This window comes from Cellulomonas sp. P24, assembly GCF_024704385.1.
Classification (GTDB): domain Bacteria; phylum Actinomycetota; class Actinomycetes; order Actinomycetales; family Cellulomonadaceae; genus JAJDFX01.
Map to the genome: position 1 here is coordinate 2,637,565 of NZ_JAJDFX010000002.1, position 57,020 is coordinate 2,694,584.

Annotated in this window: 54 protein-coding genes and 1 pseudogene (2 of these 55 only partly in view); 40 read left to right on the forward strand and 15 right to left on the reverse strand. The window is 73.0% G+C overall.

The genetic code is table 11. The annotated features are described in order from the left end of the window. From LJB74_RS12285 to LJB74_RS12365, 17 genes are all read left to right on the forward strand, one after another. On the forward strand, positions 1–176 hold the 3' portion of the coding sequence (locus LJB74_RS12285; protein WP_259308802.1) for an EAL domain-containing protein. 2,866 nt of this gene lie to the left of the window's left edge; the window shows 176 of its 3,042 coding nt (coding positions 2,867–3,042); its start codon lies beyond the left edge, outside the window; the stop codon is at positions 174–176. Next, positions 173–1,693, forward strand: coding sequence for a sensor domain-containing diguanylate cyclase (locus tag LJB74_RS12290; RefSeq protein ID WP_259308803.1), 1,521 nt, complete (start codon positions 173–175; stop codon positions 1,691–1,693). Before LJB74_RS12285 ends, LJB74_RS12290 begins: the two co-directional genes overlap by 4 nt. A 107-nt stretch (positions 1,694–1,800) precedes the next feature. Next, on the forward strand, positions 1,801–2,250 hold the full coding sequence (locus LJB74_RS12295; protein ID WP_259308804.1) for a holo-ACP synthase: 450 nt from the start codon (positions 1,801–1,803) through the stop codon (positions 2,248–2,250). A gap of 2 nt (positions 2,251–2,252) precedes the next feature. Then, a complete protein-coding gene (gene acsA, locus LJB74_RS12300) occupies positions 2,253–4,043 on the forward strand; it encodes an acetate--CoA ligase (RefSeq protein ID WP_259308805.1) in 1,791 nt (596 codons plus the stop codon). Beyond that, positions 4,040–5,038, forward strand: coding sequence for a pyruvate dehydrogenase (acetyl-transferring) E1 component subunit alpha (gene pdhA, locus LJB74_RS12305; RefSeq protein ID WP_259308806.1), 999 nt, complete (start codon positions 4,040–4,042; stop codon positions 5,036–5,038). Before acsA ends, pdhA begins: the two co-directional genes overlap by 4 nt. After that, a complete protein-coding gene (locus LJB74_RS12310) occupies positions 5,035–6,039 on the forward strand; it encodes an alpha-ketoacid dehydrogenase subunit beta (RefSeq protein ID WP_259308807.1) in 1,005 nt (334 codons plus the stop codon). The genes pdhA and LJB74_RS12310 overlap by 4 nt, the downstream gene beginning before the upstream one ends. Further along, the gene (locus LJB74_RS12315) at positions 6,032–7,351 is read left to right on the forward strand and encodes a dihydrolipoamide acetyltransferase family protein (RefSeq protein WP_259308808.1); all 1,320 of its coding nucleotides are present in this window, start codon (positions 6,032–6,034) and stop codon (positions 7,349–7,351) included. Before LJB74_RS12310 ends, LJB74_RS12315 begins: the two co-directional genes overlap by 8 nt. Next, the gene (locus tag LJB74_RS12320; RefSeq protein ID WP_259308809.1) at positions 7,351–7,602 is read left to right on the forward strand and encodes an acyl carrier protein; all 252 of its coding nucleotides are present in this window, start codon (positions 7,351–7,353) and stop codon (positions 7,600–7,602) included. Before LJB74_RS12315 ends, LJB74_RS12320 begins: the two co-directional genes overlap by 1 nt. 138 nt (positions 7,603–7,740) lie before the next feature. Continuing rightward, the gene (locus tag LJB74_RS12325; RefSeq protein ID WP_259308810.1) at positions 7,741–8,118 is read left to right on the forward strand and encodes a hypothetical protein; all 378 of its coding nucleotides are present in this window, start codon (positions 7,741–7,743) and stop codon (positions 8,116–8,118) included. Positions 8,119–8,298: 180 nt separating this feature from the next. Further along, complete coding sequence (locus tag LJB74_RS12330; RefSeq protein ID WP_259308811.1) at positions 8,299–8,871, forward strand: lipopolysaccharide assembly LapA domain-containing protein; 573 nt, start codon at positions 8,299–8,301, stop codon at positions 8,869–8,871. Positions 8,872–8,880: 9 nt separating this feature from the next. Next, the gene (locus LJB74_RS12335) at positions 8,881–9,585 is read left to right on the forward strand and encodes an MOSC domain-containing protein (RefSeq protein WP_259308812.1); all 705 of its coding nucleotides are present in this window, start codon (positions 8,881–8,883) and stop codon (positions 9,583–9,585) included. Between the two features lie 9 nt (positions 9,586–9,594). Continuing rightward, a complete protein-coding gene (locus LJB74_RS12340) occupies positions 9,595–10,890 on the forward strand; it encodes an SLC13 family permease (protein ID WP_259308813.1) in 1,296 nt (431 codons plus the stop codon). Then, entirely contained in the window at positions 10,887–11,372 is a 486-nt protein-coding gene (locus LJB74_RS12345) for a universal stress protein (protein WP_259308814.1), read from the forward strand. Before LJB74_RS12340 ends, LJB74_RS12345 begins: the two co-directional genes overlap by 4 nt. A gap of 202 nt (positions 11,373–11,574) precedes the next feature. Then, positions 11,575–13,491 (forward strand): DUF4914 family protein, encoded by a 1,917-nt coding sequence (locus LJB74_RS12350; RefSeq protein WP_259308815.1) that lies wholly within the window; start codon positions 11,575–11,577, stop codon positions 13,489–13,491. Between the two features lie 360 nt (positions 13,492–13,851). Continuing rightward, positions 13,852–14,022, forward strand: a complete 171-nt coding sequence (locus LJB74_RS12355; RefSeq protein WP_259308816.1) for a hypothetical protein — start codon at positions 13,852–13,854, stop codon at positions 14,020–14,022. Beyond that, a complete protein-coding gene (locus LJB74_RS12360) occupies positions 14,019–14,708 on the forward strand; it encodes a cytochrome b N-terminal domain-containing protein (protein WP_259308817.1) in 690 nt (229 codons plus the stop codon). The genes LJB74_RS12355 and LJB74_RS12360 overlap by 4 nt, the downstream gene beginning before the upstream one ends. Beyond that, positions 14,708–15,697, forward strand: a complete 990-nt coding sequence (locus LJB74_RS12365) for a hypothetical protein (RefSeq protein ID WP_259308818.1) — start codon at positions 14,708–14,710, stop codon at positions 15,695–15,697. Before LJB74_RS12360 ends, LJB74_RS12365 begins: the two co-directional genes overlap by 1 nt. Positions 15,698–15,805: 108 nt before the next feature. On the opposite strand, the gene LJB74_RS12370 is transcribed toward LJB74_RS12365, so the two are convergent. Next, positions 15,806–16,183 carry a metalloregulator ArsR/SmtB family transcription factor gene (locus tag LJB74_RS12370; RefSeq protein ID WP_259308819.1) on the reverse strand — a complete coding sequence of 126 codons (378 nt, stop codon included), beginning with the start codon at positions 16,181–16,183 and terminating at the stop codon, positions 15,806–15,808. A gap of 186 nt (positions 16,184–16,369) precedes the next feature. Between LJB74_RS12370 and LJB74_RS12375 the strand changes: the two genes are divergently transcribed. Then, a complete protein-coding gene (locus LJB74_RS12375) occupies positions 16,370–17,026 on the forward strand; it encodes a PilZ domain-containing protein (protein WP_259308820.1) in 657 nt (218 codons plus the stop codon). Positions 17,027–17,029: 3 nt separating this feature from the next. Here the strand turns inward: LJB74_RS12375 and LJB74_RS12380 are convergent, their stop codons facing one another. After that, positions 17,030–20,413: an EAL domain-containing protein gene (locus LJB74_RS12380; protein ID WP_259308821.1), complete on the reverse strand. Its 3,384-nt coding sequence runs from the start codon at positions 20,411–20,413 to the stop codon at positions 17,030–17,032. A gap of 251 nt (positions 20,414–20,664) precedes the next feature. Between LJB74_RS12380 and LJB74_RS12385 the strand changes: the two genes are divergently transcribed. The 3 genes from LJB74_RS12385 to LJB74_RS12395 all read left to right on the forward strand — a co-directional run bounded on the left by LJB74_RS12385 (position 20,665) and on the right by LJB74_RS12395 (position 23,600). Beyond that, positions 20,665–22,254, forward strand: coding sequence for a DEAD/DEAH box helicase (locus LJB74_RS12385; RefSeq protein WP_396125161.1), 1,590 nt, complete (start codon positions 20,665–20,667; stop codon positions 22,252–22,254). 80 nt (positions 22,255–22,334) lie between these two features. Beyond that, the gene (gene msrB, locus LJB74_RS12390; protein ID WP_259308822.1) at positions 22,335–22,751 is read left to right on the forward strand and encodes a peptide-methionine (R)-S-oxide reductase MsrB; all 417 of its coding nucleotides are present in this window, start codon (positions 22,335–22,337) and stop codon (positions 22,749–22,751) included. A gap of 138 nt (positions 22,752–22,889) precedes the next feature. Further along, positions 22,890–23,600 (forward strand): NERD domain-containing protein, encoded by a 711-nt coding sequence (locus LJB74_RS12395; protein WP_259308823.1) that lies wholly within the window; start codon positions 22,890–22,892, stop codon positions 23,598–23,600. 30 nt (positions 23,601–23,630) lie between these two features. Here the strand turns inward: LJB74_RS12395 and LJB74_RS12400 are convergent, their stop codons facing one another. Next, positions 23,631–24,092 (reverse strand): MarR family winged helix-turn-helix transcriptional regulator, encoded by a 462-nt coding sequence (locus LJB74_RS12400; RefSeq protein WP_259308824.1) that lies wholly within the window; start codon positions 24,090–24,092, stop codon positions 23,631–23,633. Positions 24,093–24,284: 192 nt separating this feature from the next. On the opposite strand from LJB74_RS12400, the gene LJB74_RS12405 reads away from it, so the two are divergent. From LJB74_RS12405 to LJB74_RS12415, 3 genes are all read left to right on the forward strand, one after another. Beyond that, complete coding sequence (locus LJB74_RS12405; protein ID WP_259310354.1) at positions 24,285–24,884, forward strand: hypothetical protein; 600 nt, start codon at positions 24,285–24,287, stop codon at positions 24,882–24,884. A gap of 220 nt (positions 24,885–25,104) precedes the next feature. After that, positions 25,105–25,725, forward strand: a complete 621-nt coding sequence (locus LJB74_RS12410; RefSeq protein ID WP_259308825.1) for a DUF47 domain-containing protein — start codon at positions 25,105–25,107, stop codon at positions 25,723–25,725. A 6-nt stretch (positions 25,726–25,731) separates the two neighbouring features. Next, complete coding sequence (locus LJB74_RS12415; protein WP_259308826.1) at positions 25,732–26,736, forward strand: inorganic phosphate transporter; 1,005 nt, start codon at positions 25,732–25,734, stop codon at positions 26,734–26,736. Positions 26,737–26,971: 235 nt separating this feature from the next. On the opposite strand, the gene LJB74_RS12420 is transcribed toward LJB74_RS12415, so the two are convergent. The 4 genes and pseudogenes from LJB74_RS12420 to LJB74_RS20875 all read right to left on the reverse strand — a co-directional run. Beyond that, entirely contained in the window at positions 26,972–27,955 is a 984-nt protein-coding gene (locus tag LJB74_RS12420; protein ID WP_259308827.1) for an NUDIX hydrolase, read from the reverse strand. Next, positions 27,952–30,198 carry an RNA degradosome polyphosphate kinase gene (locus tag LJB74_RS12425; protein ID WP_259308828.1) on the reverse strand — a complete coding sequence of 749 codons (2,247 nt, stop codon included), beginning with the start codon at positions 30,196–30,198 and terminating at the stop codon, positions 27,952–27,954. The genes LJB74_RS12420 and LJB74_RS12425 overlap by 4 nt, the downstream gene beginning before the upstream one ends. Next, positions 30,195–30,737, reverse strand: a complete 543-nt coding sequence (gene mshD / locus LJB74_RS12430; protein ID WP_259308829.1) for a mycothiol synthase — start codon at positions 30,735–30,737, stop codon at positions 30,195–30,197. Before mshD ends, LJB74_RS12425 begins: the two co-directional genes overlap by 4 nt. A gap of 194 nt (positions 30,738–30,931) precedes the next feature. Beyond that, positions 30,932–31,057: pseudogene (locus LJB74_RS20875) on the reverse strand (hypothetical protein); the annotation flags it as partial. A 230-nt stretch (positions 31,058–31,287) separates the two neighbouring features. Between LJB74_RS20875 and LJB74_RS12440 the strand changes: the two are divergent. The 6 genes from LJB74_RS12440 to LJB74_RS12465 all read left to right on the forward strand — a co-directional run bounded on the left by LJB74_RS12440 (position 31,288) and on the right by LJB74_RS12465 (position 37,525). Next, positions 31,288–32,385 carry an NAD(P)/FAD-dependent oxidoreductase gene (locus LJB74_RS12440; protein ID WP_259308831.1) on the forward strand — a complete coding sequence of 366 codons (1,098 nt, stop codon included), beginning with the start codon at positions 31,288–31,290 and terminating at the stop codon, positions 32,383–32,385. Between the two features lie 138 nt (positions 32,386–32,523). Then, positions 32,524–33,657 carry an FtsX-like permease family protein gene (locus tag LJB74_RS12445; protein ID WP_259308832.1) on the forward strand — a complete coding sequence of 378 codons (1,134 nt, stop codon included), beginning with the start codon at positions 32,524–32,526 and terminating at the stop codon, positions 33,655–33,657. After that, on the forward strand, positions 33,654–34,349 hold the full coding sequence (locus LJB74_RS12450; protein WP_259308833.1) for an ABC transporter ATP-binding protein: 696 nt from the start codon (positions 33,654–33,656) through the stop codon (positions 34,347–34,349). The genes LJB74_RS12445 and LJB74_RS12450 overlap by 4 nt, the downstream gene beginning before the upstream one ends. Before the next feature lie 24 nt (positions 34,350–34,373). Beyond that, positions 34,374–34,958 (forward strand): TetR/AcrR family transcriptional regulator, encoded by a 585-nt coding sequence (locus LJB74_RS12455; RefSeq protein WP_259308834.1) that lies wholly within the window; start codon positions 34,374–34,376, stop codon positions 34,956–34,958. A 30-nt stretch (positions 34,959–34,988) separates the two neighbouring features. Further along, positions 34,989–36,731: a bifunctional lysylphosphatidylglycerol flippase/synthetase MprF gene (locus LJB74_RS12460; protein WP_259308835.1), complete on the forward strand. Its 1,743-nt coding sequence runs from the start codon at positions 34,989–34,991 to the stop codon at positions 36,729–36,731. Next, the gene (locus tag LJB74_RS12465) at positions 36,728–37,525 is read left to right on the forward strand and encodes a hypothetical protein (RefSeq protein WP_259308836.1); all 798 of its coding nucleotides are present in this window, start codon (positions 36,728–36,730) and stop codon (positions 37,523–37,525) included. Before LJB74_RS12460 ends, LJB74_RS12465 begins: the two co-directional genes overlap by 4 nt. Positions 37,526–37,616: 91 nt before the next feature. Here LJB74_RS12465 and acs read toward each other — a convergent pair whose 3' ends face one another. The 4 genes from acs to LJB74_RS12485 all read right to left on the reverse strand — a co-directional run bounded on the left by acs (position 37,617) and on the right by LJB74_RS12485 (position 42,483). Continuing rightward, a complete protein-coding gene (gene acs, locus LJB74_RS12470; RefSeq protein WP_259308837.1) occupies positions 37,617–39,599 on the reverse strand; it encodes an acetate--CoA ligase in 1,983 nt (660 codons plus the stop codon). 133 nt (positions 39,600–39,732) lie between these two features. Further along, positions 39,733–40,707 (reverse strand): hypothetical protein, encoded by a 975-nt coding sequence (locus LJB74_RS12475; protein WP_259308838.1) that lies wholly within the window; start codon positions 40,705–40,707, stop codon positions 39,733–39,735. A 117-nt stretch (positions 40,708–40,824) separates the two neighbouring features. Then, on the reverse strand, positions 40,825–41,685 hold the full coding sequence (locus tag LJB74_RS12480) for a formate/nitrite transporter family protein (protein ID WP_396125163.1): 861 nt from the start codon (positions 41,683–41,685) through the stop codon (positions 40,825–40,827). 174 nt (positions 41,686–41,859) lie between these two features. Next, positions 41,860–42,483, reverse strand: coding sequence for a sulfurtransferase (locus LJB74_RS12485; protein ID WP_259308840.1), 624 nt, complete (start codon positions 42,481–42,483; stop codon positions 41,860–41,862). Between the two features lie 449 nt (positions 42,484–42,932). On the opposite strand from LJB74_RS12485, the gene LJB74_RS12490 reads away from it, so the two are divergent. Continuing rightward, the gene (locus LJB74_RS12490) at positions 42,933–44,015 is read left to right on the forward strand and encodes an NADH:flavin oxidoreductase/NADH oxidase (RefSeq protein WP_259308841.1); all 1,083 of its coding nucleotides are present in this window, start codon (positions 42,933–42,935) and stop codon (positions 44,013–44,015) included. A 57-nt stretch (positions 44,016–44,072) separates the two neighbouring features. Here the strand turns inward: LJB74_RS12490 and LJB74_RS12495 are convergent, their stop codons facing one another. After that, positions 44,073–45,275 (reverse strand): EAL and HDOD domain-containing protein, encoded by a 1,203-nt coding sequence (locus tag LJB74_RS12495; RefSeq protein WP_259308842.1) that lies wholly within the window; start codon positions 45,273–45,275, stop codon positions 44,073–44,075. A 107-nt stretch (positions 45,276–45,382) separates the two neighbouring features. After that, on the reverse strand, positions 45,383–46,786 hold the full coding sequence (locus LJB74_RS12500) for an NAD-dependent malic enzyme (RefSeq protein WP_259308843.1): 1,404 nt from the start codon (positions 46,784–46,786) through the stop codon (positions 45,383–45,385). Between the two features lie 103 nt (positions 46,787–46,889). On the opposite strand from LJB74_RS12500, the gene LJB74_RS12505 reads away from it, so the two are divergent. Next, positions 46,890–47,726 carry a Fic family protein gene (locus tag LJB74_RS12505; protein ID WP_259308844.1) on the forward strand — a complete coding sequence of 279 codons (837 nt, stop codon included), beginning with the start codon at positions 46,890–46,892 and terminating at the stop codon, positions 47,724–47,726. Positions 47,727–48,112: 386 nt separating this feature from the next. Here the strand turns inward: LJB74_RS12505 and LJB74_RS12510 are convergent, their stop codons facing one another. Then, complete coding sequence (locus tag LJB74_RS12510) at positions 48,113–48,925, reverse strand: HAD family phosphatase (RefSeq protein ID WP_259308845.1); 813 nt, start codon at positions 48,923–48,925, stop codon at positions 48,113–48,115. A 222-nt stretch (positions 48,926–49,147) separates the two neighbouring features. Here LJB74_RS12510 and ssd point away from each other — a divergent pair, with 222 nt between their 5' ends. The 7 genes from ssd to LJB74_RS12545 all read left to right on the forward strand — a co-directional run bounded on the left by ssd (position 49,148) and on the right by LJB74_RS12545 (position 53,923). Further along, complete coding sequence (gene ssd, locus LJB74_RS12515; protein ID WP_259308846.1) at positions 49,148–49,858, forward strand: septum site-determining protein Ssd; 711 nt, start codon at positions 49,148–49,150, stop codon at positions 49,856–49,858. After that, complete coding sequence (locus LJB74_RS12520; RefSeq protein WP_259308847.1) at positions 49,855–51,183, forward strand: TadA family conjugal transfer-associated ATPase; 1,329 nt, start codon at positions 49,855–49,857, stop codon at positions 51,181–51,183. The genes ssd and LJB74_RS12520 overlap by 4 nt, the downstream gene beginning before the upstream one ends. Beyond that, positions 51,180–51,962, forward strand: a complete 783-nt coding sequence (locus LJB74_RS12525) for a type II secretion system F family protein (RefSeq protein ID WP_259308848.1) — start codon at positions 51,180–51,182, stop codon at positions 51,960–51,962. The genes LJB74_RS12520 and LJB74_RS12525 overlap by 4 nt, the downstream gene beginning before the upstream one ends. 312 nt (positions 51,963–52,274) lie before the next feature. Continuing rightward, a complete protein-coding gene (locus LJB74_RS12530) occupies positions 52,275–52,616 on the forward strand; it encodes a hypothetical protein (RefSeq protein ID WP_259308849.1) in 342 nt (113 codons plus the stop codon). 178 nt (positions 52,617–52,794) lie between these two features. After that, positions 52,795–53,061, forward strand: coding sequence for a DUF4244 domain-containing protein (locus LJB74_RS12535; RefSeq protein ID WP_259308850.1), 267 nt, complete (start codon positions 52,795–52,797; stop codon positions 53,059–53,061). Next, the gene (locus LJB74_RS12540; RefSeq protein ID WP_259308851.1) at positions 53,058–53,468 is read left to right on the forward strand and encodes a TadE family type IV pilus minor pilin; all 411 of its coding nucleotides are present in this window, start codon (positions 53,058–53,060) and stop codon (positions 53,466–53,468) included. Before LJB74_RS12535 ends, LJB74_RS12540 begins: the two co-directional genes overlap by 4 nt. Further along, the gene (locus tag LJB74_RS12545; protein WP_259308852.1) at positions 53,465–53,923 is read left to right on the forward strand and encodes a hypothetical protein; all 459 of its coding nucleotides are present in this window, start codon (positions 53,465–53,467) and stop codon (positions 53,921–53,923) included. The genes LJB74_RS12540 and LJB74_RS12545 overlap by 4 nt, the downstream gene beginning before the upstream one ends. 17 nt (positions 53,924–53,940) lie before the next feature. Here LJB74_RS12545 and LJB74_RS12550 read toward each other — a convergent pair whose 3' ends face one another. Beyond that, positions 53,941–56,352: a DEAD/DEAH box helicase gene (locus tag LJB74_RS12550; protein ID WP_259308853.1), complete on the reverse strand. Its 2,412-nt coding sequence runs from the start codon at positions 56,350–56,352 to the stop codon at positions 53,941–53,943. Positions 56,353–56,542: 190 nt separating this feature from the next. On the opposite strand from LJB74_RS12550, the gene LJB74_RS12555 reads away from it, so the two are divergent. Continuing rightward, positions 56,543–57,020 carry the 5' end (the start) of a ribonucleoside triphosphate reductase gene (locus tag LJB74_RS12555; protein WP_259308854.1) on the forward strand. The gene runs 1,664 nt beyond the window's last position, so only the first 478 of its 2,142 coding nucleotides appear in the window; its start codon is at positions 56,543–56,545; its stop codon lies off the right edge, out of view.

The following is a 57,020-nucleotide window of genomic DNA, read 5'->3' on the forward strand; positions in this document are numbered from 1 at the left end:
GGGCCACCGCGCTGCACCGGCTCATCGCCGCGACCGCACCCACCCGCGATGGTCGGCGCGTGCCGGTGCGCGCCGAGGTCACGGTCGTCCACGTCACTCCGGGCGACACCTACGTCGAGGTCCTCGCGACCGCCGGCATACCGGCGGCGACCCCGGACCTGGTGCGGATGCCATGAGCGCCGACCTCGGAGGCGTGCCGACGGGTGCCGTCCGAGGTGCCGTCCGCCAGGTCCTGCCGTTCGCGTTGGCGACGTCGGTGGTGCCCCTGACCGGGCTCGTCGGACGAGGTGTCGTCGTCCCGTCGGCGTTCGCGCTCGGGGTCGTCCTGATGGTCCTGGTCCTTCCGGTGGTCGTGCTGCTCCAGCTGCGCGCCGTGGGACGCCTGCTCCGATGGGCGGCGCTGGTCGCGACGTTCGCGGCGATGGCGCTGATGCTCCAGGGCATCGGCGGCGCCGACACGGGCGGGATCATCGTTCTCCTCCTCCCGGTCGTGTGGATGGCGCTGTACGAGCGGCGCACCCAGGTGATCGCCGCCCTCGGTCTCGAGTCGGTGGCGTCGGTCGCGCTGCACGCGGTCGACCCGGTGAACCCGTTCAGCGCGGAGGACGTCCGCCGGATCGTGGTGTTCCTCGTGGTGTCGTCGCTGACCGCGTGGGCGATCGCCCGCCTCGTCGCCCAGCTCGCCCGGAGCGAGCGGGCGGCGCACAAGGGGCTCGAGACCCTCGCCGCCGTGACCGCGGCCGCACGGGCCATCCGGAAGAGCGACGACGCGCGGACGACCGCCTGCGAGGCGGCGCGGGCGGTGACGGGTGCCTCGAGCGTGCTCCTGCTCGAGATGGACGGGCCCGATCACCTGGTGCTCACCGCCACGGCGGGGGCGCCGCTCGAGCCGGTCCGGATCACCCTGACCGAGAGGTCCGTCTCGGGACTCGCCTACCGCGACGGGACGCCGCGGTACGTCGGTGACGTCATCGGCGACCCGCAGGTCAACCGCCGGCTGCTCGCCCTCACCGGGGCCCGGAGCCTTCTCGCCCAGCCGTTCTCCCACGGCGGCCAGACGCGCGGCGTCGTGGTCGCCACCTGGCAGGAGCCGCACCCCGAGTCGGCCCCCGAGAGCCTGCACACGCTCACGCTCCTTGCCGAGGAGTTCGGCTCCGCGCTGGAGCGCATGGACCTCGACGCCGCGCTCGAGCATCGCGCGACCACCGATCCGCTGACCGGCATGGCCAACCGGCGCGTCTGGCGCGAGGCCCTGCCGGGGATGATGACGGACGCCGGCAGCCTGAGCGTCGCCCTCCTCGACCTCGACCACTTCAAGATCTACAACGACAGCCGCGGGCACCTCGCGGGGGACAGCGTCCTCTCCGCGCTGGGGCGGTCGTGGCTGGCGATGCTGCGCCCCGAGGACCTGCTGGTCCGGTGGGGTGGCGAGGAGTTCGCGCTCGCGCTGCCGGACTGCCCGATCGACCAGGCGGTCGACGTGCTCGAGCGTCTCCGGGCGCACGTCCCCGAGGGCCTGAGCGCCTCCGCGGGACTGGCGCTCTGGAACGGGACCGAGACGATCGAGGGACTGCTCGCGCGCGCCGACGCCGCGCTGTACGAGGCGAAGCGGACGGGGCGCGACCGCACGGTGGTCTCGGCCGACGAGGCGCACGCCGCGACCACCGGGGGGCGCAGCAGCACGGCCCGCTGACGGCCGACTGCGACGAGGTCGGTGCCCCGGGCCGGACGCTGCTCCGCTTGCGGGCTCGTCGGGGTGGATGGACGGTGGAGGTGCACGGTCCTCCAGGAGGCGCCGACATGCCCACACGTTCGTCCGTCGGATGGTTCCCGCACCCGGGCGCGTGCCCGGACGCACCGGCCCGCGGGCGGACGGCCGTCGGTGTCGACGTCGTCGACGTCCCGAGGTTCGCCCGGCTCGTGGCGCTGCGCGGACCGATGATGGCCGACCGGGTGTTCTCCCCGGCGGAGCTCGAGACGTGCCGCGGGAGCCCGCAACGGCTCGCCGCCCGGTTCGCCGCCAAGGAGGCCGGCGCGAAGGCGCTGGGGCTCGGCATCGGGCCGCTGGCGTGGCGGGACGTCGAGGTCCGGACCGGCGCGCGGGGTGCGCCGGTGCTGGTGCTGCACGGCGCCGCCCGCGTGGCCGCCCGAGCGCAGGGCCTCGACCGCTGGTCCGTGAGCCTGTCCCATGACGCGACCCGCGCCGTCGCGTTCGTGGTGGCGACCGAGGCGCGCCGAGCGGGGCGGTGACCATGAGCCATCCGACGATCCACAAGACCCCTGCCGACCTCCGGGTCGCCCCGAACCTCCCGGCGGACGCCGCGGAGCGTGCGAGCTTCTCGTGGGACGTCGCACGGTCGTGGCTCGACCACCTGCCCGACGGCGCCGGGCTGAACATCGCGCACGAGGCCGTCGACCGGCACGCGCACGGTGCACGCGCGGACCACGTCGCGATCCGGTGGCTCGGCAAGCACGGCGAGCGCGAGGACCTGACCTACGCCGAGCTCGCGCGACGGACCAACCGCTTCGCCGGGGTGCTCGAGGCGCTCGGCCTCGCTCGCGGTGACGCGGTGTTCGCGCTGTCGGGGCGGGTCCCGGAGCTGTACGTCGCCGCGTTGGGGACGCTCAAGGCCGGATGCGTCTTCTCGCCGCTGTTCTCGGCCTTCGGCCCCGAGCCGGTGCGCCAGCGCCTCGAGATCGGCGCGGGTCGCGTGCTCGTCACGACGCGCGCCGCCTACGAGCGCAAGATCGCGCCGATGCGCGGGGTGCTGCCGATGCTGCAGCACGTGCTGCTCACCGACCTCCCGGCCGGCGCGTCGGCGCCGGACGGCACCCTCGTGCTCGCCGACCTGATGGCCGACGCCTCCGACGTGTACCGGATCGCCCCCACGGACCCCGAGACACCGGCGCTGCTGCACTTCACGAGCGGCACGACCGGGACCCCGAAGGGCGCCGTCCACGTCCACGAGGCCGTCGTCATGCACTACGCGACCGGGCGGTTCGCCCTCGACCTGCACCCCGACGACGTCTACTGGTGCACGGCCGATCCCGGCTGGGTCACCGGCACGTCGTACGGGATCGTCGCGCCCCTCACGCACGGCGTCACGAGCATCGTCGACGAGGCCGAGTTCGACGCCGAGCGGTGGTACCGGATCCTCCAGGACGAGCACGTGTCGGTCTGGTACACCGCACCGACCGCGATCCGTCGGCTCATGCGGCTGGGGGACGCGCTGGCCCGCGGCGTCGACCTCCGCGCGTTGCGGTTCGTCGCGAGCGTCGGCGAACCGCTCAACCCCGAGGCCGTCGTGTGGGGCGCCGACGTGCTCGGCCTGCCGATCCACGACAACTGGTGGCAGACGGAGACCGGCGGGATCATGATCGCCAACACGATCGCCGCGGACATCCGCCCCGGGTCGATGGGGCGCCCCCTGCCCGGGGTCGAGGCCGGGGTGCTGCGGCGCGGACCGCACGGCGTCGAGGTCCACGAAGGCCACGTCACCGAGCTCACCGAGCCGGGTGTCGAGGGTGAGCTGGCCCTCCGGCCCGGCTGGCCGTCGATGTTCCGCGGCTACCTGCACGACGACGAGCGGTACCGGAGCTGCTTCGTCGACGGCTGGTACCTCACCGGGGACCTCGTGACCCGCGACGCCGACGGGTACTACTGGTTCCTCGGCCGCTCGGACGACGTCATCAAGTCCTCCGGGCACCTGATCGGCCCGTTCGAGGTCGAGAGCGCGCTGCTCGAGCACCCGGCGGTCGCCGAGGCCGGGGTGATCGGCACGCCCGACGACGTCGCCGGCGAGATCGTCAAGGCGTTCGTCGTCGTCAAGGCCGGGGTGACCGCGGACGTCGCGCTGCAGCGCGAGCTCATCGGGTTCGGCCGGGCTCGGCTCGGGGCGGCCGTCGCCCCACGCGAGCTCACGTTCGTCGACGACCTCCCGCACACCCGCAGCGGCAAGATCATGCGCCGGCTCCTGCGCGCCCGCGAGCTCGGCCTCGCGATCGGCGACCTGTCCACTCTCGAAGGGGAGGACCCGACATGACCACGGACACACCGGTGCGGCACGACGGGCTCGACGGTGCCGACGAGCTGCACCTGCTGCGCGAGATGCTGCGGATCCGTCGCTTCGAGGAGCGGTGCGTCGAGCTGTACAGCGCGACCAGCATCCGCGGCTTCATGCACCTGTACATCGGCGAGGAGGCCGTCGCGGTGGGGGCGATGGCGTCGCTGCGGCCCGACGACGCCGTCGTCTCCACGTATCGGGAGCACGGCCACGCGCTCGCCAGGGGCGTCCCGGCGGGCGACATCATGGCCGAGATGTACGGCAAGGTCGAGGGCTGCAGCCGGGGGCGCGGCGGCTCGATGCACCTGTTCGACGTCGGCCGGCGGTTCTACGGCGGCAACGCGATCGTCGGCGGTGGCCTGCCGATCGCGGTCGGTCTCGCGCTCGCCGACCGGCTGCGCGGGCGGGACCGGGTCACTGCGTGCTTCTTCGGGGACGGGGCCGTCGCCGAGGGCGAGTTCCACGAGTCGGTGAACCTCGCCGCGCTGTGGTCGCTCCCGGTCGTGTTCTTCTGCGAGAACAACCTGTACGCGATGGGGACGGCGCTCGCCCGCTCCGAGTCGCAGACCGACCTCGCGGCCAAGGCCGCGTCCTACGCGGTCGACGCGTCGTCCGTGGACGGCATGGACGTGCTCGCGTGCCGGGACGCCGCCGCGCGTGCCGTCGCGAGAGCCCGCGCCGGGGACGGGCCGGCGTTCGTCGAGTTCCGGACCTACCGGTTCCGGGCGCACTCGATGTACGACCCCGAGCTGTACCGCGCGAAGGACGAGGTCGACCTGTGGAAGACGCGCGACCCGATCGACGCGCTCGCACGCCGGCTCACGGATGCCGGCCGGCTCACCACCGAGGAGCGCGAGCGGATGGAGGCCGAGGTCGAGGCGGAGGTCGACGGCGCCGTCGCGTTCGCCGAGGCCGGGACGCTCGAACCCGTCGAGGACCTCGCACGCTTCGTCTACCTGAGGAGCCCGTCATGACCGCCGGGACAGGAGGGACGACCACCCTGACGTTCCGCGAGGCCTTCCGCGAGGCCATCCGCGACGCGATGCTGCGCGACGACCGGGTCTTCGTCATGGGCGAAGACGTCGGCCGCTACGGCGGGTGCTTCGGTGTCACGCGGGGACTCCTGGAGGAGTTCGGCCCCGAGCGCATCCGGGACACCCCGCTCTCGGAGTCCGGGTTCGTCGGCGCCGGCATCGGTGCGGCGATGAACGGCATGCGCCCGATCGTCGAGATCATGACGGTCAACTTCAGCCTGCTGGCCCTCGACCAGATCATGAACAACGCCGCGACGATGCTGCACATGTCCGGCGGGCAGGTCAACGTGCCGGTCGTCATCCGGATGACGACCGGGGCGGGGCGGCAGCTCGCGGCGCAGCACTCGCACAGCCTCGAGGGCTGGTACGCCCACATCCCCGGGTTGCGGCTGCTCGCACCGGCCACGCTCGAGGACGCCCGCGGGATGCTCTGGACCGCGCTCGAGGACCCGGACCCCGTGCTGATCTTCGAGAACGGCGCCCTGTACCCGGTCTCCGGTCAGCTCGCCGATGACGCCGGCCCGGTCGACATCGACACCGCGGCGATCCGACGGTCCGGCGACGACGTCAGCCTGATCGCGTACGGCGGCTCGGTCCCGCGCGCGATGCAGGCGGCCGAGCTCCTCGCGGCGGACGGGATCGCGGCCGAGGTGCTCGACCTGCGCACGCTGCGTCCCCTGGACACCGCGGCGATCCTCGCGACGGTCACGCGGACGCACCGGGCGGTCGTCGTCGACGAGGGATGGCGCAGCGGCAGCCTCTCCGCCGAGGTCGTCGCACGGATCGTGGAGGGGGCGTTCTACGAGCTCGACGCCCCGGTCGTCCGGGTCTGCGGCGCCGAGGTGCCGATCCCGTACGCGCAGCACCTCGAGCAGGCCGCGATCCCGCAGCCGGAGGGCATCGCGCTCGCGGCACGTGAGCTGGTGACGGCGCATGGCTGAGTTCCGGATGCCGTCGCTCGGGGCGGACATGGACGCGGGCACCCTCGTGGCGTGGCACCTCGCGGTCGGCGACCACGTCACGCGGGGCGACATCGTCGCGGAGGTCGACACCGACAAGTCCGTGATCGACGTCGAGACCTTCGCGACGGGCACGGTCGAGGCGATCCTCGTCTCCGAGGGGCAGCGGGTGCCGGTGGGGACGCCGCTCGCGATCATCCGCGAGGACGCCGAGGTCCCGCAGAAGGACGTCGTCGCGCCGCACGAGGGTCCTGCTGCGCCGCACGAGGGTGCTGCGGCGACGCGCGAGGGTGCAGTGCCGGCGCACGAGGCCGGCCCGGCCGTCCGCGACGCCGCCGGAGCCCCGGTGCCCGGTCCCGACTCGCGCGCCGGTCGGCGCCCGGTGTCGCCGCTGGCGCGCCGGCACGCCCGGTCCCTCGGCGTCGACCTGGCGGACGTCACGGGAACGGGTCCGGACGGTGTGGTGACGACGGCCGACGTCGAGCGGTTCGCCGCAGCGCGTGGGACGGCGGAGCGTGGGCCGGCTGAACGGGGGCCGGCGGAGCGTGCGACGGCGGAACCCGGCGGGGCGGAGCCTGTCGCGGCGGGGCAGGTCGCCCCGGCGCGCGCCCCGCTGAGCGGTGCGGAGCGGCAGTCGGCCCTGCGGCGGGCGGTCGCGGCGTCGATGGCGAGGTCCAAGCGGGAGATCCCGCACTACTACCTGGCGACCGACGTCGATGCGTCGCGCGCGGTCCGGTGGCTCGACGACCGCAACCGCGTCCTCCCCGTCACGCAACGGGTGCTGCCGGCCGCGCTGCTCCTCAAGGCGACCGCGCTCGCGCTGCGCGAGACGCCGGACCTGAACGGGTTCTGGGAGGACGGAGCCTTCCGTGCGGCGGAGCACGTCCATCTCGGCGTCGCGGTGGCGTTGCGCGGTGGGGGCCTCGTCGCCCCGGCGATCCACGACGCGGATCTGCTCCCCCTCGACGACCTCATGACGCGGCTCCGCGACCTGGTGGGGCGCGCCCGTGCGGGCGGGCTCCGCTCGTCGGAGATGTCCGACCCGACGATCACGGTCACGAGCCTTGGTGACCAGGGTGTCGACCTCGTGATGCCGGTGATCTACCCGCCGCAGGTCGCGATCGTGGGGATCGGGCGGATCCGGGAGCGGCCGTGGGCGGTCGACGGGATGCTCGGCGTCCGGCCGATCGTGACCCTCACCCTCGCGGCGGACCACCGCGTCACCGACGGCCATCGGGGTGCCCAGTTCCTGACCGCCCTCGACCGACTTCTGCAGGACCCGGAGGCGCTGTGATGGACGAGACGACGATCCGTTCGACCGTGCTCCGCGTGCTGGGGGAGGTGGCGCCCGAGGTCGAGCTCGGCACGGTCGACCCGGCCGAGGACCTGCGCGACCAGCTCGACCTGGACTCGATGGACATCCTCAACCTCGCGATCGGGCTGTTCCAGGCGACCGGGGTCGAGGTGCCCGAGCGCGACTACGCGCGCATCGTGACCGTGGACGGGTGCGTCGCGTACCTGGCGGCCGCGCTCGCGTCGACCTGAGGTCCGTTCCCTGGGCCCCACCTGGGAGTTCGTGCCTGCCACCTGTGGATTCGGTGGGAATGCCTCACCGCGCCACCGGGTGCCCCGATGGGCAGCACAGGCGCTCGCCGGGCGTCACGACTCAGAAGGTGGGACAACGTGAGCATCAGTGCGATCGGTCCGGGGCAGAGCTCCTGGGCGCAGCAGGTGCAGCAGGTGGGCGGCAGCGCAGCGAACGGGCACGGCGGCATGCGCAAGGCCGGGATGGACGCGGCCGCCACCGCCCTCGGGATGACCCCCGACGGCGTGCGGTCGGCCCTGGGAGGCGGGCAGTCGCTGTCGTCCCTCGCCCAGGCCAAGGGGATCAGCGCCGCGAGCCTGGCCTCGACGGTCAGCGCGGCACTGTCCTCGGCGAACCCGTCGCTGAGCAGCGCCCGGGCCGAGCAGATCGCCGATCGCATGATCAGCGGTCCGAGCTCGGACGCGCGTGGCGCGGCGGGCGTCGGCGACGCGGACCACGACGGGGACAGCCACTGAGCTGACGCCGTCGACCGCGCGGGTCGGTCGTCCGGGACGTCCTCCGGGCGACCGACCCGCGCGGGCGGGGACGGTGCCGCGGGCAGGTCGACCGGGTCGTCGGTGATGACCTACCCGCGCGGGCGGGGTCGGCGCGCAGTAGCGTGGAGCGCGCATCCTCGACCGCCAGGAGGAACGGCCATGACCACGGACGACCCGTCATCCCGGCGCGACGACCCGGCGCGGACCTCACCGCCGTCGAGTGACGCGCGGACCCCACCGTCCTCCGCTCCGGCACCTGGCGCAGGACCGGCCGCCGGTCCTGTCCCCGCGCGCGACCCTGCGACGGCCGGCCCTGCGACGACCAGGCCCGCGACGACCAGCCCGACGACGCCCAGCCCGACGACGACCAACCCCGCGACGACCAGAGCCGCCGCGGCCTGGCTCGCGACCGCGGCCGCCCTGGTCGTCCTGGCGCTGCTGATCGTCCTGATCCTGCAGAACCAGGAGACGGTCGAGGTCCACTACCTCGGCCTCGCCGGGTCGTTGCCACTCGGGACGGCGTTGCTGATCGCGGCGGTCGCCGGAGGGGCGATCGTGCTGATCGTCGGTGTGGTGCGGCTGACCCAGCTCCGGGTCCAGGCGCGTCGGGCGCGGCGACGTGAGAAGCAGAGCCCGACGCGCGTGGCGCCGGGGACCGTCGACGGCTCGACGCCGAGCGCCCGCACGACGCGGCGCGAGCGGATCGGGCGCGACGACCCTCCTGGCCCGTAGCGTTGCGCCATGAGGCTGCTCTCGGTCAACACCGGCCCGCTCCGTCCCGGACCGCCGGACGGTCGTCCGACGGGGATCGTCAAGCAGCCCGTCGTCGGCGCTGTCCTGGTCGCGCCGCCCGGCCCTCGGGGCACGGTCGCCCTCGCCGGTGACGCCGTCGGGGACGCCCGGCACCACGGCGGGGTGGACCAGGCCGTGTACGCGTACGCGCGTGAGGACCTCGACCGGTGGGAGCGTGAGCTCGGGCGTGACCTCGCGGCGGGGACGTTCGGGGAGAACTTCACGACGGTCGGCGTCGACGTGACCGGCGCGCTGATCGGTGAGCGGTGGCGGATCGGCCCGGACGTCGTGCTCGAGGTGTCGAGCCCGCGGATCCCGTGCGCGACGTTCGAGGGCCGGATGGGGGTCCCGGGGTGGATCGCCCGGTTCATGGCCGCCGGTCGGCCCGGTGCGTACCTCCGCGTGGTCGTCGCGGGGGAGGTCCGTGCCGGCGATCCCGTCGAGGTCGTCCACCGGCCCGACCACGACGTGACGATCGGGGTGACCTTCCGTGCGATGACGCTCGAGCCCGAGCTGCTGCCGTCGCTGCTGCGCGCCGACGCGCTCCCCGAGCCGATCGTCGAACGCGCGCGCCGCCGCACCGGCACGGGGTCGACGAGCGCCGCGGGCACCGCAACCGTCGAGCCGTCCGACGTCGGTGGCCTGGATGCCTGAGCGGCACGGATGACCCTGATCGGCGGAGCGGGACCGGTGCTGGCGGTCGCGCTCCTCATCGGCGTGCTCGGGTTCGCCGTCCTCCGCCCGCGTGGGTGGCCGGAGGTCGTCGCGGCGCTGCCGGCCGCCGGGCTGGTCGTCGCGCTCGGGCTCGTCTCGCCGCATGCGGCCTGGACCGAGGTCGTGGCGCTCCTCCCGGTCGTCGCCTTCCTCGTCGCGGTCCTCGCGCTGTCGCACCTGTGCGCGGCAGAAGGGTTGTTCGCCGCGGCCGGTGACGTCATGGCGCGAGTCGCGCAGGGTCGCCCCCAGCGGCTGCTCGTCGCCGTGTTCGTGGTCGCGGCGGCGGTCACCGCGGTTCTCAGTCTCGACGCGACGGTGGTGCTCCTGACACCGGTCGTGTTCGCCACGGCTGCTCGCGCGGGGATGCGTCCGAAGCCGTTCGTCTACGCGTGCACGCACCTGGCCAACTCGGCGTCGTTGCTGCTCCCGGTGTCGAACCTGACGAACCTGCTGGCCTTCACCGCGAGCGGGTTGTCGTTCTCGCGGTTCGGGGCCCTGATGGCGCTGCCGTGGACCGTCGTCGTCGCGATCGAGTACGTGGTGCTCCGGCTGTTCTTCCGGACCGACCTCGGCGTCGGGCCTGCGGCCCGGCCGGCGCGGCGAGCGGTGCAGGAGCAGGTGCCGAACCAGGCGCGGGGTCAGGTGTCGACCGTGAGCGCGGTGCTCGTCGCCGTGACCCTCGTCGGGTTCGTCGTCGCCTCGGTGCTCGGGGTCCCGCCGGCGTGGGCGGCCGCGCTCGGGGCCGTCGTCCTGGCCGGAAGGGCGCTCGCGCAGCGTCGGACGACGGGCCGCGCGGTGCTCCGCGCGGCCAACCTCCCGTTCGCGGTGTTCGTGCTCGCGCTCGGGGTGATCGTCGCCGCGGTCGTGCGCTCCGGTCTGGGGGACGTGATCGGCCGGATCCTGCCCACGGGATCGTCGTTCGCCGACCTGCTGGCGGTGGCGGTGGTGGCCGCCGTCGCGGCGAACCTCCTCAACAACCTGCCGGCCGTGCTGCTGCTGACCCCGCTGGCCTTCGCCTCCGGCGGAGCGCCGGCGGTCCTGGCCGCGTTGGTCGGGGTGAACGTCGGACCGAACCTGACGTACGTCGGCTCGCTCGCGACGCTGCTGTGGCGGCGCGTGCTCCGCGACCACGGCGCGGACGCCGAGCTCGCCGAGTTCAGCGCGCTGGCGGCCTGGAGCGTCCCGGCCGCCCTGGTCGGGGGTGTGGGTGCACTCTGGGTGTCACTGACGATGATCGGAGCGTGATCCTCGTGGAGGTCGTGGTCTGGGTGACCGAGGCGACGTGGCCCGCCTGCGTCGAGGCCGTGCGCACGCACGTCCCGGCCAGCGCGCACGTCACGTTGCTGCACGTCGTGGACGAGGGGGTCGCCGGGGTGGCGACCGGAGCACTCGCGGGGCTGCTCGGCCGTTCCGGACGGGACCGGGTGCCGGAGGTCGGCGCGCTCGCCTCGGCCGCCGGTCTCGAGCTCCTGGCGGCGGCGGCGGACGACCTCGGGCGTGAGGCCACCGTCACGCAACGCAGCGGACGCGTCGAGCGGGAGGTCGTCCAGGCGCTGGCCGGTGCCGACCTGCTGGTCCTCGCCCGGGACGGCGACCTGCGCCGGCTCGGGCCGCACAGCCTCGGGCCCGCGACCAGGTTCGTCGTCGACCACGCGCCGTGCGCGACGCTCCTCGTCTGGCCCGGCCCGGCCCCCGAGGTCGCCTCGATCCCGCGCCCGCCCGACTGACCCCGGACTGCGCCCGCGTCTCGGTTGGCGAGACGTCGCCGCTCGACTGGTGGCGGCAACTCCGGCATCGCGCCCTTTGGTCCCATGTGCTGCTGACCAACCAGTCGTAATCTCCCGGCAAAGAGTGTGCCGAACGGGCGGCTTGTCCGGTCACGCGCCCGGCTCACGCGCACTGCCTCCACTGGTCGACCAAGGAGTAGCCGTGAGCCCGTCCCTGACCAGCACCTCCGTGCCCGCCGGCGTCATCCTGCCCGCCGAGGTCAGGGCGGCACTCGACACGTGCCGCAACGTGGTCGTCCCGGCGACGCGTGCCGAGCTCTACGCGCTCGCCCTCGGCCCCGACGGCGGGCCACGGTTCTCGGTCGACTACGACGTCGACGGCACCCTCGTCACCGAGGCGGACGTGGTCCGCTGCACCAACGGGATCGCCGTCAACTACCCCGAGGACTACATGCGGCGCCGGGACCCCGACTGCATGCGGATCGCCGACGACCTCCCGACGGACAAGCCGCGTTACCGCGACGTGTTCGGCGCCGAGTTCGCGCCGACCAGAGCCCAGACCCTCGAGTGGCTGTCCGAGCAGGACCTCGTGGTCGTCCCGTTCAAGGCCGGAGGCCTGCGGTACGGCTACCCCTCGCTCGCGATCTGCCCGCTCAACGCGGCGTTCTTCGCGCTCACGCTGGTGGACCTGCAGGGATGGGTCACGTTCGACGAGCTGGGCCCGTTCACGGCACGGTCGATCCTCTACGTCGCACCGCCGTTCCGCCACACGCACTTCGGCGGACGGCAGGTCGTCGTGCACGACCGCTCCGCGACCCTGCACGAGGTCTTCGCCTACAACCTGTACCCGGGGCCGAGCGCCAAGAAGGGCGTCTTCTCGGTGCTGCTGGACATCGGCGAGCAGGAGGGGTGGGTGACTGCGCACGCGTCCTCGGTCCGCGTCACGACGCCCTACGAGAACGAGACCGTGATCATGCACGAGGGTGCCTCGGGCGGCGGCAAGTCCGAGATGTGCCAGGAGCTGCGCCGCCAGGAGGACGGTCGCATCCTGCTCGGCACCAACGTGGTGACGCACGAGCCGTACTTCATCACGCTCGGCGAGACCAGCGCGCTCGCGCCGGTCACCGACGACATGACGTTGTGCCACGCGTCGCTGCAGCGCGGGGACGGCACCCTCGTGGTGGCCGACGCGGAGGACGGCTGGTTCGTCCGCGTGGACAACCTCACCGAGTACGGCGAGGACGTGCACTTCGAGCGCGCCTGCATCCACCCGTCCGAGCCGCTCGTCTTCTACAACATCCACGGCGTGCCGGACGCGACGGCGCTGCCGTGGGAGCACACGCTCGACTCGAACGGGACGTCCTGCCCGAACCCGCGGGTCGTGATCCCGCGCCGGCTGATCCGGAACGTCCTCAGCGAGCCCGAGGAGGTCGACGTCCGGACCTTCGGCGTCCGCATGCCCGCGTGCACCCGGGCGCAGCCGAGCTACGGGATCATGGGCATGACGCACATCGTGCCGCCCTCGCTCGCCTGGCTGTGGCGTCTGATCGCCCCCCGCGGGGACAAGAACCCGTCGATCGGCGAGAGCAAGGACTGCACCGACCGGCTCGCCCACGGCGGCATGGTGGCCGAGGGGGTCGGCTCGTACTGGCCGTTCGCGACGGGGACCAAGGTGGCCGCCGCCAACCTGCTGCTGCGGCAGCTCGTCGACGCCTCACGCACGCGGTACGTCCTCACGCCGAACCAGCACATCGGTGCGTACAAGGTGGGGTTCGCCGCCGAGTGGCTGACCCGCGAGTACCTGGCGCGTCGTGGTGGCGGCAAGATCCGCCCCGACCGGCTGGCCCCGGCGCGGTGCCCGCTGTTCGGCTACGTGTTCACCGAGATGAAGATCGACGGCCAGCTCCTGCGGCCGACCTTCCTGCGGCCCGAGCAGCAGTCGCAGGTGGGCGTGGAGGCCTACGACGTCGGCGCGGGCATCCTCACGAGCTTCTTCAAGAGCGAGCTCGCGCAGTTCCTCACCGAGGACCTCGACCCGCTCGGCCGGCAGATCGTCGAGGTGTGCCTGCGCGACGGGACGATCGACGACTACGTCGCCCTCACGCCGCTGTTCGGCTGAGCGCGCCGCTCCTGGTTGACCCGTCACGACGGGACCGTCGGCGACCCTGGACGGGGCCGTGGTCGCCGACCGCTGTTCCGCGCCGGTGGGGGTGCCTGCCGACAGCGTCCGACGGGCGGTCGGCGTCCTGATCGACGAGGAGTGCCGACTCCCGCGGGTCACGACTCCCACCGGAATTCTGAAGAATCGTATACCGGGTGATGCTGGGAAAAGACTGGGAGTCAACCTGGCAATTCGCTGGGAACTGGTGAGAGGTGCATTTATCACCGCCAACGTCGTGCCCTTGGTCCCGTTTATTACCGGCATGTACCGGGGTATGTTGATGACGACGTAGTCCGCACGCTGGGAAAGAGGTCGGTCATGCTGTTGTGGCAGGACGAAGCGATTAGTTCGGGTAGTTATGTCCCCTGGGGCTGGCTCTCGATATCGGTGCCGAACCTGATCGTCATCATCGTGATGATCGTGCTGTTCGTCCTCGCGATCACGCTCCCGTTCCCCAAGGAGCGGCGCAACCCGAGGAAGCACTCATGAGCGGGGCGCCCGTCGTCGACGACGAACCCGCGACCAGCTGGATCGGGAAGGTCCGCAACCGCCTCGAGCGGGACCTCCCCTACGAGAAGGTTCTCCCCGAGACCCAGCCGGCCTACGTCGCCTCGTGGATCTACGTGTTCGGGGTCCTCACCCTTGCGGCCCTGATCATGATCGTCGCCTCCGGGACCGTCCTCGCCTTCGAGGGCCCGTCCTGGTACCACATCTCGAAGGTCGGGAAGTTCTTCAACAGCCTGCACTTCTGGGCCGTCCAGCTCTTCTTCCTCTTCATGGTCATCCACCTGCTCGGCAAGTTCTGGATGGCGGCCTGGCGGGGCAACCGGGCGCGCACCTGGATCACCGGGATGATCGCGCTCATCGTCTCGATCGGCGCGGCGCTCACCGGCTACGTGATCCAGACGAACTTCGACTCGCAGTGGATCGCGTTCGAGGCCAAGGACGGGCTCAACGCCGTCGGGATCGGCGCCTGGTTCAACGTCGCGAACCTGGGCCAGAACCTCCTCATGCACGTCTTCCTGATGCCGGCGATCCTGGCCGTCCTGGTCATCGTCCACGTCGTGCTCGTCCGGCTGCACGGCGTCGTGCCGCCGATCGACGCCGCCGAGGTCGAGGCCGCCGGCGGCGCCGTGCACACCTCTGCCACCACCGAGCCGACGGAGGCCCGCTGATGTCCACGTCGGCACGCCAGAAGCAGATCGAGCGCGAGCACTGGACCGGACCGGTCCGCCACTACGACATCCTCAAGGAAGGCTCGATCGCGCTCGCGGTCGTGGTGATCCTCACCTTCGTGCTCGCGGGCATCTTCAGCTCCCCGGACGACCCGGCGCTCACGCTCAAAGGCTGGGCCAAGGCTGCTCCGGACAACCTCTACGCGGTGACCGTCTCCGAGCTCGCCGGGACGTCCGACTCGGCGACCTACGGCCCGCCGTACAACAACGGTGGTGACGGGGTCGCCCTCGGCCCGCTCACGCCGCAGAAGTGGATGGGCATCCACCAGCCGGTCGACCCCACCAACGACTTCGTCGTGACCCCGCTCGAGTCCCAGCAGCAGCCGTCGGACGTCGCGGCGGCGCTGAGCCAGTGGAAGGCGGCCACCCCGGACCAGCGAACGGCCTGGGCGACCGCGTACGACACCGCGCTCAACGACCCCAACGGGGCCAACGGCGACGCCTCGAAGGTGCCCACCGGCGACTACGGTCCCGTGCCGACCATGGCGAGCGGGCTCGTCGCGATGGCCTCCTCGGGAGCGCTCGACAGCATCCTGGCGGCGCCGGGCCAGTTCTACAACACGAACACCACCAAGCAGATCCTTTTCCTCGGTGACGGCTCCTACCTGGACGACGCCGCAACGGCGGCCCACCTCCAAGGCAATGAGTGGGGAATGATGAATGAGACCGGAAGCTACCCGGGGCAGGAATGGTTGCAGCCATTCTCGTTCTGGTATCAGCTGCCGATCTTCAACAGCGATGCGACGACCGGTATTGCCGCGACATTGACGGCAAATGCGGACATCTACATCTTCGCCATCATCGCGATCATGATGCTCGTGCTGATCCTGCTGCCGTTCATCCCGGGATTGCGTTCGATCCCGCGCTGGATCCCGCTCCACCGTCTCGTGTGGCGCGACTACTACAGCCGCAAGGGCGCCACGCGCTGACCGTGGCGACGCCACGAAGGGGTCCGGCTCGGTCGAGCCGGACCCCTTCGTCGTGCCGGGCCCGCCGGCGTGCTCAGGATCTGCGGCGCGGTCCCCGGTCCCGTCGGGTCAGAGGTCCGTCGGCGGGACCTGGGGCTGCGCGGCGGCGGCCAGCAGGTCCGACACCCGGTCGAGGGCTCCGGGGACGACCGAGTAGTACGACCAGACCCCGCGCTTGTCGCGCGCCATGAGCCGGGCGTCGACCAGCACCTTCAGGTGGTGCGACACGGTCGGCTGGCTCAGCCCGACGGGATCGGTCAGGTCGCAGACGCAGGCCTCCTGGCCGGGGGCTGCTGCGACGAGGGAGAGCAGCCGCAGACGTGTGGGGTCGGCCAGCGCCTTGAGCGTGTGGGCGAGGGGGACCGCCTCCGCCGCGGACAGCGCTCCGGCGCCGACCGGGGTGCAGCACGCGTGGGGCTCGGTCGTGGCGGGCTCGGACGACGTCATCTGCCCAGTCTGGCAGACAGATAGACGACGGCCGATGGCTCCGCACCGGGGGTGGCGGGCCGGGCCGGGCGCGGACGTTCACCCGCCAGAGGCGCCTGCAGGACCATCTGCGGCGGGTACCGTCACCGGTGGGTGGACGGAGGAGGGCGCGACGGGACCGGCGCGCGACGGGAGCGAGGGGGCGACGTGCACGAGCTCGATCGCTGCGTGGTGTTCGACGGCAGCCAGGTGCTCCTCGACGGGTACGTCCGGTCGTTCGACGACGGCACGATGCAGGTCGAGTCCGAGGACGTCGTGCGCGGCGGGGTCGAGCCCGGTACCGAGCTGTCCCTCCTCGTGCTCGACGAGGTCCGCGGCGAGTGCCACTACTGGGCGCAGGTCGCCCGGGTGAGGTCACGCGGCCTCGACCTGGTCGACGTCGAGATGGTGCAGGTGGTGCAGAAGCGCCGGGTGGCGCGCGTGCGGGTCGACCTTCCGTGCTCCGGGACCCTCGAGCCCCAGCCCGGGTTCGAGGCGTCGGCAGGCAGCGCGACGGTGACGACCGATGCGCCGGGATCACCGTCCGGCGGACCGCTGGCCTTCACGGTGCTCGACGTCAGCGCCCACGGGATCCAGGTGAGGTCCACGACCCGGCTGACCGTCGGGCGGCGGTTCGGCTTCGTGTTCGCGCACACGCGCGTCCCGCTCACGCTCACCGCCGAGGTGGTGCGCGTGGAGGAGTCCCTCACGGGGTACCGGTACGGGTGCCGGTTCGTCGACCACGGTGACCGCTCGTCCGAGGAGCTCTTCCGCTTCGTCATGCAGCAGCAGGGACTGCAGCGGCGCAACCGTCTGCTCGGCTGAGCGTCACACCTCGCTGACGGGGAGCAGCGGCTGCTCGATCAACCGGCCGGCGTCCGCCCCGGCGAGCGCGTGCGTGAGGTAGAAGCCCTGGATGCTGGTGCAGCCGAGCTCGCGGAGGAGCGCGACCTGCTCCGACGTCTCGACGCCCTCCGCGACGACCTCCAGACCGAGAGCCCGGCCGAGCGCCACGATCACGTTGACGATCTCCCGGCCCTCGTCACTGGTGGTGAGCGCGCCGATGAACGAGCGATCGATCTTGAGCGCCTCCACCGGGTACCGGTGCAAGGTCTGCAACGACGAGTGACCGGTGCCGAAGTCGTCGACGTGCAGGCGCAGACCCGCACGGCGCATGTCGCCCAGCAGCCGCTCGGCCAGCTCGGGGCGGTGCATGATCACGGTCTCGGTGATCTCGAGCGTGAGGAGGTCGGCGGGCACGTCGAACTCCGCGAGCATCGCCCTGATGTGCGGGAGCAGGCCGGCGTGCCAGAACTCCCGGTCGGAGACGTTGATGCTCACCGGGACCTCACGCGCGTGGAGGTCGCGCCACTCGGCGATCTGGTGGCACGCCTGCCGGATCGTCCAGTGTCCGAGGCGGACGATCAGCCCTGTCTCCTCCATCACCGGCAGGAACTCGTCCGGCAGCACCAGGCCACGTTCCGGGTGCTGCCACCGCACGAGGGCCTCGAAGCCCGTGACGTCACCGGACGGGAGGTCGACGATCGGCTGGTAGTGGACGACGAACTCGCCGCTCTCGAGCGCACGACGCAGCTCCTGGTGCATCGAGAGCCGGGACTTCGCGCGCGCGTGCATCGCGACGTCGAAGAACTCCAGGCTCCCGCGGTCGTTGGTCTTCGCCGCGTACATGGCGGTGTCCGCGTCGCGCAGGACGTCCTCCGCACTCTTGTAGGTGACCGCGCTCGTGGCGATCCCCATGCTCGCGCCGACCGAGAGCTCGTGGCCGTCGACGCGGGTGGGAGCGTGCAGCGCCTCGAGGAGGCGGTTCGCCGCCGGCAGGATGTCACCGGCCTCGATGTCGTTGAGCAGGACGGCGAACTCGTCCCCGCCGAACCGCGCAGCGGTGTCGACGTCACGGAGCTGCGACTCGAGGCGGCGCCCGACCTCGATGAGCAGGTGGTCGCCGACCTCGTGGCCGAGGGAGTCGTTGACCACCTTGAAGCCGTCGAGGTCCAGGAACAGCACCGCGAACGGGATCCCCGACCGCCGGGACTGGGCGACGGCGACGCGCAACCGGTCGAGGAAGAGCCGTCGGTTCGGCAGACCCGTCACGGTGTCGTGCGTCGCGCTCTCGCGCAGCTGGGCCTCGAGCTGCTTGCGCGGGTGGATGTCGGCGAGGGACCCCACGATGCGGGTGGCGGCGACACCGGCGGGACCGGCGGGCCGTGCCCGGCACAGGGTCCAGCGGTAGCTGCCGTCGAGCCCACGCAGCCGGTGCTCGTGCTCGATGATCTCGCGCCCCTCGCCCTGGCCCCCGGCGAGCATCATCTTGAGCGGGAGGAGGTCCTCGGGGTGCACCGCTGCCCACCAGGCGTCGGGCCGGCACTCGTCGGGGTCGTCGATCCCGAGCATCGACCGGGCCCGCGGCGAGTAGAACATCGTGTCGGTCGTGAGGTCCCAGTCCCACAGGCTCTCGGCGGTGGCCTCGATCGCGAGGGCGAGCCGCTCCTCGCTGCGCTGCACCGACTCGAGCAGGTCGCGCTGCTCGAGCGCCACGGTCAGCAGCGACGCCCAGTACCCGTAGGCCTCGTGCGCGCTCATCGCCACCATGTCGAGACGGCCGACGACGGCCAGGAGCCCCCGCGGGTTCCCGTGGGTCTGCACGGGGACGACGAAGACCACCTCGTTCCGCTCGGGGCGTGCGGCCTGGATGAGGTCGCGCGGCGGGAAGTCCTCGACCGCGCAGTCCGTCCCGACCAGCGGGCCGAGCACGCCCCGCACGTCGTGCACGGACTCGACGTGGACGCGACGGCGGTCCGGATCGGTCCACAGGGCGAGGCAACCGATGTCGACGTGCGTCTCGGCGAGCCACGAGAGCTGGAGCGGGTCGTCGTTCTTGAGATCGATGAGGTCGGCGCCGATCCGGTACTGCTCGGCCCGCGCGCGCTGGTGCGCAAGGTCGCGTTCCAGGTACAGGCGGGTGTGCTCGTGCCACATCCCGGCTGCGACGCGGGCCGTCACGTGACTCGCCCGGTCCGCGGGAGCGGCGTCGGCCCCGGCCTGCATCGCGGCGCGGGACACGTACCGGGTGGCGGTCGCGAGCAGCAGCCGCAGCGTCTGGGAGGTGACGCTCGCGGGGACCATCGCGGCGACGGCGTCGTCCAGGCCGGGCCCGGGAAGGGGATTGTCGACCCCGAGGGCCGCCCGGATCTCCTCGACGAGCCGCCGCGTCGCCGCGCGCTGACCGCTCAGCACGGCCTCGGTCACGGTGGCCGGGAGCAGGATCGAGGAGACCTCGGCGACGAACGCCCGGTCGAGCTCCTCGGCCGTCCCGTACGCCTCGAGGCCGAGGGTGTCGGGAGCCGCCGTGCACCCGCACGACTGCCGCACGGCGAGCGAGGACGCCACCGTGTGCGGTCCGGGCGCGACGTCCGCGCCCTCGAGCATCGCGTGCACGAGCCGTGCCGCGAGCGATCCGATGAGCGTGAAGGGCTGGCCGACGGTGGTCAGCGCGGGTCTCGTGAAGGATGACCGGTCCGCGTCGTCGAACCCGACGACGGCGAGGTCGGTCGGGACGTCGACACCGGCCTCGGCCAGGCGCTCGAGGAGACCGATGGCGTTGTGGTCGGTCGCGACGACGACGGCCGTCATCTCCGGGCGGTCGGCGAGGATCCGCTCGGCGACCTCGCGACCGCCCGTGGCGACGTCGTTCGAGGCGGTGAAGAGAAGGGCCGGGTCCGGCTCGATGCCGTGCGCGCGGAGCGTGGTCCGGTACGACGCGTACCGGGCGCGAGGATCGGAGTGGAGGAGGTTCCCGACGAAGCCGATGCGCGTGTGACCGTGCGCGATCAGGTGCTCGACGGCCTCCCGGGTGCCGCCGACGTTGTCCCCGACGGCGCTCGGGACCTCGAGCCCGTCGACGGAGTCGCAGGCCAGCACGACGGGGATGCCGCGTCCGAGCAGTGCCCGGAGATGCGCCTCGCCGGCGGACGTCACCGAGATCGCCCCGTCGATCTCGTTCCAGGCGCTCGGCTCGCTGAGGTCCGGCACGGGGAGGACGTCGTCGGCGTCGCGGCTCGGCTCGACGCTCTGGATCACGACGACCTTGCCGCCGGCCGCAGCGACCTCGGAGGTGATCCCGGCGATGATCTGCCCATAGAAGAAACCGCTCGACCATGGCGTCAGGACGCCGATCGTGAACGGGCCCGCCACGGGTATCGCCTCCTCGCGAAATCCTGCCGAAGGGCCGGTGCGGCGTGCGGCCGCGTGTTGCCCCCACGCTGACTATCGGCACGCTCACGGCCGGTATGACCTTCGGACCGGGTGAGACGATTCGCCCATTCGGGTTCCTCCAGGCACAATAGGACCACCTAGGCGCCTGAATGTGCGCCTGACGTCGTGGAGCACCTGCGAGTTCACGCGGCGAGCCCCGACCCTCCGACGCCGGAAAGGCGATCATCCCTGTGACTTTCTCTGCCCTTGGTGTGCCCTCGTCCCTGGTTGCCGTCCTGACGGCCCAGGGGATCGAGTCCCCGTTCCCCATCCAGACCGCTACCCTCCCGGACACCCTGGCGGGGCGTGACGTCCTCGGACGTGGCCGGACGGGTTCCGGCAAGACCCTGGCGTTCTCGCTCCCCATGGTGGCGCGGCTCGCCGCGTCGACGGGTGCGCGCCGGCCCGCCCGCCCCCGCGGACTGATCCTCGCCCCGACCCGCGAGCTCGCGACGCAGATCGCCGCCACGCTCGAGCCGCTCGCGAAGGCGGAACGACTGAGCATCACGACGGTCTTCGGCGGGGTGTCGCAGAACCGCCAGGTCAGCGCCCTCAACGGCGGCGTGGACGTCCTGGTGGCCTGCCCCGGCCGGCTCGAGGACCTGCTCACGCAGCGGGTGCTGTCCCTCGACGGCGTCGAGATCACGGTTCTCGACGAGGCCGACCACATGGCCGACCTCGGCTTCCTCCCGGGTGTGAAGCGGATCATGGACAAGACCCCGTCGCGCGGCCAGCGGATGCTCTTCTCCGCGACGCTCGACAACGGTGTGGACCAGCTCGTGAAGCGCTACCTGACCGATCCGCTGACGCACTCGGTCGACTCGGCCGAGTCGCCCGTCGTCCAGATGACCCACCACGTGCTCGCGGTCGCCGACGCGGAGACCAAGCGCCTCGTGGTCAACGAGCTGGCCTCCGGCACCGGCCGTCGCCTCCTCTTCATGCGCACCAAGCACCAGGCCAAGAAGCTGGCCAAGCAGCTCACCGCCGCCGGGATCCCCGCAGTCGACCTGCACGGGAACCTCAGCCAGCCGGCGCGCGAGCGCAACCTCGCGGCGTTCACGTGCGGTGACGTCAAGGTGCTCGTCGCGACGGACATCGCGGCGCGCGGGATCCACGTGTCCGACATCGAGCTCGTGGTGCACGTCGACCCGCCGGCCGAGCACAAGGCCTACCTGCACCGTTCGGGACGCACCGCTCGTGCCGGCTCGGCCGGCGACGTCGTCACGGTGATGCTGCCCGAGCAGGCCGGTGACGTGCGGACGCTGACGCGCCAGGCGAAGATCGACGTCCGCCCGCAGCAGGTCCGGCCCGGGTCGCGCGTCGTCGCCGAGCTGGTGGGCGAGGTCGCACCGTACGTCACCCCCTCGGTGGTGGCCGAGCCGGAGCAGGCGCGCGGTCGACGCGGCGGCGCGCCGCGGTCTGCCGGGCAGCGGTCGGCGGCCCCGCGCACGTCGCGGGGGGCCGGCCGGGAGACCTCGGTCCGCGGCAACGACCGCACCGGTGCCGCGACGGCAGGGTCGGCCGCAGGTGGGTACGGCGGCGGCTCGCGGCGGACGGGCGCGGGCGGTCCGACGAGCGCTCCGCGCACAGGTGACACGCCTCGCGGTGGTGCACCGCGTGGGACCGGCGCACCGCGACGCGGGGGTGCACCCCGCACCGGTGCCGCTGGAGCCCGGGTGCCGGTGTCGTCCGGCGGGGCCGCGCGCGGCGCGGGTGCGTCGCAGCGCAACGGTGGCGTCGAGATGTCACGCAACGCCTCGGCGGGTCGCCGCGGGCGCTGACGGCGCCGGACGCGGAACGATCCGCCCGCTCCCGGTGTTGTGCTGGGCGACGCACGGCACCATCGGGACCAGGAGGCGGCATGGACGCATCGGACGAGAGCTACCCGGTCGCACGGTCCGACGAGGAGTGGCAGCTCGAGCTGAACCCGATGGAGTTCAGCGTGCTGCGCCGGGCGGCGACCGAGCGGCCGTGGACCGGTGAGCTCCTCGACGAGAAGCGCACCGGTGTGTACCGGTGCCGGGCGTGCGGCAACGAGCTGTTCCGCAGCGACACCAAGTTCGACTCGCACTGCGGGTGGCCGAGCTTCTTCTCCCCGCTCGCCGGCGACGCGGTCGAGCTGATCGAGGACCGGAGCCTCGGGATGGTCCGGACCGAGGTGCGGTGCGCCAGGTGCGGGTCCCACCTGGGGCACGTGTTCGACGACGCACCGCAGACCCCGACGGGGGACCGGTACTGCATGAACTCGGTGTCGTTGGCCTTCACGCCGGAGCCGTGACACGGACAGATGTCCCCGAACGAGGTACGTGCGTGCGCCGGGCGCCGCCGCCTATCCTGAGAGTGTTGCCTGCCGCGTGAAGGGCGTCACCCGCCTGGTTCCTTGGCGTCATGGCGCGAGCTGCCGATGAGGTGTGATGTGGACGAGTCGCTGATCGTGCGGAGGTGGCGGCGCTACGGCGCCGACCGTCTCTTCGTGATGGGCGACACAGGCGCACGGGTCGGTTCGGTCGACCTGCGGTCCGGTGAGGTGACCGTCGACCTCCCCACCCTGGAGAGCGGGCTCCGTCGAGCGGCGCAGGAGTTCCTGCGCTCCGACTCCGAAGAGCTCGTGCTCCGGCTCCCGGACATCGACCTCGACGACCCGGGCGTCGACCCGGGGCCGGTCGGTACCCGGCTCGACCGCCTGACCGCCTACGCGTGGCACGTGCAGCACAACGTCCCGATGGGCCGGCAGGGCGACGTGATCGAGCACCTCCTCATCGGCCCCGGTGGCGTCTACACGGTGACGGTCAGGTCCCACCCGGGGTCGACCGTGGTGGTCGACACGCACGTCGTGCGGGTCGACGGGCGTGCGACGTCCTACGTCCGGGACGCACGGCTCGAGGCCCGGCGTGCGCGGGCGCTGCTCGCGGACGCGGTCGGGAGCCAGGTCGTCGTCCGCCCGGTCGTCGTCATCGAGGAGGCGGGCGAGCTCGACCTCGCGCCCACGACCATGCCGGACGACGTGCTCGTGCTGGACGGCGCCGACGTCCCGGGGCTCTTCCCCCGGGTACCGGCACGGCTGTCGGCGGATCTCATCGACCGGCTCGCGGCGGCGGCACGAGCCCGGTCGACCTGGGCCGGCTGAGCGCCTCGACGGTCGGCACGGTCTGCCTGGTCACGGCTCCTGCCGCGTGCGCACCGCCCTCTCGACGTCCGCGTTGAGCCGCCGCAGCTGATCGGCGAACGTCGCCACCTCGCTCGGGTCCCACGACGCCAGCGCGTCGCGGAACCACCGGCGGCGGGCCTCCTGCGCGGCGGCGACCTGCCGGGCGCCGTCCGGCGTCAGCTCGAGCAGCTGCCCGCGGGAGTCGTGCGGGTCGGGGCGTCGGGTGACGAGCCCGAGCTCCTCGATCCGGCGCAGCTGCCGCGACATGGTGCCCTTCGAGACGTTCACGTACCGTGCCAGCTCGCTCGCCCGGATCCCCGGCTGACAGGCGATCTTCGACAGCAGCGGGTACGCGCCGGGCTCGAGCGCGGGGTGCACGGCCCGTGCGAGGACGGCCGATGCGCCGTGCGAGCGTCGCATCAGCAGCCCGAGCTCGCGCTCGACCAGGAGGAAGGGGTCGTCGGGGTTCACCCGCCCATCCTCGTCGATCTCGAGGTGGCGACGAGCCGCGCAGGGGTCGACGGCCGACGTGGTGGCGACGGTGGACGTCGTCGTCGCGTCGCTGCCGGGGCCGTCGGCGCGTCGACGCCCCGGGGCGAGGTCGAGGACAATGGCGGGATGGCACCCGAGACCGGCGCGTCGCGTCGCCCCCGTCGCCCCGCGATGCTCGACCCGAGACAGGCCGACGAGCTCCCCGGGGACATCGACCCCGCGCTGCGGTCCGAGATCGCGCACACGACGGCGGCCGCGATCGTGCACCAGGGGCGGGCCTCGGACGACCCGGCGCTGGTCACCCGCCTCGTGACCCTCGTGGAGGCCGAGGGGCTGGACATGGTCGCGGCGATGTGGGCGGACAGCCCGGCGGGGACGTTGCCCGGTGCGCTGTGGCGGCTGTACGTGCTGCGGGAGTGGGTGCGGCGGGACCCGCGGACGATCGCCGAGCGGTACCGCCTCGGTGTCGCGTCCGCGCCGGTGCACGACGCCGTCGCCGGTGTCGCCAGCCCGCCCGGACCGGACGAGGTCCGCGAGGTGGCCGACGCGGTCCTGTCCGGGGTGTTCACCGGCGACCTCGCGGTCGCGCTCGAGCGCGGAGCGGCCTTCTGCCGGGTGCTCGCGACCGGTGCGGCCTTCGACGCCGATCACCTCGACGAGCGCGACGACCTCGCGGCAAGGCATCTCACCCTCGGCGCGTCCCTGCTGGTCAGGACCGCGGACGAGCTCGCCGAGGCGGCCTCCCTCTGGCGCGGCGACCGGCTCGACTGAGACGCACCGTAGAATCGTGGGCGACGCCGGGTCGCGGTAGCCCCGGGCTCCACACAAAGCCGCTACGAGCGGCCTCCGCGCCGACAGGCGCTCTGCGGCCCGGCGTCTCCACCCTCCGGAAATCCCACGGCCTTCTCCGTGACATCTCTGGGGTTACGTGTTCACCGGGCGTCTGCCCTACGGTGGTCACCGATATGTCCCCCCTCTCCCGGAGACCCCTGTGCGCCTGCGTCTCACACCGCGCGATACCTCGTTCTTCGACCTTCTCGCCGCGTCCGCGGCGCACCTCGTCACAGGGGCCAACCTTCTCGGCGAGCTGCTCGGTGCCGACCGCAAGTCACGCAAGGAGATCGCCGGTCGGATCGGCGAGGCCGAGCACCTGGCCGACGACGCGACGCACACGATCATGCGGCGCCTCGACCAGACCTTCGTCACCCCGTTCGACCGGGACGACATCTACAACCTCGCCTCGGCCCTCGACGACTGCATGGACTTCATGGAGGAGGCTGCCGACCTCATCGTGCTCTACAAGATCGACGAGCTGCCGGCGCGTGTCGCCGACCAGGTGCAGGTCCTCCAGCGTGCGGCCGAGCTCACGGCGGACGCGATGCCCCGGCTGCGCGCGATGTCGAACCTGTCCGAGTACTGGGTCGAGGTCAACCGCCTGGAGAACCAGGCGGACAAGATCCACCGCAAGCTCCTGGCCCAGCTGTTCGACGAGATCAGCGACCCGATCGAGCTGATGAAGATCAAGGAGGTCGTCGAGAAGCTCGAAGACGCCGCCGACGCCTTCGAGAAGGTGGCCAACACGGTCGAGACGATCGCTCTCAAGGAGTCCTGAGCTCACGTGGAGATGGCTCTCGTCGTCCTCGTCGTCGTCATCGCGCTCGGGTTCGACTTCACCAACGGGTTCCACGACGCGGCGAACGCGATCGCGACCTCGGTCTCGACCCGGGCGCTGACCCCGCGGGTCGCGCTCCTCATGGCGGCCTCGTTCAACCTGGTCGGGGCGCTGCTCGGCACCGCGGTCGCGCAGACCATCGCGCAGGACATCGTCGACATCACCGACGCCTCCGCCCACCAGGGGCTCGTCCTCGTGCTGTGCGCCCTCGTCGGCGCGATCGTCTGGAACCTCATCACGTGGCGGCTCGGGCTGCCGTCGTCGTCGACCCACGCGTTGATCGGTGGTCTCACCGGCGTCGGGGTCGCGTCCGGCATCCACGTGTACTGGCAGAAGATCCTCGACAAGGTCGTCCTCCCGATGGTCGTGTCGCCGATCGTCGGGTTCGGCCTGGCGTTCCTCGTGATGGTCGGCGTGCTGTGGCTGTTCCGTCGCTCGTCGCCGACGAAGACCACCCGCCGGTTCCGGATCGCGCAGACCGCGTCGGCCGCAGCGATGTCCCTGGGACACGGGCTGCAGGACGCGCAGAAGACGATGGGCGTGATCGTGCTCGCCCTCGTCGCCGGGGGGCACTACTCCGGCACGGTGATCCCGCTGTGGGTCAAGCTCGCTGCGGCGTCCGCGATCTCCCTCGGGACGTACTCGGGCGGCTGGCGGATCATGCGGACCCTCGGGCGGCGGATCATCGAGCTCGACCCCGCGCGCGGGTTCGTCGCCGAGGCGGTCTCGGCCGCGGTGCTCTACACCGCGGCGTTCTCGCCCATCCATGCTCCGATCTCGACCACCCACACGATCACGTCCGCGATCATGGGCGTCGGCGCCACCAAGCGGCTGTCGGCGGTGCGCTGGGGTGTCGCGAAGAACATCGCCGCCGCGTGGGTCCTGACGATCCCGGCCGCCGCACTCGTGGCCGCCCTGATGTACGTCATCCTGAACCCCCTCCTCGGCTGACCCCTCCCGCGCGCCACCCGCCACCCGCCACCCCCGCCACCCCGTCGACCGGTCGACCGGTCGACCGGTCGACCGCAACGCTCCGTCGACCGAAGCGCCCCGTCAAGTGGAGCGATGTGCGACCGACACGCGGGCGTGTCGTCGCACATCGCTCCACTTGACGGGGCGAGGGGACGGGGACGGGGACGGGGACGGGGACGGGGACGGGGACGGGGACGGCGAGGGGGAGGCGGGGTTACTCGACGGGTGGGAGGTGGGTCTCGACGGCCACGACCCGTGGCCCCTTGGACGTCGAGGTGACGTGGGCGATGAGCACCTCGCCCGGCTGGAGGAACGGGTCCGAGATCGGCAGCGAGCTCGCGACCGACCGGCGCGAGTGCTCGCCGAGCACGTCGAGAACCGTCGGCAGCACCGGACGGTGCGTGCACAGCACCACGTCGTCCCGCCGCTCCAGGGCGTGGCGCACCTCCGCCGCGACCCGCCCGGGCGACCTCTCGTGGTCCGCCTCGGTGAGGAACGTCGACGAGTGCGGCTCGATGTCCGCCGCGAGCGCGTACGGGGCGATCGTCATGGCGCAGCGGGCCCACTGGCTCGTGATGACCGCGCGCACCCCGAAGGCCGACAGCACCGGGACCAGCGCACGGGCCTGCACCTGACCGCTCGGCGTCAGCGGCCGGTCGTGCTCGTCCCCGTCCCAGCCGGAGCGCTTCCGGGCGCTCGCGTGGCGTGCGATCACGAGGGCCCGAGTGTGCAGCCGACCCTTCTCGAGGTGCGAGACGAGCGCCTCGAGGGGACCACGGTCCTCAGGGCGGGTCAGCTCCCGCCGGGCATCGTCGATCGAGACCCAGCGGACGTCGTCGATCTCGTCGAGCGTCGCACGCGGCACCGTCGGACGCGCGCGCAGCGGTGCCACGTCCCGCTTGCCGCCGACGCGCGCCGCCCAGTAGTGCACCCGCTTCGTGCGGCCGTCGGCGATCACGTACTCGAGCCCGGGCAGCGGGACGCCGAGCACCACCGGGTGACCGGTCTCCTCGGCGATCTCCCGGGCGGCGGCCTGCGGTGTCGACTCGCCGGGGTCGAGCTTCCCCTTGGGCCACGACCAGTCGCGGTAGCGGGGGCGGTGCACCAGGGCGACCTGGACCGTTCCCTTGTGCTCGCGCCAGACGACGGCCCCCGCCGCCTCGACAGGACCGGGTTGCCCCGAGCTCGGCGTGCTCACCGGCTCATGCCCAACCGACGCCGCTGCCGCTGGATCAGCGTCGACTGAAGGTCCTTGAGCGGCCCGTCCGGACCCAGGTGATGACGTTCCCAGCTGCCGTCCTCGTGCAGCCGCCAGCTCGACGTCCCGTCGTCCATCGACTCGTCCAGCAGCTCGACCAGCTCGGCCACCTGGTCCGGGTCGGAGATCCGGACCAGCGCCTCGACCCGGCGGTCCAGGTTGCGGTGCATGAGGTCGGCCGAGCCGATGTAGACCTCGGCGCCGGCGTCCGAGATCCCGTTCGCGAACGCGAAGACGCGTGAGTGCTCGAGGAAGCGACCCAGGATCGACCGCACCCGGATCGTCTCGCTCAGACCCGGGACGCCGGGGCGCAACGCGCAGATCCCGCGCACGAGCAGGTCGATCGGCACCCCGGCCTGGGAGGCGCGGTACAGCGCGTCCATGGTGTCCTCGTCGACCATCGAGTTCACCTTGATCTTGATGCCGGACGGCAGGCCGGCACGGGCGGCGGCGGCCTCGCGGTCGATCCGCTCGATCAGACCGGTCCGCACCGACCGCGGCGCCACGAGCAGCCGGTGGAAGCGCGACTTCGGCGCGTACCCGCTGAGCTGGTTGAACAGCCGCGTGAGGTCCTGGCCGACCTCGGGGTCGGCCGTCAGGAGGCCCAGGTCCGTGTACAGGCGCGCGGTCTTCGGGTTGTAGTTGCCGGTCCCGATGTGGCAGTAGCGGCGCAGCCCGTCGGGCTCCTGGCGGACCACGAGCGAGAGCTTGCAGTGCGTCTTGAGCCCGACGATGCCGTACACGACGTGCACGCCGGCCTGCTCGAGCTTGCGTGCCCAGGTGATGTTGGCCTGCTCGTCGAAGCGGGCCTTGATCTCGACGAGGGCGAGCACCTGCTTGCCGGCCTCCGCGGCGTCGATCAGGGCGTCGACGACGGGTGAGTCGCCCGAGGTGCGGTACAGGGTCTGCTTGATCGCCAGCACCTGCGGGTCCGCGGCAGCCTGCTGCAGGAACGTCTGCACCGAGGTCGAGAACGAGTCGTACGGGTGGTGCAGCAGGATGTCCCGGGTGCGGATCGCCGCGAACACGTCGGTCGGAGTCGCGGACTCGACCTCGGCGAGCTGACGGTGGGTGGTCGGGACGAACCGGGGGTACTGCAGGCTCGGCCGGTCGAGGTCGGCGATGAGGTTCAGACCGGTGAGGTCGAGCGGGGCCGGGACCTCGTAGACCTCCTCGTCCGCGACACCGAGCTCACGCACGAGGAGCTCACGCGTGCGCGGGGTGATCCCGGCGGCGAGCTCGAGCCGCACCGGGGGTCCGAACCGGCGCCGGAGCAGCTCCTTCTCCATCGCCTGCAGGAGGTTCTCGGCGTCGTCCTCCTCGACCTCGACGTCCTCGTTGCGGGTGACCCGGAACGTGTGGTGCTCGAGGACGTCCATCCCGGGGAAGAGGTGGTCGAGGTGCTCGGAGATGACGTCCTCGAGGGGGACGAACGACATCGGGCCGGCGTCGAGGGACGGGGCGCCGCGCTCGGGCTCGCTCGGGCGGCCGCTCGCGTCGACGGCGATGAACCGGGGCAGCAGCGGCGGCACCTTGACCCGGGCGAAGTGCTCCTTGCCCGTGGCCGGGTTCATCACGACGACGGCCAGGTTGAGCGAGAGCCCGGAGATGTACGGGAACGGGTGCGCCGGGTCGACCGCCAACGGGGTGAGCACGGGGAAGATGCGCCGACGGAAGTACTTGTGCAGGCGCTCCTGCTCCTCGGGGCCGAGGTCGTCCCACCGCACGAGGGTGATCCCCTCGGCGGCGAGGCCGGGTTGCACCTGGTCCGAGAACACCGCGGCGTGCCGCACCGTGAGCTCGTGCGCTCGCTCGCTGATCGCCTCGAGCACCTGACGCGGGCTGCGGCCCGACGCGGACGTGACGGCCAGACCTGTCGCGATCCGGCGCTTGAGGCCGGCGACACGCACCATGAAGAACTCGTCCAGGTTCGACGCGAAGATCGCCAGGTACCGCAGCCGTTCGAGCAGCGGCTGGGTGCCGTCCTCCGCGAGCTCGAGCACGCGCTGGTTGAACGCCAACCAGCTCAGCTCACGGTCGAGGAACCGGTTCTCGGGAAGGGGCTCGTTCGCCTCGGCGGCCGCGTCGAACGACGGGTCCTGCTCCTCGGCGGCGATGTGCTCGGCGATGCGCTGGGCGAGCTCCCGGGCAAGCGGGGGCCTCGACGACGATGCGGTGGTCATTCGCCCATGGTGTCACCTGGCGGCGCACCGGTGGCGGACGACCCGTACATCACGTCGACGGCTGACCGCGTGAAGCCTGCGCGGCGGTATGTCCGGACCGCGGGGGTGTTGTCGGCCTCGGTGTAGAGCACGACGCTGCGCAGCCCACGGGCCCGCAGGTGCGTGAGGGCGAGTCCCGTGAGGGCGGCGCCGAGGCCCTGTCCCTGGGCATCCGGGTCGATGCCGAGGGCGTACAGCTCGCCGACGGGCCCGGCGTCGAGCTCGCCTGCCGGGTGCACCTTGGTCCACGCCGATCCGACGAGGACCCCGTCGCGCTCCGCGAGCAGGAAGCCCGCCGGGTCGAACCACGGCTCGTGCTCGCGTGCGTCGACGTCGGCGGGGGTCAGCCGTCCTTGCTCGGGGTGCGACGCGAACGCGCGCGCGTTGACCCGGCACCACGCGTCCTCGTCCGCGCCGGGGACGAACGCACGGATCGTGACCCCGGGGGGAGTGGTGGCTCGGCGTGTGCACCGGCGGTCAGGTCGAGCCGCATCTGCCACAGCTCGCGGATCACGGCGAGGCCCGACGCAGCGGCGAGGTGACGAGCGGCCGGGAGGTCGCCGTGCGCCCAGACGTGGACCGCGCGTCGGGACGGTGCGGTGCCGGGGGCGAGCCCGGTCGGCACCGGCTCCGGGTCGCCTTCACGCAGCACCGCGCCGAGCAGCGCCGAGCCGATCCCGCGACCGCGGGCCGCCGGGGCCACCACGAGCTCGGCCGACGCCGTGCCGGGGACGGCGAGGTCCACCTGCGCGTAGCCGAGCAGCAGGTCGCCGGTCGTCGTGCGGTGCGCCGCCGTGGGATCCGCGCCCGTCTCGCTCACGAGCAGGTGCGCGACAAGCGCCCGCGGGTCGGTCAGCCAGAGCAGCGGCTGCTCGGAGAGCGGGGCGACGCCGTCGTGCCGGGTCGCGTCGTCCGCGAGCGCGCGGATCGCCTCGACGGTCGTCGGGGGAGCGGTCCGCGCAGGCGGAGGGGCGTGGGCATGCTCTGATCATCTCCTGCGACGGCCCGTCCCACGCCCGTGAGCTGCCCGCCCCGGACGTACGCTGAGCCATGGAGCTGCGCCGGGTCGACGTCGTCGTCATCGGAGCCGGTCAGGCGGGCCTGTCCACCGGCTATCACCTGCAGCGGGTGGGTCTGCGACCGCCGGGGACGCCGACCGCGACCGGTCGGTTCGTGGTGCTCGACGACAGCCCGGGCCCGGGTGGCGCGTGGCAGCACCGGTGGCCGAGCCTGACGATGGCGCACGCGCATGCGATCCACGACCTGCCGGGGCTCCCGCGCCTCGTGGGGGACCCGGACGAGCCGGCGTCGGTCGGGGTCGCTCGGTACTTCGCCGAGCACGAGGAGCTGTTCGGTCTCGAGGTGCGCCGTCCGGTGCGGGTCCGGTCGGTGCGGGACCTGGGTGGTCGCGACGGCCTGCTCGCGGTCGAGACGGATGACGGCGAGTGGCTCACGCGTGCCGTGGTCAACGCGACCGGGACGTGGCAGAAGCCGTTCTGGCCGGCCTACCCGGGGCAGCAGTCGTTCCGGGGCCGGCAGCTGCACACGCACGACTTCCGGTCCGCTGCCGAGCTCGCGGGCGCGCACGTGGTCGTGGTGGGTGCCGGCACGTCCGGCGTCCAGCTCCTGCTGCAGATCGCGGAGGTCGCGACGACGACGTGGGTCACGCGTCGGCCACCGCAGTGGACGCGCCGGCCGTTCGACCCCGAGTGGGGGCGGGACGTCGTGGCACGGGTGGATGCCCGGACCCGGGCCGGCCTGGTCCCGCTCAGCGTCGTGGCGGAGACGGGTCTGCCGTTGACGCCGGAGTACCAGGCCGGCATCGAGGCGGGGGTCCTGGTCGCGCGACCGATGTTCGACCGGATCGTGCCCGACGGCGTGGAGTGGCTCACGGGCCGGGTGCCGACGGGGGACGAGCACGTGCCGGCGGACGTGATCCTGTGGGCGACGGGGTTCCGGCCCGCGCTCGACCATCTCGCGCCCCTGCACCTGCGTGCGCCCGGCGGCGGGATCGTGATGAGGGGCACCGAGGTGGCGGCGGACCCGCGCATCCAGCTCGTGGGGTACGGACCGAGCGCGTCGACGATCGGTGCGAACCGGGCCGGTCGCGAGGCCGTGCGGAACCTGCGGCGGCTGCTCGGTCTGTGACGTCGGCCCGCCGGGCGGTGGGCCGACGCCTGGTGGGCCGCCGACCGCCTGGATCCTGGGGTGAGGTGACTTTCGGACATGCTGTTGGTATCTTTACCGACAGTGCGTCGGAAAGCGGCGCAGACGAGAGGACCCCCCATGTTCCTGGCCTGGCGCGAGCTCCGCTTCGCGCGCTCACGATTCACCCTGATGGGAGGTGTCGTGGCCCTGATCGCCGTCCTGGTCGTCCTGCTCAGCGGGTTGTCCACCGGTCTCGTGAACGACGGCGTCTCCGGACTGCAGCGGCTCCCCGTCACGGCGTTCGCGTTCGCCGGTGGCACCAAGACCGACTCGGCGTTCTCCCGCAGCATCATCGACCTGTCGCAGGTGACCGCCTGGCGCACGCGACCCGGCGTCGCCGACGCGGCACCGTTCGGGAACCAGCTCGTCAACGGCAAGACGAACGCCGGCCTCCCCGTCGACCTCGCCCTGTTCGGTGTCGAGCCCGACTCGTTCCTCGCCCCGAAGGTCGCCACCGGCGCCGCGCTCGGCACCACGGCCGACGGCATCGTCATCAGCTCGACCCTGAAGGCCGCGGGCCTGGCGATCGGGGACGTCGTCACCCTCGACCGCATCGGGACCAGGCTCACCGTGATCGGGGTGCTGCCGAACCAGCACACCTTCGGCCACGTCGACGTCGCCTACGTACCGCTCCGGACCTGGCAGCAGGTGCACGCCGGCGCCGGACCGGGCGACACCGCCCGGCCCCAGGCCTACCAGGAGGCGACCGCCGTCGCGTTGCGCGCCTCCCCCGGGCGCACGATCGACCTCGCCGCCGGCGACGCCGCCGCCGGGACCACGAGCATGACGCGGGACGCGTCGTTCGCCGCCTCGCCCGGGTACACCGCCGAGACGTCGACGCTGGACCTCATCCAGGTGTTCCTCTACGCGATCTCCGCCCTGGTCGTCGGAGCGTTCTTCACGGTGTGGACCATCCAGCGCAGCCACGAGCTCGCGGTCATGCGCGCGATGGGTGCCTCGACCCGCTACCTGCTGCGCGACGGGCTCTCGCAGGCGTTCGTGGTCCTCCTCGCCTCGACCCTCGTCGGCGTCGGTATCGGCGTCGCCGGAGGTGGTCTGCTCAGCGGCACGAGCATGCCGTTCGCCCTCGCGGCACCCGACATCACGCTCGGCGCCGCCCTGCTCGTCGTGCTCGGGATGGTCGGCGCCACCGCCGCTGTCGTCCGCGTCACCCGCATCGACCCGCTCGCCGCCCTCGGAGGCCAACGATGACCGCTACCACCGAGGCCGCCGCCGGCCTCACGCTCAGCGGGGTCACCCTGCGACTCGGCGACGGCGACAGCATCGTCACCGCGCTCGACGCCGTCGACCTCCGCGTCCGACCCGGCGAGCTGGTCGCCGTCGTCGGCCCCTCCGGAGCGGGCAAGTCCAGCCTCCTCGCCGTCGCCGGTGCCCTCACGACGCCCGACGAGGGCGACGTCATGGTCGACGGCATCCCGATCGGCACGCTCGGCCGGTCCGCGAAGGCGAGGTTCCGCCGCTCGCGCATCGGGTTCGTGTTCCAGTCGGGCAACCTGATCCCGGCGCTCACGGCGGTGGACCAGCTGCGCCTCGCGGTCGACATCGCCGGCCGCGGCCTGGGCAGCCGCGACCCGCTGGAGCTGCTCGCCGAGGTCGGCATGGCGGAGAAGGCCCGACGACGCCCGCACGAGCTCTCCGGCGGCGAGCGTCAGCGTGTCGGCATCGCCCGTGCGCTCATGACCTCCCCGACACTCCTGCTCGTCGACGAGCCGACCGCCGCTCTCGACCGGGCCCGGAGCCAGGAGGTCGTCGCGCTGCTCGCCCGGGAGACCGCCCACGCGGGCGTCGCGACCGTCATGGTCACCCACGACCACGACGTGCTGCACCACTGCGACCGCGTCGTGGAGATGGTGGATGGGAGACTGTCTCCGCAGGACGACTGAGACAGTCGACATCGGGGAGGGGTCGTGCCGCGGATCAAGGCAGCCACGGTCGTCGAGCACCGCGCGGCTCAGCGGCGGGTGCTCCTCGACGCCGCCCGGGCGATCCTCGCCGAGACGGGCGACGTCCCGTCCCTCGCCGCGATCGCGGCGAGGGCGGAGCTCGCCCGGCCGAGCGTCTACCAGTACTTCCGGTCGCGTCAGGACCTGCTGGCCGCCGTCGTCGAGGACACGTTCCCCCGGTGGTCGCACCGCATCACCGCGGCCATGGACGGCGCGGGCAACCCCGGCGAACAGGTCCTGGCGTACGTGGAGGAGAACCTGCAGCTCGTCGCCGACGGTGAGCACGCCGTCGCCCGCGCCCTCACCGCGGCGGCCCCGGGGGACGTGATCCTCGAGCGCAGCCGGATCATGCACGACCAGCTCCGCACCCCGGTCGTCGAGGCGCTCCGGGCGCACGGCGCCGTCGACCCGGAGGCCACCGCGGACCTCGTCAACGCTCTCGTCATGACCGGCTCGCGGATGATCGAGGCCGGTACCGACGTGGTCGAGGTGCGACGCCGCGTGACGGAGCTCCTCGCGCCGTACCTGCGTTCCCCGGTTCGCGGGTGAACCGGCGCCCGACGTGACACAGTGCTCCGCGTGACATCGGTGCAGCGACCTCACCAGGAGGCCACGAGACGGGTGGCGACGGCCGGCTCGGCCGCACCCGAGAGCTGGCGACGCCGCGACCGGGTGCGCACCATCTCCGCGTGGGGCGTCGCGGCCATCGGCCTCATCGGCATCGTCTCGGCCGTCTCGCCGCCGCTCCGCGACCGGCTCGTCGCCCTGCTCGACTTCCTGCCGTTCCACGTCGCCCGGGTCGCGGCGACGACGCTCGTCCTCGGCTCCTTCGCGCTCGTGCTCACGGCACGGGGGCTGCGCCGCGGACAGCAGCTCGCCTGGGGCGCGACCATGGTGCTCCTCGTCCTCACCGCCGTCCTGCACGTGATCAAGGGCCTCGACCTCGAGGAGGCCCTGCTCACCGCGGGGATGGCGGCCTGGCTCCTGCGCCACCGTGACGCGTTCCCGGTGCTGCCGACCCGCGCGGCGGTACGGACCACGGTGATCGTCGGCCTCGGGGGAGGGGTGAGTGCGCTGCTGGTCGGGACCGTGCTCACGTACACCCTCGACCGCCGGCACCACCCGAAGGTCGGCGAGTCGCTGCGTGCGGTCGCCGACCGGCTGAGCGGCGGGTCGACCCTCCCGCTGCCCGGGGTCGGGAGGTTCGTCACCCCGATGCTCGTCGCCACCGGCATCGGTCTCGTCTGGACGGTGCTGTGGGTGCTGATGTCGCCCCGTGCCGGCCGGCACCTCACCGGCGCCGCGCACCTCGCCGAGCGTGAACGCGCGCGCGCCCTCCTCGCGGCGAACCCCGGCCGCACCCTCGACTACTTCGCCCTGCGGGACGACAAGGACTGGTTCTTCTCCGAGCACTCCATGGTCGCCCACTCGGTCCGCCGCGGGGTGTGCCTGGTCTCCCCCGACCCGATCGGCCCCGAGGCCGAGCGCGAGGAGGTCTGGGCGGACTTCATGGGCTATGTCGAGCGCAACGGGTGGTCCGTCGCGGTGGTCGGGGCTGCCGAGGACTGGCTCCCGATCTACGAGGCCACCGGGCTGCGCTCGGTGTACCTCGGGGACGAGGCCGTCGTGGACTGCCCGGCGTTCAGCCTCGAGGGCCGCGCGCGCAAGAGCCTGCGCGGCGCGTACGGACGCGTGCAGCGTGCCGGCTTCACCGCCGAGTTCGTCGATATCGCGCACCTCGACCAGGACACCCGCACGGTCCTCGAGCAGATCGCGGTGTCCAGCAGGCGCGGCGAGGTGGAGCGCGGGTTCTCGATGACCCTCTCGCGGATCCTCGACCCGGCCGACGTCGAGATCATGGTGACGGTCGTGCGCGACGGCGCCGGGGTGCCGCAGGCCTTCCTCCAGTGGGCGCCGGCGACCGCGGTGAACGGGTGGTCCCTCGACGTGATGCGCCACCACCACGGTGCGGACCTGCCGAACGGGCTCACGGACTTCGCGATCATCGAGACGATCCGGCACGTCGCGGCCACGGGCGGTCGCAGCCTCAGCCTGAACTTCGCCGTCCTGCGCGGGGTCGTCGCCGGGGACGACATGTCGCCGCTCGCCCGCGCGTCGCGTGCCGCGCTCCACCGGCTCTCCGACCGCATGCAGATCGTGTCGCTGTGGCGGTTCAACGCCAAGTACGACCCGATCTGGGTCCCGCGGTACATCGTCATGGACTCCGTCGAGTTCGCCGCCGCCCAGGGCCTCGTCCTCGTCGACGCCGAGGGGGTCACCGAGCTGCCCGTCGTCGGGCGCTTCCTCGGTCGCACGACGTGACCCTCGGCCTGGTCGCGGCCATCGTGGCGGCCGTCGCGTACGGCTCGGGATCCGTGCTGCAGGCCGCGGCGACCCGGCGTGCGCACGGCCTGCGGGTGGTGCGACAGCCGCTCTACGTGGCGGGCCTCGTGCTGGACCTGCTCGGCTGGCTGCTGTCGCTGGTCGCGCTCCGCAGCCTGCCGCTGTTCGCGGTGCAGAGCCTGCTCGCCGGATCGCTCGTCGTGACGGTCGTGCTCGCGCGGATGGTGCTGGGCACCCGGCTGCGCGTCGTGGACCGGGCCGCGGTCGGCGCCGTCGTCCTCGCCCTCGCCGTGCTCGCGGTCGCCGCAGGGGAGCAGCCGGCGACCGCCCCGCCGAGCGGTTTCACCCCGGTCGTCCTCGCGGTGGCGGTCGCGCTGGCCGTCGCGGTCGCGGTGGCCCACCGGGGCGGCGGCGCCGTCCTGCTCGCGACCCTCGGGGGGCTCGGGTACTCGGGGGCCGCACTGGCCGCCCGCGGTGCGCACGGTGGCACGACCGGGTGGCAGGTCCTGCTCCAGCCGCTCGCGGTCGCGATCGTCCTGTTCGGCGTGGTGGGCGCACTCGCGTTCGTCCGCGCGCTCGAGACGGGTGCGGTCGGACCTGCGATGGCCCTGATCTCGGTCGTCGAGGTCGTGGTGCCCGGCGCGGTCGGGCTCGCGGTGCTCGGCGACACCGTCCGTGCCGGCTGGGCGGGACCCGCCGTCGGGGCGATCGTCGTCGCACTGACCGGCTGCGTCGTGCTCGCCGGGAGCCCGGGGCAACGAGCGACGGCCTGACCGCACCCTCACGAGGTGCCGTCAGGCCGTCGTCGTCCTTCGCGTGCCGACGGGGGCTCACGCGTCGCGCGTGCTCACCCGCAGGCGCTGGTCACCCGTCGCTCGGTGCCCGGAGGCCGGCGGCGATGAGGTCCATCACCGAGGAGTCGGCGAGCGTCGTCGCGTCGCCCACTGCCCGGTTCTCGGCGACGTCCCGCAGCAACCGGCGCATGATCTTGCCCGAGCGGGTCTTGGGCAGCTCCGCGACGACGAGGATCGTGCGGGGCTTCGCGATCGGGCCGATCTCCTTGGCGACGTGCGCGCGGAGCTCGGTCGAGACGTCCTCGGCGGACTTCCCTTCAGCGGTCGCGGTCGCTCGGAGGATCACGAACGCCACGACGGCCTGCCCGGTCATCTCGTCCGCCGCACCGACGACGGCGGCCTCGGCGACGGACGGGTGCGAGACCAGCGCCGACTCGATCTCCGTGGTCGACAACCGGTGCCCCGACACGTTCATGACGTCGTCGACACGGCCCAGCAGCCAGATGTCGCCGTCGTCGTCCTTCTTGGCGCCGTCGCCCGCGAAGTACAGGCCCGGGAACCGCGACCAGTACGTGTCCTGGAAGCGCTGGGGGTCACCCCAGATGCCGCGAAGCATCGACGGCCAGGGCTCGGTGAGCACGAGGTAGCCGCCGTGGCCGTCGGGGACCGAGTGGGCCTCGTCGTCGACCACGTCGGCACCGATGCCGGGCAGCGCCTTCTGGGCCGAGCCGGGCTTGGCCGTCGTGACACCGGGGAGCGGGCTGATCATCATCGCGCCCGTCTCCGTCTGCCACCACGTGTCGACGATCGGCGTGCGGTCGCCGCCGATCACGCGCCGGTACCAGATCCAGGCCTCGGGGTTGATCGACTCCCCGACGCTGCCGAGGATCCGCAGCGACGAGAGGTCGTGCGCCGCGGGGTACTCCTCGCCCCACTTCATGCAGGTGCGGATCGCCGTCGGTGCCGTGTAGAGGATCGAGACGCCGTACTTGGCGATGATCTCCCACCAGCGGCCGCGGTGCGGGGTGTCGGGGGTGCCCTCGTAGATGACCTGGGTCGCGCCGTTGACCAGGGGTCCGTACACGATGTACGAGTGCCCGGTGATCCAGCCGACGTCGGCCGTGCACCAGTACACGTCGGTCTCGGGCTTGAGGTCGAAGACGTTGAGGTGCGTGAACGCGGCCTGCGTCAGGTAGCCGCCGGTCGTGTGGAAGATGCCCTTCGGCTTCCCCGTCGTCCCGGACGTGTAGAGGATGAACAGCGGGTGCTCGGCCTCGACGACCACGGGCGCGTGCTGGTCGCTCGCGGCCTCGAGGGCCTCGTGCCACCAGACGTCGCGTCCGTCCTGCCACGCGACGTCCTGCCCGGTCCGGCGCACGACGAGCACCTTCTGGACGATCGAGCCGGCCTCCTTGGTGAGCGCCTCGTCGACCGCGGGCTTGAGCGCGCTCGGTGCGCCCCGGCGGTACCCGCCGTCGGCGGTGATCACCGTGGTGGCCTGCGCGTCGACGATCCGGGAGTTGAGCGCCTCCGCCGAGAACCCACCGAAGACGACCGAGTGCGGCGCACCGATGCGCGCGCACGCCAGCATCGCGATGACGGCCTCCGGGATCATCGGCAGGTAGATCGCGACGCGGTCACCGGTCCGGACCCCGAGGGCGACCAGCGCGTTGGCCGCGCGGGAGACCTCTCGCTGGAGCTCGGCGTACGTCAGGGTGCGGGTGTCGCCCGGTTCCCCCTCGAAGTGGATCGCGACGCGGTCGCCGAGACCGGCCTCGACGTGGCGGTCGACGGCGTTGTAGCAGGCGTTGAGCCGGCCGTCGCCGAACCACCGGGCGACTGGTGCCTTCGACCAGTCCAGGACCTCGGTGAACGGCGTCGACCAGGACACCAGGTTCCGGGCCTGCTCGGCCCAGAAGCCCAGGCGGTCGGCGGACGCCCGGGCATACACATCGGCTTGAACATTGGCCTGGGCCGCGAACTCGGCGGACGGCGGGAAACGCCGCTCCTCCGTGAGCAGGTTCTCCAGGTCGCGGGACGACTCCTCGGTCACAGATACCTCCGGCGCAGCGACGGCGATGCGAATGGGGTGACACGTGTAGGACGAAGGTCCTTGCCTCACTCTAGCCGCGCGTCGGGGGTGCCCGGTCCCGGATACGGGACCGGATTCGCCGGGTGGGCCCGGATCAGGCGGGTGGTGTGGCCGCCGCAAGGAGCCGGCCGTACCGCCGCCCGCCCCGACGCGCGACCGCGATCGCGATGCCCGCAGCGAGCAGCAGCACCCCGAGGAGCAGGACGACGCCGCTGACCCCCTGCAGGTCGAGCTGCCCCACCGTCAGTGCGTTCGCGTCCGTCCGGAACAGGCGCAAGACCTCCGTGTACGCCCGTTCCGGGATGATGAGGAAGGTCAGGCCCGCCGTCGTGACGACTGCCCCGGCCGTGATCGGCACGGTTGCCGTCCACAGCCCGAGGAGCACGACGACGATCAGCAGGAGAGCGCCGAGGGCCACGAGGGTCGTGCCGAGCGCGTCGATCCAGGCGGTCTGCGGGGGTGTGTAGGCGAGGACGATCCGAGACTCCCCCAGTCCGGCCACGAGCACGGCGACGGGTCCGGCGACCAGCCCGACGAGGATGCCGAGCAGGTGTGCGCCGATGCCGGCGCGGCGCGGGGGCTCCGCGGCGGGGAAGACGTCGGCCTCCGGCTCGGCCGCGTCCGGGAGCGTCGGGGGTGTGTCGGTCGCAGGAGCCGGTCCGGCTGCGGGCGCAGCGGCGGGTGCCGGCCCGGCGCCGGTCACGCCGACCACCACGTGGTGCCGCGGGGCGTCGGCGGGGTCCAGCGCGGCGTCGGGCGGCGGAGGAGGGACCGCGCCGGGCGCGAGCGGCGCCGGGGGAGTCGGGTGGGCGCGCTCGGCCAGGTGAGCGGCTCGCGCGGCGCGCGCCTCGGCTCCGAGGGTGGCGCCCGGCGGGGTGACGACGGGCGTCGCGCGCGGAGGTGCGGCGACGGGCGGCGCGGTGACGGGTGGTGTGGCGACAGGCGGTGCTGCGACCTCGGGTGCCTCACCCGGCGTCGCGTCGGCCGGGGTCGACGTGGTCGGCGGTGCCGCGGAGGTCTCGGGAGTCGGGTCGCCGGGGCCGGGGACTGCCAGGTCGTCGGTGCTCATCGTGGCTCCTCTGGTGGGCGGTGCAGGGCAGCCGCCACGGTCGAAGCGCGGCCGCTCACCCCACCGTAGAGCCCTGACGGTGTCGATGCGCGCACGTCGACACGCCGGCCGTCGACCTCAGGCGACGGGGGCGGGGACCGCGGCGTCGTCCAGGTCGTCCGTCACGGGGATCGCGGCGACGGCGGCGGGGGTGCTGCTGAACCAGCCGGAGGCGACGGCGAACGCCACCCCGACGAAGATCGCGCCGCCGACCAGGTTGCCGGTGCCGACCACGAACATGTTCCGGCCGAACTGCGCCCAGCTCGTCTGCGGGAGCCCCCCGATGAGGCCGAGCCCGAAGGTCGTCATGTTCGCGACGACGTGCTCGAACCCCGAGGTGATGAACGCGAGCAGGCACCAGAAGATGACGGCGAGCTTCGCGCCCTCGCTCGTCAGCCGGGCTGCGGCCCAGATCGCCAGGCACACGAGCATGTTGCAGAGGACCCCGCGCCAGAACAGCTGGCTCACGCTCTCGGCGGCCTTGTGCTCGAGCATCGACGCGATCATCCTCCCGGCGGGGCTGCCCGGTGCCACGACGCCGCTGGCGTGGACCATCGCGGCGAAGACGAAGGCGCCGAGCATGTTCCCGACGAACGAGAAGCCGAGCGTCCCGCCTGCGCGGCCCCAGGAGATCGAGCGGCCGAGCGCACCCTGCGTGAGCGTCATCATGTTGGAGGTCGCGAGCTCGCCACCGGCGGCGACGACGAGCGTGAGGGCGACACCGAAGACGAGACCGGAGACGAGCTTGGTCCATGCCGACCCGGCGGCCTCGAGCGGACCGGCGGCGCTGACCATGAGCACCACCGCGATACCGATGAAGGACCCGGCGAGCATCGCCTGGACGAGGTAGGGGATCGGGCGTGAGGTGGAGCCGGCCTTCTTCTGGGCGGTCGCCACCTGCGAGGTCATCGTCTCGGGGAGTGTCAGCACGTGGCCCATGGTGGCGTGCGCCCGACCGACCCCCGTGGGACCAAGGGCGGCGCCCGACGGGCCCCCCGTGTGACCCTCACCACCCACCCGGTCAAGTGGAGCGATGTGCGCGAGACACGCGGGCGTGTCCGCGCACATCGCTCCACTTGACCGGGGTGGGGCGGGTGCTCGTGGGAGGGGTGGCTACGCGGGGGGATGGTGCTGCGTGGCGACGGGGTGTGCTGCGCCGGTCTCCACAGGAAGCTGCGGGTTGGCGCCGTAGGCGGACCAGCCACCGACGAAGAGCCGTCCCCGGCCCAGGCCGAGGTGCTCGAGGGAGAGCAGCACGTGACAGGCCCCGATGCCCGAGCCGCAGTAGGCCACGACGTCCTGCGCGGAGCGCACCCCGGCGTCGGCGAAGCGGGCTCGGACGTGGTCGGGCGGCAGGAGTCGGCCGTCCGGAGCCACGGTGGCCTGGCACGGGACGTTGACGGCGCCGGGGACGTGCCCGGCGCGCAGGTCCGCCTGGCCGACACGTCCCTCGAAGCGTTCTCGGTCGCGTGCGTCCACGACCAGCGACGTGCTCGCGTCCAGGTCGCTCAGCTCGGCCAGGTGCTCCGGGGGCCAGGGGCGGACGGAGAAGTCCCCGCGTGCGACGTGCGGCTCCTCGGTCGTCAGGTCCCCCGGGTGGGCGGACAGGCCACCGTCGAGGACCGCCGCACGGCGGCCCGTCGCCCGAAGCATCCACACCAGTCGGGCGGCGATCACCCCACCGGCGTCGTCGTAGGCCACCACCGTGTCGGTGTCCCCGATGCCGAGCGCGGCCATGCCCTCGCTGAAGACGTCCGGGGAGGCAACGGGTGGCGACCGCCCTCCGGCGTGGAGGCGCCCGTGAGCCAGCGGTCCAGATCGACGAAGGCCGCGCCGGGCAGATGGCCGTCCCGGTACGCCGCCTGACCGGAGCGTCCGTCGAGGTACCACCGCACGTCGGCAAGGACGGTGCGCCCGGGGAGCTGCCCGATTGCGTCGAACCGGATGAAAGGAGGGACGTCCATCGCGCCACGATAACGACGCGGTCCATCAATCGAGAAGATTCGTACCGCATGACGAGACGGCAACGCGTCGCCGTTTCCCGCTCCCTCGCCGCGCCGCCACCCCGGGACGTCGAGTGGAGCGATGTGCGAGGGACACGCCCGCGTGTCCCTCGCACATCGCTCCACTCGACGTCAGGGGAAAGGGTGGGAATGAGGGAGGGAGCGACGCGGTTCGGAACGTGCGTGAGCCGACTCTTCGAACCCTTGACCCTGCGCGGTACGACCATCCCGAACAGGGTCTGGCTCGCACCGATGTGCCAGTACTCCGCGATCGACGGCATGCCGAACGACTGGCACCTGGTCCACCTCGGTTCGCACGCGATCGGCGGCTTCGGGCTGCTGCTCACCGAGGCCACGGCCGTGGTGCCCGAGGGTCGGATCACCCCGTACGACGTCGGCCTCTGGACCGACGAGCAGACGCAGGCCTGGTCACGGATCGTGGAGTTCGTGCACGAGCGCGGGGCGCTGATCGGCGTCCAGCTCGCGCACGCCGGACGCAAGGCGTCGACCCACCGCCCGTGGGACGGCCGGCACGGGACGCTCCGCGCCGACGGCACCCCGGTGGGCGGCTGGACGCCCGTCGGCCCGTCCCCCGTCGCGTTCGCGGGCTACGACGTCCCTGCCGAGCTCACTCCCGCGCAGATCACCGACGTCCCGCGGGCGTTCGCCGCAGCCGCACGTCGCGCCGAGCAGGCGGGCTTCGACGTCGTCGAGGTGCACGCGGCTCACGGCTACCTGCTGCACCAGTTCCTCTCGCCGTTGTCGAACACCCGCACCGACGCGTACGGCGGTCCCCTCGAGAACCGTGCGCGGCTCCTCGTGGAGACCGTGGACGCCGTCCGTGCCGCCTGGCCGGAGGATCGGCCCGTCCTCGTCCGCGTGTCGGCGACCGACTGGGTCGACGGAGGGCTCACGACCGAGGAGACGGTCGCCGTCGCCGGTGTGCTGCGTGAGCACGGCGTCGACCTCGTCGACGTCTCGAGCGGCGGGAACGTCCCCGCGGACATCCCGCTCGCGCCGGGGTACCAGGTGCCCCTGGCGCGTGCGGTGCGCGAGGGGGCCGGGCTCCCGGTGTCGGCGGTCGGGCTGATCACGACGCCCGAGCAGGCCGAGGCCGTGCTCGTCGACGGGGCCGCCGACGCCGTCATGCTCGCACGCGTCGCACTCCGCGAGCCCGGGTGGCCGCTGCGTGCCGCGCGCGAGCTCGGGGTGCCGGTGGCGGAGGCCGGCTGGCAGCCGCAGTACGCGCGCGCCGCCCTGGGGTGACCGCGACCCTCGCGACATCCGGGCGGCCGGGCACGGGGCGCGACCGGACGAGCACGGTCAGGCCGAGGCGAGCGCCTCCCAGCGTGCGTCGGCGAGCCGCACGGCCGTGAGGTACGCCTCGACGGTGGCGTCGTCATGGGCGTCGTCGTCGACGCCGGTCTCGTAGGCCAGCGTGGTCGCGAGCGCGTGCCCGAGCGGTCCGGCGTGGTGCACCAGCGCGTCGTAGAGGCGGTCGTCGAGGGACAGCCGCGCGGCGACGTCGGCGAGCGGCAGGTCGGTGAACGCGTCGAGGGTCGACATCAACCCGATGGTGAACGCGGCCTCGCGGTCTGCGCGGCCGACGCCGCCACCGGCCGCGACGAGCTCGGCCGTCATCTCCGCGCGGACGAGCGCCTGCCGGCTCAGCTCGGGCGGCTTGCCGGTGGCATCCGCGAGGACCAGCAGCATGACGAGCTGGCGCAGCCGCTCGGCCCCGAGGAGGACGACGGCCTGGTGCAGCGAGCTCACCCGGTGCTGGAGCGCCGCGAAGCCCGAGTTGACCGACTGCAGCACCTTCTGGGCGAGAACGACGTCGGTCCCGACCAGCGCGGTGAGGTCGGCGAGCTCGGCGTCCGGGTCGTTGAGCCGGGCGAGGAGCGCGAGGACGGCGTGCAGCCCGGCGGGGACCGTCCGGCTGGAGAGGATCTGCGGCCGCGCGAAGAAGTACCCCTGGAACAGGTCGGCCCCGGCGGTCAGTGCCTCGGCGAGCTGCTCGGCCGTCTCGACCTTCTCGACCAGGACGGTCAGACCCGGGCGTCGGACCGCCGCGACGTGCGCGCCCAGCCTGCCGGCCGGGATCGACGGTAGGTCGAGCTTGACGACGTCGACCTGATCCAGCAGGGCGTCGTGCGGCCCGTCCAGCACGAAGTCGTCGAGGGCCACCGCATACCCCTCGTCCCGCACGGCCGTCAGGATCCGCGTCACCTCAGGGGACGGGACGGTGCTCTCGAGGACCTCGAGCACGACCCGGTCCGGGCCGATGAGGCGGTGCTGACCGCCGGCGAGCAGCGTCGGGGTCACGTTGATCCACGCGCGCGTGTGCTGGACGGTGGACTCGAGACCGAGGTCGACGAGCGCGCCGTAGAGGACGCTGAGCGTCGCGAGGTCGTCATCGGCGATCTCCGCCGGGCCGCTCGGTCGCGTGCGGTGGAGCAGCTCGTACCCGACGACTGTGAGCGTCCGGTCGAAGATCGGCTGTCGTGCCACGTAGCGCAGTGCCATGAGGCTCCCCTGGTGACCTCGGTGTCCTCCGCAGGTGGCGTCGGTCGCGCCTCCCCCGGTGGACGGATCTGCAGGCCGTCGATGTGTCCGGTCGCGTCCAGCCGTGCTTACGGCGCGACGGCGACCTGCGCGCGTGCGACCCGCTCCACCGCGGCGGCGACGACGGTCGTCACCTCGGGGTTGAACACGCTCGGCACGATGTAGGTCGGGTTCAGCTGGTCGTCGGAGACCACGGAGGCGAGTGCCTGGGCGGCTGCGAGCAGCATCGCGTCGGTGATCGTGTTCGACTGCGCGTTGAGCAGCCCGCGGAAGACGCCGGGGAACGCGAGGACGTTGTTGATCTGGTTCGCGAAGTCGCTCCGGCCGGTGCCGACGACGGCGGCATGCTTCGCCGCGTCCACGGGGTCGACCTCCGGCCGGGGGTTCGCCATCGCGAAGACGATCGACCGGTCGGCCATCGTGGCGACGTCGTCCCCGGTGAGGATGTCCGGTGCGGAGACGCCGATGAACACGTCGGCGTCCGCGAGCGCCTCGCGGAGGGTCCCCGTGACGCCGCGCGGGTTCGTGATGGCGGCGGTGCGTGCGAGCTGGTCCGTGAGTCCCGGACGGCCGGGGTAGATCACGCCGTCGATGTCCGCGACGACGACGTCCGTCGCACCGGCCGCGAGCAGCAGGGTCAGGACGGCGGTTCCCGCGGCGCCGGCGCCGGACATCACGATCCGGACGTCCGGGAGGGCCTTGTCGACGACCTTGAGCGCGTTGGTCAGGGCGGCGAGGGCGACGATCGCGGTGCCGTGCTGGTCGTCGTGGAACACCGGGATGTCGAGACGCTCGCGCAGCCGCCTCTCGATCTCGAAGCAGCGCGGTGCGGAGATGTCCTCGAGGTTGATCCCGGCGAAGACCGGCGCGATCGCGCAGACGGTCTCGACGATCTGGTCGACGTCGGTCGTGTCGAGCGCGATCGGGAAGGCGTCGATGTCGGCGAAGCGCTTGAAGAGCACGGCCTTGCCCTCCATGACCGGCAGCGCGGCCAGCGGGCCGAGGTCGCCGAGGCCCAGCACGGCGGTGCCGTCGGTGACGACGGCGATCGTGTTCCGCTTGATGGTGAGCCGGCGGGCGTCCTCCGGGCGGGCGGCGATGGCCTCGCAGACCCGCGCGACGCCGGGCGTGTAGACCATCGAGAGGTCGTCGCGGTTGCGCAACGGCACCTTCGACTCGATCGACAGCTTGCCGCCGAGGTGCAGGAGGAACGTGCGGTCGCTGACGCGGTCGACGACGACGCCGGGAAGCGTGCGGAGCCCGGCGACGATCTCGTTCGCGTGGTCCTCGCCGCGGGTCGCGCAGGTGAGGTCGACCGTGATCCGCTCGTGGCCGGAGGCCGTGACGTCGAGCGCGGTGACGATCCCTCCGCTCTGCTCGATCGAGGTCGTGAGCTCCGACACGGCGGTGGGCCGGGCCTCGACCTGCATGCGGACAGTGATCGACGACGACACGCTCGGCGCAGAGGGCATGCGCCCATTGTCATGCACCAGAGCCGGAAGTCCCGACCATGCGGCTCCGGCGTGCTGCGCGACCCGTCGAGCGGATCGCCCGACGCACCGTACGCTCGGCCGGGTGACCGTCGACCCGCTCCTCGCGCTCGCGGATCTTCCCGGGGTGCGTGCCGCCGTCGACGACGCCCGGTCCGCGTGCGAGCAGCTGCGCTGGCACGAGGCGTTCCGCAGGCGCTGGCGCGAGGTTCGCGCCGAGTCGGGGATCCGCGCGGCCGGGGCGAGCGCGCGGCTCGAGGGGGCGCAGGTCCAGCTGGACCGCGTGCGCGAGCTGGCCGTCGGTGCCGCACCGTCGGGCGGTGCCGAGGCGCTCGTGCGCGGGACGCTGCGGGCGCACGTGGTCGTCGAGACGCTGATGCCGGACCTCGGGGCCAGGTCCGCGCCGCCGCTGCCTCCGTTCCCGCAGCTCCTGGCGACGCTTCACCGCGCCGCCACCGCCGGGTGGCTCGACCCGGACGCGGTCGGGCGCCTCCGGTCCCGTGGCGCCCCCGAGGACCTCCACGGTCTCGGGGCGGCGCCGGCGGCGTCCGACGTGGCCGCCCGGCTGGACCTGCTCGGCAGGACCGTCGACGGATCCCTGGCCCCGGCCCTCGTGATCGCCGCCGTCGCGCACGGGGAGCTGATGATGCTGCGCCCGTTCGTCGCCGGGAACGGCACGGTCGCACGTGCGCTGTTCCGGTTGCTGCTCACGCGCGGCGGGCTCGACCCGACGGGGTGCGCGGTCGCGGATGAGGAGTGGTCCTCGGCCCCGCATCCGTACCTGGCCGCCGCGGCGCAGTTCGCGACCGGGTCACCGGACGGTGTGGCCACCTGGCTCCGGGCCTGCGCCGGTGCGGTCGGGGCCGGTGCGGTGCGGGCGACGTCGGTCGCGGACGCGGTGCGGGCGGGGCGGTTCGGCTGACGAGGGCGCTGTCGCCCCGGTCGGCGTGGCGGCGCTGTCGCCTCGGCCGGTGCGGTGGCCCGGGCGGCGCAGAACAACGGCGCCCGGGTGGACGCCGTTGTTCTGACGAAGGGTCGAGGGGTATCAGGCGTGCACCTGCGCTGTCGCGACGGGACGAGCCCGGTCGACAGGTCCTATGCGTGGACCGTTCGCGCGTGGGTTCCCTCGACACATTCAGTTGTGACTCCTTGGTACTCCGATTGCGATCGAAAGGAAAGAGCCAGACGCGTGTCGTCGCGTGAAGGTCCTCTCATGCGAAACGCGACCGGCTGGTGTGCCGTGCCGGTCAGGCGCGGCCGGCCCGCGCGCCTGCGCCTGGCGGTCGGGTCCTCGGGTCCTCAGAGTCGTCAGGCCAGACGCTGCCGGTACCGCCGTGTGAGCCGCCAGACGACCACAGCGGCCAGCGCGAGCACCGTGGCGGTGCCGACCGTGAGGACCGGCGCCGTGGGGCGGAGCCTGGTGCGCAGCGAGACCGGTCGGGTGAAGGTGAGGACGGTCCACCCGTTCTCGGCGGCCGCGCGGCGAAGCCCACGGTCGGGGTTGACCGCGAAGCCGTGGCCGACGGCCGAGAGCATCGGCACATCGGTGATCGAGTCCGAGTACGCGTAGCTCGCGCCGAGGTCGTAGCCGCGCTCGGCGGCGATCGTCCGGACGGCCTCGGCCTTCTGCTCCCCGTAGGCGTAGAAGTCGATCTCGCCGGTGTACCGCCCGTCCTCGACCGCCATGCGGGTCGCGATCACGTGGTCGGCGCCGAGCATCGCGGCGATCGGGGCGACGACCTCCCCGCCCGAGGCCGACACGATGACGACGTCGTGGCCCGCGGCGTGGTGGTCCTCGATGAGCGTCACGGCCTCGGCGTACACGACGGGGTCGATGTACTGGTGCAGGGTCTCGGCGACGATCGACGAGACCTGGGCGACGTCCCACCCGGTGACCATCGACGACAGGTGGGCTCTCATCCGCTCGGTCTGGTCGGCATCGGCGCCGCCGACCAGGTACAGGAACTGCGCGTAGGCGGTGCGGAGCACGTCGCGGCGAGAGATGAGCCCGCCCGCGAAGAACGGCCGGGAGAACGCGGCTGCCGACGACGTCGCGATGATCGTCTTGTCGAGGTCGAAGAACGCGGCCGCCGTCGGGCGTCGAACCGTGCTGCTGCTCACCGGGCCTCCTGGGACGGTGTCGAATGTGCCGAGCCTAACCACGACGTGCGCGGTGGCCCGTGCACGGCGGCGCGTGCACGGCGTATGCACGGCGCGTGCACTGCGCGATCCGCTGTGCGATCCGCTGCGCGAGAAGACCACACGCGCCTGTGCCACCGGGGCGTGCACAGCAGGGGCGCTGCCGAACCTGCTGGGGCGTGGGACGCCGCGAGCATCGGTGGCATGGGTGAGGTCATCGGCGTCGTGGGCGCCCGCGGTGGAGCCGGCGCATCGTCACTCGCGGCGTCGCTGGCGGCCGAGTGCGGGTCGGTCGGCGACCTGACGGGGCACGGGGCAGAGGCGGTCGTCGACCTCTCGCGCGGCGCCGGCATCGACGTGCTGCTCGGCATCGAGGAGCAGCCGGGTGCCCGATGGCCCGACCTCCACCAGGCGCGCGGCGCGGTCGACGGCACCGAGCTGCGCGCGGTCCTGCCGACCTGGCGCGGCGTCGGGGTTCTCAGCGCGGACCGTCAGCGACCCCGACCGACACCGACGGAGGTCGTCGACGACGTCCTCGACGCCCTGACGGACGTGCACGACGTCGTCGTGCTCGACCTCGACCGCACCGACGTCCTCGGTCCGGACGGGTGCCGCTCCGTCCGGCGCTGCTCGACGGTGCTCCTCGTCGTCCCGCTGGACCTCCGATCGGTCGCCGGTGGGGTCGCGCTCCGCGCGGAGCTCCGCGGACAGGTGCCCGACGTCCGCCTCGTCCTGCGGGGTCCGTCGCCCGGAGGGCTCGGCGCCGCAGAGGTCTCCCACGTGCTCGGACTCCCGATCGCCGGGAGGCTCCCGTACCGCCGCCGACTGGACGGCGTGATCGAGTCCGGTCTCGGTCCGCCACCTCGCGGCGCCTACGCGAGAGCGGTGCGCCGGCTCGCCCAGGGGCTGCGGTGAGCACCGCGACGGCACCACCACCTGCGCCGCACGTCGTGTCCCCGTCATCTGCCCTGCTCGTCGACGAGGTCCGCGCGAGGCTCGCCACGCGGACGACCGCACCGACCGACGCCGACGTCCGCGCCGTCGCGCGCGAGTGCGGAGCGCTCCTCGGCAGCACGGCGCTCGCCGAGGTGACCCGCTCGGTGCGAGCCGAGATCCTCGGTGCCGGTCCGCTGCAGAGGCTGCTCGATGACCCCGATGTCACCGACGTGCTGGTGAACGCGCCACACGAGGTCTGGGTCGATCGTGGGCGCGGTCTCGAGCGGGCATCGATCGACCTCGGCACGACGGCCCTGGTCCGTGCCCTGGCGGTGCGGCTCGCCGCAGCGGGCGGGCAGCGGCTCGACGACGCGAGCCCGCTCGTGGACGCCCGTCTCCCCGACGGCACGCGGTTGCACGCGGTGCTGCCGCCGATCGCGGGAAGCTGCACGCTGCTGTCGCTGCGCGTCGTGCGAACGCGAGCGCTCACGCTGTCCGACTGGGTGCTCGGTGGCGCGTTCACGCCGCCGGTCGCCGCGCTGCTCGAGTCGCTCGTCCGGGCACGGGCGAACCTGCTCGTCACCGGTGCGACGGGCAGCGGGAAGACGACCCTCCTGTCGACGTTGCTCTCCTCGGTCCCGGTGGATGAGCGCATCGTGTGCATCGAGGAGTCCGGCGAGCTCGCGCCGGACCACCCGCACGTCGTGCGGCTCGTGGTGCGCCGGGCGAACGTCGAGGGCGCCGGCGAGGTGGGGCTGAGCGACCTGGTGCGTCACGCGATGCGGATGCGACCCGATCGCCTGGTGCTCGGGGAGTGCCGTGGCGCCGAGGTCACCGACGTGCTGGCTGCGCTGAACACGGGGCACGACGGCGGGTGCGCGACGATGCACGTGAACCGGCCGCGCGACGTCCCGGCCCGGTTGGCCGCGCTGGCCGCCCTCGCCGGCATGGACGGGCACGCGGTCGCCGCACAGGCGGCCAGTGCCCTGCACGCGGTGGTCCATCTGCGGCGGGACGGCAGGCGACGTGTCCTCACCGAGATCGCGGTCGTCGGGCGGGGCGCGGACGGAGAGCTGAGCGTCGTCCCGGCGCTCGACCGGGATGCGAGCGGGCAGCTCGTCCGCGGTCCCGGATGGCGCGAGCTGGTCGCGAGGTCCGGCGTGGAGGGCGTGACAGGGCTGTTCGGAGGGTCCGGCGTGGAAGGCGTGACCGGGCTGTTCGGAGGGTCCGGCGTGGATGGCGTGCCGGAGCGGCTCGGTAGGTCCCGGGTCGATGGCGTGCCAGAGCGGCTCGGCGGGCCATGAGCGCCGCAGGTGTGCTCGCCGGTGTCCTGGCCGCGGCCGCGCTCAGGATGATCGCCGGCCGATGGACGGTCGGCGGACGGCTCGGTGTCGTCGCATGCTGCGGCGTGCCCGTCGGTGCACGCCCCAGCCCGGCCGAGGCCGGTGCCGACAGGGGGTCCGGCGTGCCGATCCCGTCGCGAGGGGGGTCGTGGTCGCGTCGCGCTCGCGGTGCGGCAGGCGGGTTCGGTGCCCTGGGCCGATGGTCGGCGTCCGCCGGCGGCGTCGCCGGTCGTGGTGGATCCCGCGGCGCGGCCGGGGCGGGTCTCGTGATCGATGTCGCGACGACCGTCCGGGCAGGGGTGCCACCCGACCTGGCGTGGACCACCGCCGGGATCCGCTGCGGCGCGACCGGGGTGCCGGAGCGCGCGGTGCTGACCGGTGCCGGGCTCGAGGCGTCGGACGCCCGCGCGGTCGTCGCCGGGTGTCGACTCGCTCTCGAGCTCGGTGCCCCGCTCGCACCGGTCCTCGAGGGGATCGCCGAGCTGATCGACGAGCAGGCCGAGCTGGCCGGCGAGCGTGCCGCGGCGGCGGCCGGACCGCGGAGCAGCATCCGGGTGATGACAGGGCTCCCACTGGTGTGCGTCGGCGTGGGGGCGGCGATGGGCGCCGACCCGGTGCACGTGCTGCTGGACGACGGTCCCGGTCGCGTGGCGTTCGCCGTGGGTGCCGCGCTCCTGTGGGGCGGGCGTCGGTGGGCACGCGCGCTGGTCAGGTCGGCGGAACGAGCGGGGCAGTCGTGACGCACGACTGGCCGACCCTCGTGCAGGTCGTGGCAGGGCTCCTGGCATGCGCCCTGGTGGCGGGTTCGCCGTGGTGGCTCGGTGGTGCGGCCGTGCGTCGTCACCTCCTGGCGGCGCACCTGCCCGGGAGCAGGCGCTCCCGCGGGGCAGGTCCGAACACCCCGGGCGCGGCGCCGTCGGGCGCGGTCGCAGCGGCTCGGGGCCGCCGCGGACGGGCTCGCCCGCAGGCGGGTACCGACGTCCTCGTCGTGCTCGCCCTGCTGAATGCCGCACTCGCCTCGGGGACGAGCGTGACGCGAGGGCTGGTGGGGGGTGGGGGACGCGCTGGGCACCGACGACGGCCGGGCGCTCCGCACCGTCGGTGTGGCGCTGGAGCTCGGATCCGCCTGGCAGCGCGCCTGGATCGGCTTGCCGGCGCACCTGGCGGAGGTACGTGACTGCCTGCACGGCAGCTGGGTCAGCGGGTCCGCCGCCGGACCGGCCATCCGGGCAGCCGCAGCTCAGGTCCGCCGTCGGCGACGGTGGGGTGCGCGCGAGGCGTCCGGTCGGCTCGCCGTCCGGCTCGTGCTCCCGCTCGGCCTGTGCTTCCTCCCGGCATGCCTGCTCCTCGGACTCGTCCCGATCGTGCTCTCGCTCGCGAGGGACCTCTGGTGACGGGCGAACCGACCCGCTCGGTCGAGGACGCGTCGGTGTCCACAAGACGAGGTGCCGAGACGCCGACGACGCGCCGTAGCGGAGAAGCGTGGACGTCCCACGCCGGCGTCGACAGGTCGCCGCGAGAAGCCGAGTCCTGATCGGACGTTCGCGTCGATCGGATCACGAAGGAGTACCGATGCCGTCATCTCTCACCGTCATGCTCGCCGGAGTCGCTGGGGTCGCCGCGATGATCGCCTTCCCTGGTGGCGGGGTCCCGCCGTTGCGGGCGTGGTCCGGTGCCCGTCGTCGCCTCGCCGGGCCGGACGACGGCATGGCCACCACCGAGTACGCCATCGCGACGATCGCCGCTGCCGGGTTCGCCGGGCTCCTCGTCGCCGTCCTGCGGTCGGACGAGGTCCGTGGGCTGCTGGCGGGCCTCGTCCGGTCCGCGCTGACGCTGTGACCGCGCCGGGTGACGGGGCGACCAAGCCGGCTGACGCTGTGACCGCGCCGGGTGGTGGGGCGGTAGCGGTGCGGGACCGCGGGAGCGCGACGGTCGAGCTCGCGATCGCCCTCCCCGCCGTCGTCGCCGTGCTCGGGGCCGTGCTCGCCGTCGGCGCGGCCGCCACGGCCCACCTGGCGTGCGCCGACGGGGCGCGGGCCGCTGCCAGGCAGGCGGCGCTGGGGTCGTCGGACGCCGAGGTCGTCACCGTGGCGCAGCACGTCGCCGGGGCCGGGGCTGCGGTCACCGTCGACCGCGACGGGGTCTGGGTGCGGGTCGAGGTCCGCCGGTCGGCGGTCGGACAGCTCGGCGGTGCCGGGGGCGCCCTCACCGCGACGGCGTCCGCGACCGCGCGGGTGGAACCGTGACCCCGGCGGCGAACGAGAGTCCGGACCCGGAGCGCGGTGCGGGAACCGTGCTCGTCCTCGCCCTGGTCGCGGCGGCGGCCACCGGGCTGCTGACCGTCTCGCTCCTCGCAGCCGCGCACAGCGGGCGGTCGGCTGCTCAGACTGCAGCCGACCTCGCGGCGATCGCGGTCGCCGACCAGGTCGCCAGGGGGATCACAGGTGCTGGCGGCTCCGCATCCGCAGGGCTCGACGACGCGTCTGTCGCAGGCGAGACACCTCCGACGGCCTCGGCAGCCGACGGCGCAACGCTCGCGGCGGCGTGCGCCGTCGGGCAGGCGACGGCCGAGGCGAACGGTTGCCACCTGACGTCGTGCGACGACCTCGGCGCCGGGGTGGTCGAGGTGAGGACCTCACGCCGGACGGCGGCCGGTGTCGCGCGAGCCGTCGCACGCGCCGGCCCCGAGGAGGCGCGGTGAGAGGGCGGTCCGTCGCGTCACCGGGGTGCGCGTTCGAGCACGGCGTCGAGCAGCCGGACCGCGGCGTCCTTCTCGAGCGGGTTGTTCTGGTTACCGCACTTCGGCGACTGCACGCACGCCGGGCACCCGTGCGAGCAGGGGCACCCGGCGATCGCGTCCCGGGTGGCACGCAGCCACGTCGCACCGAGGTGGAAGCCGCGCTCGGAGAACCCCGCTCCGCCCGGGAACGCGTCGTACACGAACACCGTCGCCCGCTCGGTGTCCACGTGGAGGGCCGTCGAGACCCCGCCGAGGTCCCAGCGGTCGCATGTTGCGAGCAACGGGAGGAGCCCGATCGATGCATGCTCGGCCGCGTGCAGCGCGCCGGGGGCGAGGTCGTCGGAGACCTGCGCCTCCGCGAGGACCTCGGCGGGCACGGTCCACCACACGGCGGTCGTGCCCAGGGTCCTCGCGGGGAGGTCGAGCGTCTCCTGGCCGAGCACCTGCAGGTCAGGGATGTGCCGACGCTGGAAGCTGACGACCTGCGTCGTGACCTCGACGGCGCCGAACCCCCATGTGACGTCGCCCCACGACTCCTCGGCGCGCACGTCGCGGATCTCGATCGACGTGTGCCAGCGGGACCACGTCCCGTAGTCGACCGATCGTCGGGTGACGAGTGCGACGGAGTCGGCCAGCACGAGGTCCTCGACCACGTACGTCGACCCCTGGTGCACGTACACCGCTCCGGTGTGGACGGTCGCGTCGGACGACGCCGCGTCGACCGTGCCGAGCATGCGACCCGTCGCGGACTCGACCACACGCACCGGGTCGCCGCCCGTCCCGCGGAGGTCCGTGAGCCGCGCGGCGCTCTCCGGGTGCGTCCAGTACCACCCGGACGCACGCCGGCGCAGCGCCCCGCGATCGACCAGCACGCCCAGCAGCTCGAGCGTCCCGGGCCCGAACAGGTCGAGGTCCTCGGTCCGCAGCGGGAGCTCCGACGCCGCCGCGCACAGGTGGGGCGCGAGCACGTACGGGTTCGTCGGGTCGAACACGGTGGCCTCGACCGGGACGTCGAAGATCGCCTCCGGGTGGTGCACCAGGAAGGTGTCCAGCGGGTCCTCGCGTGCGACGAGCACGACGATCCCGTCGGCGCCGGCGCGGCCCGACCGTCCGGCCTGCTGCCACAGGGACACCCGGGTCCCCGGCCACCCGGCGATCAGCACCGCGTCGAGGCCCGAGATGTCGACGCCGAGCTCGAGCGCGTTGGTCGTCGCGAGCGCGCGCAGCCGACCGTCGCGGATCGCGGACTCGAGCGCGCGCCGCTCCTCGGGGAGATACCCGCCGCGGTAGGCCGCGACCTGGGTCCCGAGGGCCGGGTCGACCGCACGCAGGTGCTCCTGGGCGACGGTCGCGACCGTCTCCGCTGCCCGGCGGGATCGCGTGAAGGCCAGCGTGCGGGCGCCCGCGGCGGTGAGGTCGGCGAGGAGATCGGCGACCTCGGCGGTCGCCGAGCGCCTGGGTGCGACGTCGTCGACGACCGTGCCGTCCGGGTCGGGCAGGAGCCAGGGGTCGTCCTCGGGCTCCGGCTGCAGGCGGGGGAGCTCGGGCGGCTGCCAGAGGGCGAACGTCTTGCGCCCTGCGGGGGACCCGTCGTCGGTGACGGCGACGACGTCGGCCGGGTCGACCCCGAGCAGCCGTGCCGCGCTCACCGCCGGGTCCGCAGTGGTCGCGGACGCGAGGAGGAACGTCGGGTGCGCCCCGTACGACCAGGCGAGCCGCTGGAGCCGCCGGAGGACGGCGGCGACGTGGGCGCCGAACACGCCGCGGAACGCGTGGCACTCGTCGACGACGACGTAGCGCAGCCCGCGCAGGAGCCGCACCCAGCGTCGGTGGTTCGGGAGGAGTCCGACGTGCAGGTAGTCGGGGTTCGTGAGGACCACGTCGGCGTGGTCCTGCACCCACCTCCGGGCCTCGAACGGGGTGTCGCCGTCGCACGTGGCGACCTTCACGTCGCGCGACCGGGCTGCCGTGAGCAGACGGTCCAGGCCGGCCAGCTGGTCGGCGGCGAGGGCCTTGGTGGGGCACAGGTACAGGACGGTCCCACGGCGCGTGGCGGTCTCGATCCGCCCGGGGTCGAGGGTCGCGGACGCGACGTCCGCCCGCACGCCGGTCAGGGCGGGCAACCAGAACGCGAGGGACTTCCCCGAGCCGGTCGACGTCGCGAGCACCGTGTGGCGTCCGGACCACGCGGCGTCGGCGGCCTCGACCTGATGGCTCCAGGGGCGGTCGACCCCGAGGGCCCGGTAGCCGGCGACGATGTCCGTGTCGGCCCAGGCCGGCCACGGCGCGGTCCGGCCGTCGCGCGCGGGAAGGTTCTCCACATGCGTCAGACGGTCCGATCGCCGGCCTCCGGCGGTGAGGATCGCCAGCAGATCGTCGGGTGCCGGCACAGGATCCAGTCTCCCATCCCAGATGTCCGTTCTTGGCGGGGCGATTCTCGAACCGAAGGACCAAGGTCCTACGCCGCGGAGCGCATTCGAGGACTAGACATGGCACATATAGCGCCGACGATCGCCCATGACCACCAGATGTTGTGTTCAACGATCGGTCAGCCCCACTCGACCAGGAGGACACACCGCCGTGAGCCAGCACGCGATCCCGACCGGCGTCATCAAGCGCAGCGGTGCCACCGCCGCCTTCGAGGGCCACCGCATCCGTTCCGCGATCGAGCGCGCGGGTGCGGCGACCGGCGAGTTCGACGCGCCTGCGGCCGCGGACCTCAACAACCTGGTGATCGGTCGGCTGCAGGTCGAGGGCGTCCCCTACCCGCACGTCGAGCACGTCCAGGACGTCGTCGAGCAGGCGCTCCTCGAAGCCGGTCACACCGCGACGGCACGCGCGTTCATCGCCTACCGCGAGCAGCACGCCCGTCTGCGTGAGGACGCCCGGACCGTCGTCGACGTCGGCGCGTCGATCAACGAGTACCTCGACCGCTCCGACTGGCGCGTGAACGCGAACGCCAACCAGGGCTACTCCCTCGGTGGGTTGATCCTCAACACCTCCGGCAAGGTCATCGCGAACTACTGGCTCTCGCACGTCTACTCCCCGGAGATCGGCC

Excerpts from the sequence above, each read along its gene's own strand:
- LJB74_RS12290 (WP_259308803.1), top strand. The coding sequence starts at position 173 with ATGAGCGCCGACCTCGGAGGCGTGCCGACGGGTGCCGTCCGAGGTGCC.
- LJB74_RS12295 (WP_259308804.1), top strand. The coding sequence starts at position 1,801 with ATGCCCACACGTTCGTCCGTCGGATGGTTCCCGCACCCGGGCGCGTGC.
- acsA (WP_259308805.1), top strand. The coding sequence starts at position 2,253 with ATGAGCCATCCGACGATCCACAAGACCCCTGCCGACCTCCGGGTCGCC.
- pdhA (WP_259308806.1), top strand. The coding sequence starts at position 4,040 with ATGACCACGGACACACCGGTGCGGCACGACGGGCTCGACGGTGCCGAC.
- LJB74_RS12310 (WP_259308807.1), top strand. The coding sequence starts at position 5,035 with ATGACCGCCGGGACAGGAGGGACGACCACCCTGACGTTCCGCGAGGCC.
- LJB74_RS12315 (WP_259308808.1), top strand. The coding sequence starts at position 6,032 with ATGGCTGAGTTCCGGATGCCGTCGCTCGGGGCGGACATGGACGCGGGC.
- LJB74_RS12320 (WP_259308809.1), top strand. The coding sequence starts at position 7,351 with ATGGACGAGACGACGATCCGTTCGACCGTGCTCCGCGTGCTGGGGGAG.
- LJB74_RS12330 (WP_259308811.1), top strand. The coding sequence starts at position 8,299 with ATGACCACGGACGACCCGTCATCCCGGCGCGACGACCCGGCGCGGACC.
- LJB74_RS12335 (WP_259308812.1), top strand. The coding sequence starts at position 8,881 with ATGAGGCTGCTCTCGGTCAACACCGGCCCGCTCCGTCCCGGACCGCCG.
- LJB74_RS12340 (WP_259308813.1), top strand. The coding sequence starts at position 9,595 with ATGACCCTGATCGGCGGAGCGGGACCGGTGCTGGCGGTCGCGCTCCTC.
- LJB74_RS12355 (WP_259308816.1), top strand. The coding sequence starts at position 13,852 with ATGCTGTTGTGGCAGGACGAAGCGATTAGTTCGGGTAGTTATGTCCCC.
- LJB74_RS12360 (WP_259308817.1), top strand. The coding sequence starts at position 14,019 with ATGAGCGGGGCGCCCGTCGTCGACGACGAACCCGCGACCAGCTGGATC.
- LJB74_RS12365 (WP_259308818.1), top strand. The coding sequence starts at position 14,708 with ATGTCCACGTCGGCACGCCAGAAGCAGATCGAGCGCGAGCACTGGACC.
- LJB74_RS12370 (WP_259308819.1), bottom strand. The coding sequence starts at position 16,183 with ATGACGTCGTCCGAGCCCGCCACGACCGAGCCCCACGCGTGCTGCACC.
- msrB (WP_259308822.1), top strand. The coding sequence starts at position 22,335 with ATGGACGCATCGGACGAGAGCTACCCGGTCGCACGGTCCGACGAGGAG.
- LJB74_RS12405 (WP_259310354.1), top strand. The coding sequence starts at position 24,285 with ATGCTCGACCCGAGACAGGCCGACGAGCTCCCCGGGGACATCGACCCC.
- LJB74_RS12425 (WP_259308828.1), bottom strand. The coding sequence starts at position 30,198 with ATGACCACCGCATCGTCGTCGAGGCCCCCGCTTGCCCGGGAGCTCGCC.
- LJB74_RS12440 (WP_259308831.1), top strand. The coding sequence starts at position 31,288 with ATGGAGCTGCGCCGGGTCGACGTCGTCGTCATCGGAGCCGGTCAGGCG.
- LJB74_RS12445 (WP_259308832.1), top strand. The coding sequence starts at position 32,524 with ATGTTCCTGGCCTGGCGCGAGCTCCGCTTCGCGCGCTCACGATTCACC.
- LJB74_RS12450 (WP_259308833.1), top strand. The coding sequence starts at position 33,654 with ATGACCGCTACCACCGAGGCCGCCGCCGGCCTCACGCTCAGCGGGGTC.
- LJB74_RS12475 (WP_259308838.1), bottom strand. The coding sequence starts at position 40,707 with ATGAGCACCGACGACCTGGCAGTCCCCGGCCCCGGCGACCCGACTCCC.
- LJB74_RS12480 (WP_396125163.1), bottom strand. The coding sequence starts at position 41,685 with ATGGGCCACGTGCTGACACTCCCCGAGACGATGACCTCGCAGGTGGCG.
- LJB74_RS12485 (WP_259308840.1), bottom strand. The coding sequence starts at position 42,483 with ATGGCCGCGCTCGGCATCGGGGACACCGACACGGTGGTGGCCTACGAC.
- LJB74_RS12495 (WP_259308842.1), bottom strand. The coding sequence starts at position 45,275 with ATGGCACTGCGCTACGTGGCACGACAGCCGATCTTCGACCGGACGCTC.
- LJB74_RS12500 (WP_259308843.1), bottom strand. The coding sequence starts at position 46,786 with ATGCCCTCTGCGCCGAGCGTGTCGTCGTCGATCACTGTCCGCATGCAG.
- ssd (WP_259308846.1), top strand. The coding sequence starts at position 49,148 with ATGGGTGAGGTCATCGGCGTCGTGGGCGCCCGCGGTGGAGCCGGCGCA.
- LJB74_RS12525 (WP_259308848.1), top strand. The coding sequence starts at position 51,180 with ATGAGCGCCGCAGGTGTGCTCGCCGGTGTCCTGGCCGCGGCCGCGCTC.
- LJB74_RS12535 (WP_259308850.1), top strand. The coding sequence starts at position 52,795 with ATGCCGTCATCTCTCACCGTCATGCTCGCCGGAGTCGCTGGGGTCGCC.